The following is a 55,720-nucleotide window of genomic DNA, read 5'->3' on the forward strand; positions in this document are numbered from 1 at the left end:
AGAAGTGCCGTCAGGGCATACAGTACAATGACCATTTATGCAGTTTACCTTAGTGCCCACGGACGGTGGCGGCCCGCTTGAACCGGTGTGACCGGTGTTCCAGGCCTGCCCCGTGTGCCGGACTGCGTCCGATTTTCAGCCCTGAGCCCTGCTCCGACTTCTCCCCCGATTCCTGCCATGCTGGACAATCTCACTCAACGCCTGGCGCGTGTGGTCAAGACCATGCGCGGCGAGGCGCGCCTGACCGAGGCCAACACCGCCGAGATGCTGCGCGAAGTGCGCCTTGCCATGCTCGAAGCCGACGTGGCACTGCCGGTCGTGCGCGAATTCGTGGCCCGCGTGAAGGAAAAGGCCATGGGCGAAGAGGTGGTCAGCAGCCTGACCCCGGGCCAGGCCCTGGTCGGCGTGGTCCAGCGCGAGCTGACTGCGGTGATCGGCGGCGCCGAGGCCGCCAGCGGCAACAATAAAGAGTCCGAGCTGAACCTGGCGGTGCAGCCGCCCGCCATCATCCTGATGGCCGGCCTGCAGGGCGCGGGCAAGACCACCACCGCCGGCAAGCTGGCCAAGTGGCTCAAGGAAAACAAAAAGAAGAAGGTGCTGACGGTCTCGTGCGACGTCTACCGCCCCGCCGCCATCGCCCAGCTCAAGACCGTGTCCGAGCAGGTCGGCGCCGAGTTCTTCCCGTCGCAGCCCGACCAGAAGCCGGTCGACATCGCCCGCGCGGCGGTGGACTGGGCGCGCAAGCATTACCACGACGTGCTGATCGTCGATACGGCCGGCCGGTTGGGTATCGACGAGGCGATGATGCAGGAAATCGCCGCGCTGCACGCCGAACTGAAGCCGGCCGAAACCCTGTTCGTGGTCGATGCCATGCTGGGCCAGGACGCGGTCAACACCGCCAAGGCCTTCAACGACACCCTGCCGCTGACCGGCGTGGTGCTGACCAAGCTGGACGGCGATGCGCGCGGCGGCGCGGCACTGTCGGTGCGCCATATCACCGGCCGCCCAATCAAGTTCGTCGGCGTCGGCGAAAAGCTCGATGGCCTGGAGCCCTTCTACTCGGACCGCATGGCCCAGCGCATCCTGGGCATGGGCGACATCCTCGCGCTGGTCGAGGAAGCCCAGCGCGGCGTGGACATGGAAGCGGCCGAGAAACTGGCCAAGAAGATCAAGAAGACCGGCGACTTCGACCTGGAAGACTTCAAGGCCCAGATCGGCCAGATGAAGAAGATGGGCGGCCTGGGCAGCCTGGTCGACAAGCTGCCGGCGCAATTCGCCCAGCAGGCGCAGGGCGCCAACATGGACCAGGCCGAGAAGCAGGTGGCGCGCATGGAAGGCATCATCAACAGCATGACGCCGGCCGAGCGCGCCAAGCCGGACCTGATCAAGGCCAGCCGCAAGCGCCGCATTGCCGCAGGCGCCGGCGTGCCGGTGCAGGAGGTCAACCGCCTGCTCAACCAGTTCGACCAGATGCAGTCCATGATGAAGAAGCTCAAGGGCGGCGGCATGATGAAGATGATGCGCCAGATGGGCGCGATGAAGGGCGGCATGAAGGGGCTCTTCAACCGCTGAAGCCCGCCGCGCAGGCTGAACTGCCTCCCCGCAAAAGAACAGGAAAGACATCATGATGAGCGCCGAACAGGCCCGCGAGCTGTGGGCCAATTCCGAAGAAATCGTCTCCGCCGAAGAAGTCCAGGCTTCGCTGGACCGCATGGCCGCGGACATCACCGCCAGGATGGGCAATGACTTCCCGCTGGTGCTGTCGGTGATGGGCGGCGCGGTGGTCTTCACCGGCATGCTGCTGCCCAAGCTGGCGTTCCCGCTGGAGTTCGACTACATCCACCTCTCGCGCTACAACAACAAGACCGTCGGCGGCGAGATGCAATGGCGCGTGGCCCCGCGCGAATCGGTCAAGGACCGCGTGGTGCTGGTGCTGGACGACATCCTCGACGAAGGCGAGACCATGGCCGCCATCCGCCAGCGCATCATGGACATGGGCGCCCGGGAATTCCACGCCGCGGTGCTGTGCGAGAAGACGCTGAGCAAAGCCAAGCCCATGCATCCGGATTTCTGCGGCTTTGCCGTGCCGGACCGCTATGTGTTCGGGTGCGGGATGGATGCCAAGGGGTACTGGCGGAACCTGGATTCGATCCGGGCGCTGGTTTGATCTAGAGGGCGTGAGCGCGAGGGTTTCTCCCCTCTCCCGCAAGCGGGAGAGGGAGCACCCCGGTGGCGGTTGATAGGCCGTCAGTTTGCCTGGAGCCCTCAGGCCCCCAGAATCGGCCACAGCGACGCCAGCAGCAGCACCGCCATCCCGATATTGAACGCCCGCAGCACCTTCGGCCGCGCCAGCCAGCGCCGCAGTGCCGAGCCGCACAACGCCCACATCGCCACGCTGGGCAGGTTCACCACCCCGAAGATCCCCGACAGCAGCAGCACGTTGAGCCACAGGTTGCCGTGCAGCACATAGGTGCTGCACGCGCCGACCGCCATCACCCACGCCTTGGGATTGACCCACTGGAACGCCGCGGCGGCCCAGAAGCCCATCGGCCGCGCCACCTGCTGGTCCTGCACGCCGCCAGCCGTGGCCAGCTTCCAGGCCAGCCAGACCAGGTAGACCGTCGCCACCACGCGCAGCACTTGCCAGGTCCACGGGAACGCGTGGAACAGCGAGCCCAGCCCCAGCCCTACCAGCCCCACCATCAGCGCGAAGCCGATGCTGACACCGAGCAGATGCGGCACCGTGCGCGCGAAGCCGAAGTTCACGCCGGAGGCGAGTAGCATGGTGTTGTTGGGGCCGGGGGTGATCGACGACACCAGGGCAAAGCCGGCAAAGGCGGCAAAGACACCGGTGCCGGCGGCGAGTTGGGACACTTCCATGACTGACTCCAGGGGCGTTCATCTGCTTTCAGGAAATCAGTCTACGGTCACTTAGCAGTACAGTACCGGTACACTTTGAGGGAAATACGCCGATACAGGGCCGCCCCAATTGCACCGCTTCGCAGGCAACTTGCTCACCGCAGCGCATGCCAGGCGACGCCCAGCGCCAGCAGCCACAGCACGGCTCCGGTCGCGCGCTCGACCCAGCGCACCGAACGCCCGAAGCGCGCTGCGATCGCCGGATGCCCGATGCCATAGGCCACCAGCAGGTCCCAGCCGAGAACGACCGCGAACATCCAGACCCCATAGGCCAGTTGCACCGCCGGCGGCGTGCGGCTGGCAGCCAGCACCGAGAACAAACTGGCGTAGAACAGCCCGTTCTTCGGGTTCAGCACGGCGGACAGGAAGCCGCTGGCAAGCTGGGCCAGCCAGGCCGCGGGCGCGGGCCTGGCGGCAGCATCGGCCGCCGGCATCGACAGTTCGCCGCAGGCGTTCAGCAGGCGCCAGCCCAGCCACGCCAGGTAGGCACAGCCGGCCCACTGCAACGCCGCGAACAGTTGCGGCGAGTCCCGCATCGCGGCGACGCCGGCCAGCGCCAGGCCGATAAAGACGCCATTGCCCAGCGCAATGCCCAGGCACACGGCGCCGGCGCGCCGCGGCCCGTGCAGCAGGGCGCTGCGCACCACCAGGAAAAAATCCGGCCCCGGGCTGAGCAGCGCCAGCGCATGCGCGCCGGCCACCATGGCGAATTGCTGCCACGGCAATGCCCCGCGGGCGAGATCGAAAGCCATGTCCATGCCGACCCTCCGTGAAGAGTCCGCAGTGTGGTGCGCACGGTGGTGGCCGGTCTTGAAGAAAGTTGCGGTGTCGCGCCAGGCCGGCGCCTCAGGCGGCGCGCTGGTACGCACGCGGTGTCATGGCCACGCGCTGCTTGAAAGCGCGCTGGAAATGGCTCTGGTCGGCAAAGCCCAGCGCCAGCGCGACCTCGGCCAGCGCCGCGCCCTGCCGCAGCAGGCGGCGCCCGTGCTGGATGCGCAGGTCGAGCTGATAGGCGTGCGGCGTCATGCCGGTTTGGGCGCGGAAGGCGCGCACCAGGTGGTAGCGGCTCAGGCCGCAGGCGCGCGCCAGCTCGGCCAGCGGCAGCCGCTCGGCATGGCGCTCGCGCAGCAGCTCGCACAATTGCGCCACGCGGGCGGAGACGGCGGCCGGTACCGGCAGTGTCCGGGTGCTTGCGCCGTTATCGATGGCGGCATGCAGGTCGCCGATGAAGGCCACCAGCGCGGCCTCTTTCTCGACGCTGTCGGCGGGCGAGAACAGCGCGCGGTTCAACCCGCAGACCAGCTCGTAGACCGCCGGCGACGTCATCACGCGTGCCGGCAGCCAGGCCCGCGCCGCGCTGTCCTCGTCCAGCACGGCCGCGACCCAGGCCGGGTCGAAATGCAGCATCTGGTAGCTCCAGCACCCGTCCGGCACCGGATTGCAGGCATGGACCTCGTGCGCCGGGATCACCACCACCGCGCCTGGCCCGAGCACGGCGCTGCCATCGCCGCAGGCAAAGCGGCTGGTGCCGCCGTCGACGGCGCCGACCGACAGGGTGGGATGGCTATGCGGCAGGTAGCTGGCGCTGCTGTGGCTGGCGCGCCGGCTTTCGGCAAAGGGCAGCGCGGGATCGGCCCACCAGCGGCTGGCGGCCGGGGCAGCCGGTGCTGCCGCTGGGTTGCTCACGCCGCGCTGCGGTACGGCCGTTCGCGCAGCCATTTGGTGGCGATCCACTTTTCGCCGGCGGCCACCGGCAGGCCGGCGTGCAAGGTGCGGTCGTCGAGCGTGCCGTCGGGCAGCAGGTAGCTGAAGTAGACCGCGTTGCCCTTGACCGGCGCCACCTCCAGGCCCACGCGCGGGAACGCGGTGGCGCCGCCCGCCTCGGGCGTGTTCAGGTAGATCACCAGCGTGGCGATGCGCTGCCCGCCGACGGACAGCTGCCGCGCTTCGCCGGGACGCTGCGGGTTGAAGTAGTCGAAGTGCGGCTGGTATTCGCCGCCCGGCTTGTAGTTGAGGATCTGCAGCCCTTCGCCGTGCTCGGCCGGCACCCCGGTGAGCGCGGCGATGCGGGCCTCGATGCGCGCGATCAGGGCGTGCTCGGCGACCTGGAACATCGCGCCCATGCTGGTGCGGGCATCGATCAGGTTCTCGTCGCCGGTGTCGGGATTGACCACCGGCGAGCGCGCCAGCCGGCCGCGCGACAGCGCCACCAGCGCATCGCACTCGTCGTCGCTCAGCAGTTGCTGGAACAGCTGCACCTGGGGCGACGCCAGCCGGAACAGCACCGGCACGCGGCGGTCGCCGCCATCGGCGGCATAGACCGCAGGCGTGCCGGCCGCCGCGGGTTCAGCTTGCGCGGGCCGTGCCGGCGCCGCGCCGCCGTTGTCCTGGGCAAACGCCGCAGCCACCGACCGGCGCGCGAAGGCGTCGTCGTAGCCCGAACGCAGCATCGACAGCACCAGCGCATCGGCGGCAAAGCCCTGGGCGATATGGCGGGCCAGCCATTGTTCGAGTTCGGGCGAGGATTCGGTGTAGCCGGCCTTGCCGCCGGCTGCGGATGCTTCGCGGATCATGACGGATTGGCTGCGACGCGCTGCGACGAGAACGGGTTGCGGGCAGGCGGCTCGGCCACCGGCGCGCGCTGGCGCGACGGCGCGATCTCGGCATCGCCGGCCACAGTGACGGTGGCTTCGGAATACTGCCAACGCTTCCACGCCGCCAGCACCGCGTTGGGATATTCCGGGCGGCCGCGGCTGCCGTTGTAGCGGCCGAGTGCCAGGTACAGGTCGCCCTGCTCGCGGTCCAGGTAATAGCGCAGGATGGTGCAGCCGTAGCGCAGGTTGCTCTGCAGGTGGAACAGCTTGCGCGCGTCGCTGTCGCCGATGGTGCGCACCCAGAACGGCATCACCTGCATCAGCCCGCGCGCGCCGGCCGAACTGATCGCGTACTTGCGGAAGTTGCTTTCGACCTGGATCAGGCCCAGCACCAGCGCGGGCTCCAGGCCGGCGCGCTTGGCTTCGTAGTAGGCCACCTCGATCAGCTCGACCCGCACCTGCGGCTCGGGAATGCGCGCGGCCAGCCGCGCCGACATCTCGCCCAGCCACTTCAGGTAGGCCAGGCGCTCGCCGCCGGACGCGAACACCGGCCGCAGCGGCCGGTCATCGGCAATGGCCGCGGCCAGCGCGCCGCGCACGGAGTCGGCCAGGTCTTCTTCCTTCTGCGCGCCGGCATGCGCCGCCGTGGCCGCCACCGCCAGCAGGGCTACCAGCAGCGCGCCCGCCAGGCGGCGGGCGGCGGCAGTTGCGGCGCTCAGGCCGCGGACGGCGCGCATGGGGCTTAGTTCGCCAGCAGGCTGCGCACGTGGCCGACCACTTCGGCCACGCCGACGGCGGTGGCCTGCGCGTCGCGCCGGCCCTGGTATTCGACCTTGCCTTCCTTCAGGCCGCGGTCGCCCACCACCACGCGGTGCGGCACGCCGATCAGTTCCCAGTCGGCGAACATCACGCCCGGGCGCTCGCCGCGGTCGTCGAGGATCACGTCCACGCCGGCGGCAAGCAGCTCGGCATGGATGCGGTCGGCCTCGGCCTTGACGGCCTCGGAGCGGTCGTAGCCCACCGGGCAGATCACCACCGCGAACGGGGCGATCGCGGCCGGCCAGATGATGCCGCGCTCGTCGAAGTTCTGCTCGATCGCCGCGCCCAGGATACGCGTGACGCCGATGCCGTAGCAGCCCATCTGCATCGGCTGGGTCTTGCCGTTCTCGTCGAGGAAGGTGGCGTTCATCGATTCGGAGTAGCGCGTGCCCAGCATGAACACATGGCCCACCTCGATGCCGCGGCAGATCTCCAGCGTGCCCTGGCCGTCCGGCGAGGCGTCGCCCGCCACCACGTTGCGCAGGTCGGCCACGATCGGCTCGGGCAGGTCGCGGCCCCAGTTGACACCGGTGTAGTGGTAGTCGCGGTAATTGGCGCCGCAGACGAAGTCGCTCATGTTGGCGACGGTGCGGTCGGCCACCACCTTGACCGGCTTCTTCATGTCGATCGGGCCCAGGTAGCCGGGGGGCGAGCCGAAGGCCTCGACGATCTCGTTCTCGGTGGCGAAGCGGAACTCGGCCAGCCCCGGCACCTTGGAGGCCTTGACCTCGTTCAGCTCGTGGTCGGCGCGGATCAGCAGCAGCCAGATCTGGACGCCGGCGTCGCCGTCGGTGGCCAGCACGATCGACTTGACGTTAGTCTCGAGCGGGAGGTTCAGGAATTCGGCGACCTGCTCGCACTTGACCTTCTCCGGGGTGAAGGTCTTGACCAGGTCCTGCGTGGGTGCGGCGCGCCCGGCCAGCAGCGGCAGCGCCTCGGCGGCCTCCATGTTGGCGGCGTAGGCCGAGGTCGGGCAGTAGACGATGGCGTCTTCGCCGGTTTCAGCGATCACGTGGAACTCGTGCGAGCCCGAGCCGCCGATGGCGCCGTTGTCGGCGGCCACGGCACGGAATTCCAGCCCGAAGCGGCGGAAGATGCGCACGTAGGCGTCGTACATGTTCTCGTACGACTTGCGCAGGCCGTCGGTGTCGCGGTCGAAGGAATAGGCGTCCTTCATGGTGAACTCGCGCCCGCGCATGATGCCGAAGCGCGGCCGGCGCTCGTCGCGGAACTTGGTCTGGATCTGGTAGAAATTGACCGGCAGCTGCTTGTAGCTGCGGATTTCCGAGCGGGCGATATCGGTCACTACCTCTTCGGAGGTGGGCTGCACCGCGAAATCGCGCTCATGGCGGTCCTTCAGGCGCAGCAGCTCGGGGCCCATCTTGTCCCAGCGGCCGGTTTCCTGCCACAGCTCGGCCGGCTGGATCACCGGCATCGACAGTTCCACCGCGCCGGCCCGGTTCATTTCCTCGCGCACGATGTTTTCCACCTTGCGGATCACGCGCAGCCCGATCGGCATGTAGTTGTAGATGCCGGCACCCAGCTTCTTGATCATGCCGGCGCGCATCATCAGCTTGTGCGAAACGATTTCCGCGTCGGCGGGCGCTTCCTTGAGGGTGGAAATGAAGAATTGCGAGGCTTTCATCCGTAATTTCTCTCTGGGCCGCCGAGGTCGGAAAAATCCGTCCCGGCACAATCCGGGGGGCTGGCGGCGCTGAATTATGCGCACGCGCCTGAAACTGCCCTTCCGCTCGGGGAAAACCACCATCCCCCGGTCCGGGCCCGGCTGCGCGCTTCCTTTATAATCAGCGTAATTCTAAAGGATTCGAGGTGCAGTCATGCTCGATCGTGAAGGCTTTCGCCCGAACGTCGGCATCATCCTCCTCAACGCAAGAAACGAGGTTTTCTGGGGCAAGCGAATCGGCGAACACTCCTGGCAGTTTCCGCAGGGCGGCATCAAGTACGGCGAAACGCCGGAACAGGCCATGTACCGCGAACTGCATGAGGAAATCGGCCTGCTTCCGGAGCACGTCAGGATCGTCGGTCGCACGCGCGACTGGCTGCGTTACGAGGTGCCGGACAAGTTCATCCGCCGCGAGATCCGCGGCCACTACAAGGGCCAGAAACAAATCTGGTTCCTGCTGCGCATGGCCGGCAGGGACTGCGACATCCACCTGCGCGCCACCGAGCACCCGGAGTTCGATGCCTGGCGCTGGAGCCACTACTGGGTGCCGCTCGAGGCCGTGATCGAGTTCAAGCGCGATGTTTACCAGATGGCGCTGACGGAATTGTCGCGCTTCCTGAACCGGCACCCGCGCGTGCCGCTCAGCCCGTATGGGACGCACGGCAACCATGGTGCGCATGGCGTGCACGGGCGCCACGGCGGGCCGCGCGGCCAGGCGCTGAGCCGGGCGCAGGCCGCGCAGCAGGCCGACGCCGACGGCAATGCCGAAGCCCCGGCCACGGCCGACTACGTTTCGCCGGCGACGCCGGTATCCACCTCACGGAGCACTGATGACTAGTTTGACCGGCGTGGGCCGCCGCGGCGGCCTGAGCGCGGCCGGATTGCTGCTTGCCGCGGCCAGCCTGGCCCTGGCCGGCTGCAAGACCACCGGCAAGGAGATGGCCGAAGAAGAAAGCACCTGGAACAACCCGTTCGCGCCCAAGACCTTCGAGGAAGCCAAGGCCATGCTGCCGGCCTTGCCGCAGGAGGCCAACCTGATTCCGTTCTCGGTGGCGGGCACCGGCACGCTGTCGTTCGCGGTGGACAGCAAGTCGATCTCGGTGGGCAAGGACAACGTGGTGCGCTACACCGTGGTCACCACCAGCCAGAGCGGCGCGCGCAACGTGACCTTCGAAGGCATGCGCTGCGACGCTTTCGAGCGCAAGCTGTACGCGACCCTGCCCCCGGGCGCCACCGAGTGGGTGCCCAACAGCAGCGACTACGGCGAGACCTGGCACCGCATGCAGGCCGGAGTGCGCAACGCCTACGCCGCCACGCTGGCGATCGATTTCTTCTGCGAGGGTCGCACCGTGGCCGGCAAGCCCGCCGACATGGTGCTCGAGCTGCAATCGCGCGCGCCGCACAAGCGCTGACGCAACCGGTGCAGGTATAAAAAAACGGCGGGACTGCCAGGCAGTCCCGCCGTTTTTGCTTGCATCGATCAGACCAGCACCAGGTTGTCGCGATGGATCAGCTCGGGCTCGTTCAGGTGGCCGAGCACGGATTCGATCTCGGACGACGGCTTGCGCGCGATCAGCCGCGACTCCGCGCTGGAATAGTTGGTGATGCCGCGCGCCACCTCCTTGCCTTGCGCATCGACGCAGGCGATCACCTCGCCGCGGGCGAATTCGCCCTGCACCTCGACCACGCCGATCGGCAGCAGCGACTTGCCGCCGCTGGTCAGCTTCTCGACCGCGCCGTTGTCGATCACGACGCGGCCGCGCAGCTGCAGGTGGTCTGCCATCCATTGCTTGCGTGCCGTCAGCCGGCCGGTCGGCGCCAGCAGCTGGGTGCCGATCGCCTCGCCGGCCGCCAGGCGCTCCAGCACGTTGGCCTCGCGGCCGGATGCGATGGTGGTGTGCGCCCCCGACTTGGCCGCGCGCTTGGCCGCCAGGATCTTGGTCAGCATGCCGCCGCGGCCAATCGAGGTGCCGGCGCCGCCGGCCATGGCTTCCAGCTCGGGCGTGCCGGCCAGGGCTTCGTCGACGAACTGCGCGGCCGGGTCCTTGCGCGGATCGGCGGTGTACAGGCCGCGCTGGTCGGTCAGGATCACCAGCGCGTCGCCTTCGATCAGGTTGGTAACCAGCGCGCCGAGCGTGTCGTTGTCGCCGAACTTGATTTCGTCGGTGACCACGGTGTCGTTCTCGTTGATGATCGGCACCACGCCCAGCGACAGCAGCGTCAGCAGCGTCGAGCGGGCGTTCAGGTAGCGCTCGCGGTCGGCCAGGTCGGCGTGGGTCAGCAGCACCTGCGCGGTGCGGATGCCATAGCGGCCGAACTGGCTCTCGTAGACCTGCGCCAGCCCCATCTGGCCGACGGCCGCGGCGGCCTGCAGCTCATGGATTTCCTTCGGGCGGCGCGCCCAGCCGAGCCGCTGCATGCCTTCGGCAATGGCGCCGGAACTGACCAGCACCACTTCCTTGCCGGCCACGCGCAGCTTGGCGATCTGGGCCGCCCAGCGGGCGATGGCGTCGTGGTCCAGCCCCTTGCCGTCGTTGGTGACCAGGCTGGAGCCGACTTTGACGACGATGCGCTTTGCCTGCGCGATGACCGATTGCATGGTGGAAATCCTGTCTCCGGAGATCGTTCGGAACCGCTGATTGTTTGTTGTCTATGCCTCGCGCTGGTCCTGGTCGACGTTATGCAGGCGGTCGTCCAGGCGGATGTCCGGCTCTGCCAGCGCCGCGGCCTCTTCGGCCTTGATCGCCTGCAGGTGGTCCTTGATCGCATAGATCAGCTCGCGGCAGCCTTCGCCGGTGAGCGCCGAGATCTGGAACACCGGGCCCTTCCACTTGTAGCGCTTGAGGAAGTCCTTCACCTTCGCCGCGCGCTCGTCCTCGGCCACCATGTCGAGCTTGTTCAGCACCAGCCAGCGCGGCTTTTCATACAGGGTCTCGTCGTACTTCTTCAGCTCGTTGACAATGGCCTTGGCCTCGGCCACCGGATCGACCGCCTCGTCGAACGGCGCCAGGTCGACGATATGCAGCAGCAGCCCGGTGCGCTGCAGGTGGCGCAGGAACTGATGACCCAGGCCCGCGCCTTCGGCCGCGCCCTCGATCAGGCCGGGGATGTCGGCGACCACGAACGATTGCTCATGGTCCACGCGCACCACGCCCAGATTCGGATGCAGCGTGGTGAACGGGTAGTCCGCCACCTTGGGGCGCGCGTTGGAGATATGCGAGATAAAGGTCGACTTGCCGGCATTGGGCATGCCCAGCAGGCCGACGTCGGCCAGCACCTTCAGCTCGAGCTTGAGCATGCGGCGCTCGCCCGGCTTGCCGTCGACCTGCTGGCGCGGCGCGCGGTTGGTACTCGACTTGAAGTGCAGGTTGCCCCAGCCGCCCATGCCGCCCTCGGCCAGGCACACGCGCTGGCCGTGCTCGGTCAGGTCGGCGATGACCTCGCCGGTGTCCATGTCGGTGATCAGCGTGCCCACCGGCATGCGCAGCGTGATGTCTTCACCCGCGGCGCCGTAGCAGTCGGAGCCGCGGCCGTTCTCGCCGTTTTTCGCCACGTGCTTCTTGGCGTAGCGGAAGTCGATCAGCGTATTGATATTGCGGTCCGCCACGGCGAACACGCTGCCGCCCCGGCCGCCGTCGCCACCATCCGGGCCGCCGAAGGGCACAAACTTCTCGCGCCGGAACGAGGCGCTGCCATTGCCGCCGTTGCCGGCGATGGCTTCGATTCGGGCTTCGTCGATGAACTTCATGATGGGTTTTCCGTAATGGATCGGCAGGAATCGGCTGATCGGGACCGGCGTAGTTTACTTCGCCAGAAAAGAAAAAGCCCCGCAAGCGTTGCGGGGCCTTTCATCCTGCAAAGGCTGTTATCAGGCCGCCGGAACGACGCTGACTTGCTGCTTCTTGGCAGGGCCCTTGACGGCGAACTGCACGTGGCCGTCGATCAGGGCGAACAGCGTGTGGTCCTTGCCCACGCCGACGTTGTCGCCGGCATGCACGCGGGTACCGCGCTGGCGGATGATGATGCCACCGGCGTTGATGGCCTGGCCACCAAACACCTTCACGCCCAGACGCTTCGATTCGGAATCACGGCCGTTCCGCGTGGAACCGCCGCCTTTTTTCTGTGCCATGTCTTACTCCTGTCGCTTTACCGGATTACGCTCGATCGATCAGGCAACGATCGCTTCGATGCGCAGTTCGGTGTAATTCTGACGATGGCCCTGACGCTTCTGGTAGTGCTTGCGACGGCGCATCTTGAAGATCTTCACCTTGTCGTGACGACCCTGGGAGATAACGGTAGCCTTGACGGAAGCCCCGCTCACCAGCGGCGTACCAAACTTGATTTGGTCGCCGGCGCCCACTGCGAGCACCTGGTCGAGCGTGATTTCTGCGCCAATGTCTGCCGGTATCTGTTCTACTTTCAGTTTTTCGCCAGCAGCAACCTTGTATTGCTTGCCGCCGGTTTTTACGACCGCGTACATTGTCGAACCTCTCGGATGTGAATAAAACGCCGAAACCGCGCGATGCGGCCCCGGTTATCTCCCGCCGGCAAGGACCCGCAAGGCGAGCGACTACCGGAGGAAACCGGGAATTGTAAACGAGATCGGGGAAAACTGCAAAGAAAACAGGCACATAGCCCGTGAGCGGCGCGCCCGGCACAATCGGCGGCCGCTTCGGTCAGGTCAGATCGGCGAGCAGGAATCCCGCCAGTGCGGCAAACGCCACCCACCAGGCAGTGCGGCGCAGTTGGCGGCGAGGTATGGGCTTGTCCATGACCGCATTATAGTGGCGCCGGCCATCGGCGCCGGTGCGCGCATGCCCTGGGCCCAGCGCCCGGCAAACTATGCGGGGCATGCGTAGAACGCCGCCTGCATCGCATATAATCGTCCGGTTTTGCGTAACGGTGATCATCTTGTCCCAGCCTTCCGCCACTGCCTTGCTTGCCCCGGTCGCTGCAGACATGCGCGCGGTCGATGCTGTTATCCGCCAGCGGCTGTCCTCTGAAGTCCCGCTGATCGAACAGATCGGCGAATACATCATCGGTGCCGGCGGCAAGCGCCTGCGCCCGGTGATCCTGCTGCTGACGGCGCGCGCGCTGGGCTACGACGGCAACCGCCACCACGAGCTGGCCGCCGTCGTCGAGTTCATCCACACCGCCACCCTGCTGCACGACGATGTCGTCGATGAGTCCGAGCTGCGGCGCGGGCGCGATACCGCCAACGCCGTGTTCGGCAATGCCGCCAGCGTGCTGGTGGGCGACTTCCTCTATTCGCGCGCGTTCCAGATGATGGTCGATGCCGGCAGCATGCGCATCATGGAAATCCTGTCCAACGCGACCAACGTGATCGCCGAAGGCGAGGTGCTGCAGTTGCTGAACATGCACGACCCGGATGTCACCATCGAGCGCTACCTGCAGGTGATCCGCTACAAGACCGCCAAGCTGTTCGAGGCCGCCGCGCAACTGGGCGCGGTGCTGTCCGGCGCCGATGCGCAGATGGAAGAAGCCGCCGCCGAATACGGCCGCCGCATCGGCACCGCGTTCCAGCTGATCGACGACATGCTCGACTACACCGCCAGCGCCGAGCAGATGGGCAAGAACGCCGGCGACGACCTGCGCGAAGGCAAGCCCACCCTGCCGCTGCTGCACCTGATGGAACACGGCACGGCCGAGCAGCGCCAGCTGGCCCGCGACGCCATCGTGCAGGGCGGCACCGAGCATTTCGACGCGGTCTTTGCCGCGATCCATGCCAGCGGCGCGCTCGAGGTCACCTTCGAGGCCGCCCGGCGCGAGGCCGAAGCCGCCGAGCAGGCAGCGCGACAGTTCCCGCCGTCCGAGCTGAAGGAAACGCTGATCCAGCTCTGCGCCTTCTCGCTGCAGCGGCAGTCCTGAGCCGGGAAGCGCGGCGGGATGGGGCGTTTTCCTCCGCCCTCTTCCATTCCCAAAAAAACGCTGCTAAACTTACGTTCTTTGCTGCTGACGCTGAAACGTCTGCCGGCAAACCAAATCGGGGTGTAGCTTAGCCTGGTAGAGCGCTACGTTCGGGACGTAGAGGCCGGAGGTTCGAATCCTCTCACCCCGACCAGATTTAAGAAGCCGAATCAACGAAAGTTGGTTCGGCTTTTTGTCTTTTTACCCCTCCTCCTCAGCCCTTGATGGCTTTGCGCTGTCGCTTGAAAGCTTTCAGCTCCGCTACGGAGAAAAGCTGGCTGCGCCCGACTTCCGCCCGTGGAGCCACCTTGCCATCGCGCACCAGCCGGCGGAAGGTCGCCATCGAGATTTCGAGGTATTGGGCAGCCTCTGCCGCGGTGAAATCCTCCTCCGCCAGATGGCCGAAGACTTCCTCATGCGAGAAATTCTCATCGCCAAAAGCCTGCTGCCCGATCAGTGTGAAAAACCTGACGCGCTCCCGCGCGGGCAACGCGCCGAGGGCATGCAGCAGGTCTTCAGCGGTCATCATGTCCATTCTTTTCTGCCCTCAGGTATTTCTTGAGCTCGTCATAGAAGTTCTCATGCGAGCCGACCTTATAGAAATCGATCCATAGCACTTCAAGTGCCACGCCTTTCACGTTGAACTCCAGCGGCATTGGCCGGTAGGCGATCAGGTATTCCTGCCGGTTGAACCTGAATTTGTGCACCCGGATGCCAGCCAAGTCCCCGACCTTCGCTTCCCCCAGCTCGGGCACGGCACAGAGCTCCTCGACCTCGTCTTCGATCGCCAGTTGCAGCGGCTTGTGTGCTTTCTTGACGAACTGAACGAAAGGCTTCTTGTAGTTTCGTCTCATGCGACGTTATACACTCACTTTTGATTCTATAACAGATCAGACCACGCCGGGCGCCGGCTAGCCACCATGCCGAGAAGCATGGCTGGCCAGCGACCAGTGGGGATGGAGGCAATTCTCAAATTGCCGTCTGCTGTGTTCGCCGCCCGCCTGAGCCCCGCGCAAGTAGGGTTGCGCCGGTGTCGCGCAAACGCCAATACGTCCCGCCGTCGCCTTTACAAAAAGTGACCCCATCGGCAAACTGGCCCGATCCCAAGAAGCGGGCTCGTCTCGTCCTGCCTGTCCGCGGACACTGCTCCAACCACTGCGCACCTGACATGACACTCGGACTTGCCCTGGCCCAGAGCCGGCGTATCGCGCCCGCCCTGCTTGCTCAGCTGGAGCAGGCCGCGCGTGATAAGCAATCGCAGCTGATCGACGAGATCATCGGCAGCGGCACCATGAGCGCGCATGACGTGGCGCTGTTCGCCGCGGACAAGTACCAGCTGCCTCTGCTCGATCTGGCCCAGTACAACCTGGCCAAGGTGCCGCCGGCGCTGGCCGGCAACCGTGAGTTCCACGCCCACCGGCTGCTGCCGCTGGGCCGGCGCGAGAACCGCCTGGTGCTGGCGCTGTCCGATCCGTCCAACCAGGCCGGCCTGGACGCGATCCGCGACAAGTACAAGCTGCCGGTCGAAGCGGTGGTGGTCGAGCACGACAAGCTGATGAAGCATGTGCGCGCCGCCGGCGAGGCGCTGGGCACGCTGAAGAACATCTCGCCGGTGCAGGCCGAGCGCAAGATGATCGAATACGATCCGGTCGCGGCCGCCGCCAACCCGCGCAACCGCACCACGGCCGACAATATCGACGACGCCCCGGTGGTGCGCTTCCTGCAGAAGCTGCTGACCGAGGCCTTCCACCGCGGCGCCTCGGACCTGCACTTCGAACCGTTCGAAACCTTTTACCGCATCCGCTTCCGCGTCGATGGCGTGCTGCAGGAGGTCGCGCGCCCGCCGCTGGACATCCGCGACAAGATCGCGACCCGCATCAAGGTGCTGTCGCGGCTGGATATTTCTGAAAAGCGCGTGCCGCAGGACGGCCGCATGAAGCTGCTGATCGCGCTGCCCAAGGACAAGGATGCAAAGGAAACCGTCGAGAAGGCGGTGGACTTCCGCGTGTCGACGCTGCCCACGCTGTTCGGCGAGAAGATCGTGATGCGGATCCTGGAATCGTCCTCCGACAAGCTCGATATCGACCAGCTCGGGTATGAGCCGGAGCAGAAGGCGCTGCTGCTGGACGTGATCAAGCGCCCCTACGGCATGGTGCTGGTGACCGGCCCTACCGGCAGCGGCAAGACCGTGTCGCTGTACACCTTCCTGAACCTGCTGAACCAGGGCGACATCAATATCTCGACGGCCGAGGACCCGGCTGAAATCCAGCTGCCGGGCATCAACCAGGTCAACGTCAACGACAAGGCCGGGCTGACCTTCGCCACCGCGCTGCGCTCGTTCCTGCGCCAGGATCCGGACATCATCATGGTCGGCGAAATCCGCGACCTGGAAACCGCCGACATCTCCATCAAGGCCGCGCAGACCGGCCACCTGGTGTTGTCGACGCTGCACACCAACGACGCGCCGACCACGCTGACGCGCCTGATGAACATGGGCGTGGCCCCCTTCAATATCGCGTCGAGCGTGCTGATGATCACCGCGCAGCGGCTGGCGCGGCGGCTGTGCAGCTGCAAGCGCGAGGGCGAGATCCCGCGCGAGGCCTTGCTGGAAGCGGGCTTCCGCGAGCACGACCTGGACGGCAGCTGGCAGCCCTACCACCCGGTCGGCTGCGAGCGCTGCAACGGCAGCGGCTACAAGGGCCGCTGCGGCATCTACCAGGTGATGCCGATCACCGAGGCCATGCAGGAAATCATCCTGACGCACGGCACCGCCCTGCAGATTGCCGAGCAGGCGCGCAGGGACGGCGTGCTATCGTTGCGCGAAGCGGGGCTGCTGAAGGTCAGGCAGGGCGTCACGTCACTCGAAGAAGTGCTGGCGACCACGAACACGTAGGAAAGCAAGACACAACGTAAAGACAAGACGCACAACAAGCGTCATTTGCATCGGGGGTCAATAACATGGCGACGCGCGCACCAGCAGCGGGCGCCCGGACGGGGGCACCGTCACGGGCCAAATCAGGGAAGGGACGCAAGGCCCCCACCCAGTACATCTTCGAGTGGGAAGGCAAGGACCGCAAGGGCAAAACCTTCACCGGCGAGCTGCGCGCCGAAAACCAGGCCGAGGTCACCGCCACGCTGCGCAAGCAGGGCCTGACCATCGTCAAGCTCAAGAAGCGCAAGGCGGCGCGCGGGCGCAAGATCACCGAGAAGGACATCGCCTACTTCACCCGGCAACTGTCGACCATGCTCAAGGCCGGCATCCCGCTGCTGCAGTCGATCGACATCATCGCGCGCGGGCACGTCAACCCTAACTTCACCCAGCTGCTCTCCGACATCCGCTTCGACATCGAGGCTGGCAGCAGCATGGCCGCGGCGTTCCGCCGCCACCCCAGATACTTCGACACGCTCTACTGCAACCTGATCGATGCCGGCGAACAGGGCGGCATCCTGGACTCGCTGCTGGAGCGCCTGTCGCTCTACATGGAGAAGACCATCGCGCTGAAGGGGCAGATCAAGTCCGCGATGATCTACCCGATCGCGGTGCTGACGGTCGCCTTTGCCGTCACGGTGATCCTGATGCTGTTCGTGATCCCGGCGTTCAAGGGGGTGTTCTCCAGCTTCGGTGCCAACCTGCCCGCACCGACGCTGCTGGTGATCGCAATCTCGGACTTCTTTGTCCAGTACTGGTACCTGGTCATCGGCGCGCCGGTGGCCGGCATCAGCTTCTATCTGCGCGCGCTGAAGAAGTCCGAGAAAGTGCAGCGCGCCACCGACCGCGCGCTGCTGAAGCTGCCGATCTTCGGCAGCCTGTTCCGCAAGGCCGTGATCGCGCGCTGGACCCGCACCCTGGCAACGATGTTCGCTGCGGGCACGCCGCTGGTGGAATCGATGGAGTCCGTGGCCGGTGCCGCCGGCAACTGGGTCTACTACGACGCCACCCGCGAGATCGAGCAATCGGTGCGCATCGGCACCAGCCTCACCAACGCGATGCAGGCGACCCATGTGTTCGACAACATGGTGCTGCAGATGACGCAGATCGGCGAGGAGTCCGGCGCGCTGGACAATATGCTGCTGAAGGTGGCGGAGTTCTACGAGCGCGAGGTGGACGATGCCGTCGCCGCCATTTCCAGCCTGATCGAGCCGCTGATCATCGTGGTGCTGGGCGTGCTCATCGGCGGCATGGTGGTGGCGATGTACCTGCCGATCTTCAAGCTGGGACAGGTGGTGTAAGCGATGCAGCCGGTGTGGTCCGCTACCCCTTATCCGACCGGAGCCGCGACCGGCACCGCCCCGCTGCTGCACGCGCTGGCGGCGCTGCCGCCAGTCTTCCTGGTGGCGGCAGCGGGGCTGCTGGGCCTGGTGGTCGGCAGCTTCCTCAATGTGGTGATCCACCGCGTGCCGCGCATGATGGAGCGCGACGAGGCCAACTACATTGCCGAGCTGCGCGGCGATCCGCTGCCCTACCCCGGCCGCTACAACCTGATGGTGCCGCGCTCGGCCTGCCCGCATTGCGGCCACGCCATCGCCCCATGGGAGAACGTGCCGGTGCTGAGCTACCTGTTCCTGCGCGGGCGCTGCTCGGCGTGCAAGGCGCCGATCAGCGTGCGCTATCCGCTGGTGGAACTGGCCAGCGGCGTGCTGAGCGCACTGGTGGCATGGCGCTTCGGCCCGGGCGCGCAGGCGCTGGCCGCGCTGGTGCTGGTGTGGGGGCTGGTAGCGCTGACCATGATCGATGCCGATACGCAATTGCTGCCGGACCAGATCACGCTGCCGCTGCTGTGGATCGGCCTGCTGCTGAACCTGGCCGGCCTGTTCGTGGCGCTGCCCGATGCGGTGATCGGCGCCGCCGCCGGCTACCTGGTGCTGTGGCTCGCCTACTGGCTGTTCCGGCTGCTGCGCGGCAAGGAAGGCATGGGTTTCGGCGACTTCAAGCTGATGGCGGCGCTGGCGGCCTGGTTCGGCTGGCAGGCGCTGCCGGCGCTGGTGCTGCTGTCGTCGGTGGCGGGCGTGCTGTTCGGGCTGGCCAATATCGCGCTGCGCCGCCAGGACCGCGATACGCCGTTCCCGTTCGGGCCCTTCATCGCGCTGGCCGGCGTGGTGGTGCTGCTGTTCGGTCCCGGGGTGCTGCCGGTGTTTGCCTGGTGACGGCCGCGCGGCTGTGATCGGGCCACGGCCGAAGCGGCCGAAGCTGGTATCGTTGCGGCAACGACGTCTGACAGAAACTATCACATGCTGGAAATCGGACTGACCGGCGGCATCGGCAGCGGCAAGACCCGCGTGGCGGACATGTTTGCAGCGCGCGGCGCCGCGATCATCGATACCGACCTGCTCGCGCATGAGATTACCGCTCCGGGCGGGCGCGCCATCCCGGCGCTGGTCGAAGCCTTCGGCGCCGCCTGCCTGCGCCCGGACGGCGCCATGGACCGCGACGCGATGCGCGCGCTGGTGTTTGCCGATCCCGCCGCCAAGGCGCGGCTCGAAGCCATCACCCACCCGCTGATCCGCGCGCTGACCGCCGAACGCGCGCAGTCGATCCGCGCTGCCGGCGCGCACCCGTACCTGATCTACGTGGTACCGCTGCTGGTGGAATCGGGCTCGTGGCGCGAGCGCGTGGGACGAGTGCTGGTGGTCGACTGCACCGAAGCCACGCAGGTGGCCCGCGTGATGTCGCGCAACGGCTTCAGCCGCGAACAGGTGCTGGCGATCATGGCCAGGCAGGCCACGCGCGCGGCGCGCCTGGCATGTGCCGACGACGTCATCGACAACGACGGGCCGGTGCAGGCGCTGGTGGCGCAGGTCGACCGGCTCGACCGCTACTACCGTGAACTGTCGGCCGCGGGCACGGTCCATCCATAACGCGCCAGGCCGGCGCGGCGGCGCATGGCATCATGCGCGCGACATTGTCCTCGGACCTTGTCTCGCATAGAATGCGCTGGAACATGCCGGGAAATCGCCGCATAGTGCCGGTATTCCACACGCATAGATCGCCCTTTCCGGTATTTCCCGGGCCTCATTCTGCACCGGGCCGCCCCTGAAGCGCCCGACGCCCTGCACGGACACAGCACTTGATTCTGTACGAATACCCTTTCAACGAACGCATCAGGACTCTCCTGCGCCTGGAAGACCTGTTCGATCGGCTGGAATACTTCCTCGGCCAGGATCATGCCCAGCAGCACCACGTCGCGCTGACCACGCTGTTCGAGATCATCGACGTGGCCGGCCGCGCCGACCTCAAGACCGACCTGATCAAGGAACTGGAGCGCCAGCGCCAGGCCCTGGCGCCGCTGCGCGCCAATCCGCAGATTGACCAGGACGCGCTCGACTCGGTCATCGGCGAGATCGAGCAGGGCATCGCCATGCTCAACCAGACCGTGGGCAAGGCCGGCCAGTTGCTGACGGATAACGAGTGGCTGACCAGCATCCGCAGCCGCGCCATCATCCCGGGCGGCACCTGCGAGTTCGACCTGCCCGCCTACTATGCCTGGCAGCATCGCCCCGCCGAAGACCGCCGCGCCGACATCCTGAAATGGGCGCGTCCGCTGGTGTCGCTGCGCATGGGCACGACCATCGTGCTGCGCCTGCTGCGCGAAGCCGGCCAGAGCGGCAAGGTGATCGCCACCGGCGGCAGCTACCAGCAGATGCTGTCGGGCCGCAGCTACCAGCTGATGCAGGTCTGGCTGGACGACTCGCTGCTGGCCTTCATCCCCGAGATGAGCGCCAACAAGTACATGCTGTGGGTGCGCTTCACGCAGCAGGACGGCGACCTGCGCCCGCGCTCGGTCGATGCCGATATTCCGTTCCTGCTGAAACTCTGCAATTTCTGAAGCCTGCGCTGAACGCCATGCCTGCTGTCGTCAAATGCCCCACCTGCGGCACCGAGGTGGCCTGGGTGACCGAAAACAAGTTCCGCCCCTTCTGTTCCGAGCGCTGCAAGCAAATCGATCTCGGCGCCTGGGCGTCCGAGAAATACGTAATTGGCGGCAAGCCGGGCGAGACCTCGCCCGACCGGTCCGAAGACGAGGACGACTGAGGGCGCGACGCCGGCGCCCCCGTCTTCAATGCGCCGCCGCCAGCACGCGGCGATAGAAGCCCACGCACACCAGCACGAACACCGCCAGGCCCAGCCACTGCGCGGTCGCTTCAAACCCGCCACCGACCACGGCCAGCGGCGCATCGCTGCCTGACAGGCCGATCACCGCGGCCAGCATCACGCCGACCAGGCTTTCGCCGACGATCAGGCCGGACGCGAGCAGCGTGCCGCGCCGTTCGGCGTGCTCCAGCGCCAGCCGCACGTCGTCGCCGCGCGCGGTGGCGCGGCGGCGCTCGGCGCGCAGCAACAGCCACGACAACACCGCACCCACCACCAGTGCCGAGCTGATCGTCGGCGGCAGGTAGATGCCGATGCCCACCGCCAGCACCGGCAGGCGCGCCGCGCCGCCACGGCGGCGCAGGATTTCGTCGATGGCGATCAGCACCACGCCCAGCCCGATGCCGACCAGGATCATGTTCCAGTTGAGCTGGTGGGTGAAGATGCCGGTGGCGATGGCGGTCATCAGCGTCGCCTGCGGCGCGGCCAGCGCCTGGTTCGGGTCCATGCCCGCACGCGGCAGCGCGCCGGCGAAGCCATAGGCGTTGTAGAGCAGCTCGAGCACCGGCGGGATCACCGCTGCGCCGACCACGCAGCCGATCAGCAGCGCCACCTGCTGGCGCCACGGTGTCGCGCCGACCAGCCAGCCGGTCTTCAGGTCCTGCAGGTTGTCATTGGCGATGGAGGCCACCGCCACCACCGCGGAGGTGGTGAAGATCGCCAGCGCGATCGCGAACTTGCCGCCCTCGGGCGTGGCCAGCAGGCCGTCGGCCTGGCCCGCCAGCAGGATCAGCAGCGACACCAGGATCACCGCGATGATGCCGATGCCCGAGATCGGGCTGGCCGACGAGCCCACCAGTCCGGCCATATAGCCGCACGCCGCCGCCACCAGGAAGCCGAAGATGAAGGCGAACACCACCGCGTAGACCACCAGGCGCCAGCGCGCCCCGCCACCCAGCGGCGCCGGTGCGAGGAACCAGGCGAACACCGTCACCAGCACCGCCAGCAGTGCCAGCATCACCAGCCCGATCCACTTCGCGGGCATGTCCTGCTGCGTGCGCGGCACGCTGCCCTGCCCCGCCGGACCGGCCTGCAGCGCGCCGAACGAGGCGCGGATGCCATACAGCATGGGCTTGGCCAATGACAGCAGCGTCCAGATCGCGGCGATGCCGATGGTGCCGGCGCCGATAAAGCGTGCCTGCTGGCTCCAAACCATGGTGCCGAAGGCCGACAGCGTGGCACCGTCCGGGCGTGGCGTGACCGCGGTCAGCCACGGCACCGCGACGCCCCAGGTCAGCCCCAGCCCGAGCAGCATGGCCAGCCCGCCGACGATGCCGACCAGGTAGCCCGCGCCCACCAGCGCCAGCGAGAAGCCCATCGACAGCCGCACCACCGAAGCTCCCGCCGACAGCCAGAAATTGGCGCCCTCTGCCAGCACGCGCAGCCCGCCTGCGGCGAAGCTGAACAGCCCCGCCACCAGGCCCCCGGCCATCAGGTCGGCCAGGCCGGTCGCCTGCGGCTTCTGGCCCGGCGTGGCTTCAGCCGGCGCGGCGCTGCCCACGCGCAGGATTTCCGCCGCGGCAACGCCCTCGGGATAAGGCAGGTCGCTCTGCACCACCATGGCATGGCGCAGCGGGATGCTGAACACCACGCCGAGCATGCCGCCCGCCGCGCAGATCGCCAGCGTCTGCCAGAACGGGAAGCCTTGCCAGTGGCCCAGCATCACCAGGCCGGGCAGGATAAAGATGATCGACGACAGGGTGCCCGCGGCCGAGGCCTGCGTCTGCACCATGTTGTTTTCCAGGATGTTGGCGCCGGGGAAGAGCCGCAACACGGCCATCGAGATCACCGCCGCGGGGATCGCCGACGAGAAGGTCAGCCCGACCTTCAGGCCCAGGTAGATATTGGAGGCGGTGAACACGACCGTGATCAGCGCACCGAGGATGATGCCGCGCAGGGTCAGTTCAGGCAGGGAAACGTCGTCGGCGATGCGATCGACACGTAGCATGCAGGTTCCTTTCCTGTGGATCCGGGCCGCTGGCCCGGGCGGCGCACAAGCGGGCGCCGCGGCCGCTTGTCGGTGACGCGGGGACGGCAGGTTCAGCCGTTGCGCGCTTCCTCGGCCAGCCATGCCACCACGGGAATGGTGGCCGGCAGCAGCGGCCCCACCGTCACCGGCGTGCCCTGCCACGAGAAGGCCTGGCCTTCGCGGCCGACGGGCTCGCCCTGCCAGGCCGTGACCTTGCAGAAATGCAGCCGCACATAGGCGTGCGGGTAGTCATGTTCCAGGATGTGCCAGCGCTCGCATTGCGTGACATCAAGCCCTAGCTCTTCATGCAACTCGCGCGCCAACGCTGCTTCCACCGACTCGCCCGGCTCCAGCTTGCCGCCGGGGAATTCCCAGTAGCCCTCGTAGGGCTTGCCGACCGGGCGCTGCGCCAGCAGGAAGCGGCCGTCGGACTGCACCAGCACGCCGACCGCCACCTCGGTCACCTTGCGCGGCGGGTTGCCGCCGGTGGCCGCGGGGTTCTGCGTCGCCGCGCTCATGCCTTGGCGTCCCCGGCAACATCGGCGATGTACGGCTTGCCGTGCTTGCCGCCCCAGTCGCGCGCGAACTGCCAGGCCACCCGGCCCGAACGCGAGCCGCGCTCCAGTGCCCACACCAGCGCATCGCCGCGCGCGGCGGCGATGTCCTCGTCGGTGCAGCCGAAGTGCCGCAGCCAGTGGCCGACAATGGCCAGGTACTCGTCCTGTTTGGGCGGGTAGAACGACAGCCACAGGCCAAAGCGCTCGGACAGCGAGATCTTCTCTTCGACCACTTCGCCGGGATGGATCTCGCCGTCGTCGGTGTGGCGGTAGCTCTCGTTGTCCTTCATGTACTCCGGCAGCAGGTGCCGCCGGTTGGACGTGGCGTAGATCAGCACGTTGTCCGATTGCGCCGCCACCGAGCCATCCAGCGCCGACTTGAGCGACTTGTAGCCCGACTCGCCTTCCTCGAACGACAGGTCGTCGCAGAAGATCACGAAGCGCTCGGGCCGTTGCGTGACCAGCTCGACGATATCGCCCAGGTCGCCCAGGTCATCCTTATCGACCTCGACCAGCCGCAGCCCGTCCTTGACGAAGGCATTGAGGCAGGCCTTGATCAGCGACGACTTGCCGGTGCCGCGCGCGCCGGTCAGCAGCACGTTGTTGGCCGGCAGGCGGTTCACGAACTGGCGCGTATTGCCGACGATGGCATCCTTCTGGCGCTCGATGTTCTTCAGGTCGTCCAGGTGGATCGGCGGCAGCTGGCGCACCGGCTGCAGGTAGCCGATATTGCCGAACAGGCTCTGACGCTTGCGCCAGCGGAACGCGACCGCCTCCTGCCAGTCCGCGTCGCTCAGTTGCGGCGGCAGCCATTGTTCGAGTCGGGCAAGGAAGTTATCGAGGCGGGCGGCGAGGTCGGACATGGCAGCGGGGCGTCAGGGAATGTAGGGTGCCGATGGTTGCTTGCTCCCTCTCCCCTCGGCGGGAGAGGGAAGCAAAGCAGAGTGCTCAGGAACGGTAGTCGGCGTTGATCGACACGTAGTCGTGCGACAGGTCGCAGGTCCACACGGTGGCTTCGGCGTTGCCGCGGCCCAGCGCGATGCGCACCGTGATCTCGGCCTGCTTCATCACGCGCTGGCCGTCTTCTTCGCGGTAGTCGGGATTGCGGCCGCCATCGCGTGCGACCCAGACATCGTCCAGCCACAGGTTGACGCGGCCGACATCGAGGTCGTCCACGCCGGCATAGCCCACTGCGGCCAGGATGCGGCCAAGGTTGGGGTCCGAAGCATAGAACGCGGTCTTGACCAGCGGCGAATGCGCGACCGCGTAGGCGATCTGGCGGCATTCCGCCACGTCCTTGCCGGCTTCGACGCGGATGGTGATCAGCTTGGTGGCGCCTTCGCCGTCGCGCACGATCATCTGCGCCAGCTCCTGCGCCAGGCTGGTCACCGCCTCGCGCAGCGCATCGAAGGCCGGACCTTCGGCGCGGTCGACCACCGCACCGGACTTGCCCGAGGCGATCAGCACGAACGAATCGTTGGTCGAGGTATCGCCATCGATGGTGATGCTGTTGAACGAATGATCGGCGGCATGCGTCACCAGCGCCTGCAGCACCGGCTGTGCCACCGCGGCGTCCGTGGCGATAAAGCCCAGCATGGTCGCCATGTTCGGGCGGATCATGCCCGCCCCCTTGCTGATGCCCGACAGCGTCACGGTCTTGCCGTCGATCTGCACCGTGCGCGATGCGACCTTGGGCTGGGTGTCGGTAGTCATGATCGCTTCCGCTGCGGCCAGCCAGTTGTCGGCGCCGGCGTTGGCGATGGCGGCGGGCAGCCCGGCCAGCAGCCGGTCCATCGGCAGCTGCTCGAGGATCACGCCGGTCGAGAACGGCAGCACCTGCGCGGCATCGATGCCCAGTTGCGCGGCCAGCGCGTCGCAGGTGGCGCGGGCATTGGCCAGGCCCTGCTCGCCGGTGCCGGCGTTGGCATTGCCGGTGTTGACCACCAGCGCCCGGATGCCCTTGCCCGACTTGTTTGCAACCGCCAGGTGCTCGCGGCAAACCTGCACCGGCGCGGCGCAAAAGCGGTTGCTGGTGAAGACGCCGGCCACCGTGCTGCCTGCGGCCACGCGCACCACCAGCACGTCCTTGCGGTTGGCCTTGCGGATGCCCGCCTCGGCCCAGCCGAGCTCCACGCCGGCGACGGATTTCAGGTTCTCTGCCTGGGGCAGCGGAAGATTGACGGGCATGCAGGACTCCTCGATGTTGCTGCTAGCGACTTGCTGGTCTCAGACGAACATGCCCGCGAAGGGCGGGCATGTTCGATTCCTCTTGCGCCACTCCCGTGCTGCGGGGAGCGGCGTCATACCGGATGCCCGGCGTGGCTCAGCTCAGCTGAGCCTGCCGTGGCACTGCTTGAACTTCTTGCCCGAGCCGCACGGGCACGGATCGTTGCGGCCGACCTTGGGCATGCCCGCCAGCGCCAGCTCGGCGGCGGCCACGGCGGTGCCGGTGCGCGGCGATGGCGCCGCCTGCTCGACCGGCTCGCGGCCTTCGGCGAACTCATCGTGCTTGTACTGCACGTTCTCCAGGTGCGTCAGGCCTTCCTCGATCTCCTCGGAGGCCTGTTCCAGTTCTTCCGGCGACTGGATCTGCACGTTGAAGGTCACGCGCGTGACTTCGTTCTTGATCACGTCCAGCAGCCGCGCGAACAGCTCGAACGACTCGCGCTTGTATTCCTGCTTGGGGTCCTTCTGCGCATAGCCGCGCAGGTGGATGCCCTGGCGCAGGTGGTCCAGCGCTGCCAGGTGCTCGCGCCAGTGGGTGTCGATGCTCTGCAGCATGACCGAGCGCTCGAAGCCGGCGAACGACTCGCGGCCGACCATGGCCACCTTGCTGTCGTAGCGCTCCGTCGCCGCCTTCATGATCAGGTTGAGCAGCTCTTCGTCCTCGATGCTTTGCGCGCCCTCGATGGTCTGCGCCAGCGGCACTTCCAGGCCCCAGTCCTCGCGCAGGCGCGTTTCCAGGCCGGCGATGTTCCACTGCTCTTCCATGGTGTCGGCCGGCACGTGGTCGCGGAACAGCTCGATCAGCACGCTCTCGCGCAGGTTGACCACCATTTCGCCGACGTCATTGGCTTCGAGCACGTCGTTGCGCAGCTTGTAGATTTCCTTGCGCTGGTCGTTGGCGACGTCGTCGTACTGCAGCAGCTGCTTGCGGATGTCGAAGTTGCGGCCTTCCACCTTGCGCTGCGCCGATTCGATCGAGCGTGTGACGATGCCGGCTTCGATCGGCTCGCCCTCGGGCATCTTCAGGCGCTCCATGATCGCGCGCACGCGGTCGCCGGCGAAGATGCGCAGCAGCTGGTCGTCCAGCGACAGGTAGAAGCGCGACGAACCCGGGTCGCCCTGGCGGCCGGCACGGCCGCGCAGCTGGTTGTCGATACGGCGCGACTCGTGGCGCTCGGTGCCGACGATATGCAGACCGCCGGCGGCCTTGACCTGCTCGTGCAGCGACTGCCATTCATCCTTGAGCTGCTGGATGCGCGCGGCCTTGTCAGCGTCGGCCAGGCTGGCGTCGACCTCGATGAAACCGGCCTGCTTCTCGACGTTGCCGCCCAGCACGATATCGGTACCGCGGCCCGCCATGTTGGTGGCGATGGTGATCATCTTGGGGCGGCCGGCCTGCGCCACGATCTCGGCTTCGCGCGCATGCTGCTTGGCGTTGAGCACCTGGTGCGGCAGCTGCTCGCGCTCGAGCAGGCCCGACAGGTATTCCGAGGTCTCGATCGAGGTGGTGCCCACCAGCACCGGCTGGCCGCGCTCGTAGCAGTCGCGGATATCGCGCACCACGGCGTCGTAGCGTTCCTTGCCGGTCTTGTAGATCTGGTCCTGCAGGTCCTTGCGCTGGGTCGGGCGGTTGGTCGGGATCACCACCACTTCCAGGCCGTAGATCTCCTGGAACTCGTACGCTTCGGTGTCGGCCGTGCCGGTCATGCCGGCCAGCTTCTCGTACATGCGGAAGTAGTTCTGGAACGTGACGGTCGCCAGCGTCTGGTTTTCCTGCTGGACGGTGACGCCTTCCTTGGCTTCCACCGCCTGGTGCAGGCCATCGGACCAGCGACGGCCGGTCATCAGGCGCCCGGTGAATTCATCGACGATCACGACTTCGTCGTTCTGCACCACGTAGTGCTGGTCGCGATGGAACAGGCTGTGCGCGCGCAGGGCCGCGTACAGGTGGTGCATCAGCGTGATGTTCTGCGGCGCGTAGAGCGATTCGCCCTCGCCGATCAGTCCCAGCTGCGACAGGATATCTTCGGCCTTTTCATGGCCGGCCTCGGTCAGGTAGACCTGGTGACCCTTCTCGTCGACGTAGTAGTCGCCCGGCTTCTCGACCCCGGTGCCGTCGGCTTTTTCTTCGCCGATCTGGCGCTCGAGCAGCTTGGGGATGCCGTTCATGCGCTGGTACAGGTCGGTCTGGTTCTCAGCCTGGCCGGAGATGATCAGCGGGGTGCGGGCCTCGTCGATCAGGATCGAGTCCACCTCGTCGACGATGGCGTAGTGCAACGGCCGCTGCACGCGCTGCGACGGGTCGTAGACCATGTTGTCGCGCAGGTAGTCGAAACCGAACTCGTTGTTGGTGCCGTAGGTGATGTCGGCGTTGTACGCCGTCTGCTTCTGATCGTGCGCCATCTGCGACAGGTTCACGCCCACCGACAGGCCCAGGAAGTTGTACAGCCGGCCCATCCACTCGGCATCGCGCTGCGCCAGGTAGTCGTTGACGGTGACCACGTGCACGCCCTTGCCGGTGATGGCATTCAGGTACACGGCCAGTGTCGCGGTCAGGGTCTTGCCTTCGCCGGTGCGCATTTCGGCGATCTTGTTGTCGTTCAGCACCATGCCGCCGATCAGCTGCACGTCGAAGTGGCGCATCTTCATGACGCGCTTGCTGGCCTCGCGGCACACGGCGAAAGCCTCGGGCAGCAGCGCCTCGAGCGATTCGCCGCCGGCGTGGCGCTGCCGGAAGGCCTCGGTCATGCCGCGCAGCTCGTCGTCGGAGAGCTGCTCGAACTTCGGCTCCAGCGCATTGATCTGCGCCACCGTGCGGCGGTATTGCTTGATCAGCCGCTCATTGCGGCTGCCGAAGACTTTCTTGAGAAGGCCCGTGATCATCGATTGCTTTCACCTGCGCGGAACCGGGTGGCATCCCCAGCGAAGGCGGGCTGCCCCGGCGGCCGGGCGCGGTAATGGATAGATTGGCGCAAAACGCCGAGTTTATCATGTGCCGGGGTCACGGCCGGCGGCGCGGCGCGCTGGCGCGGCGCCCTGCCGCGAGCAGTTTGGGATGGTAGCGCCGGCTTCTTCCGGCCGCCCTCGCTTTCCGCCCGCACCGCCCTGCGTGCATGCGCCGCCCCTTGCTAGAATGGATCCATGCGCCGCTTCACCCATCCCGCCCTGCAGACCCCCGCCGCCAAGCCGCTCAACGACTGGCTGGACAAGGCCGGCCCGGTGTCGACGCTGCTGCAGACCGCGCGCCAGCTGTCGGTGCTGGAAGCCGAGGTGCTGGCGCTGCTGCCGGCGGGCATGCGCGCGGGCCTGGCCGTGGCCGGCATCAAGCGCGATCCGTCCGACCCGAACGGCCAGGTACTGCTGTTGCTGGCGGCCCATGGCGCGGCCGCGGCGCGGGTGCGCCAGGTCGTGCCGACGTTGCTCGGACGCCTGCAGCAGCGCGGCTCGCCGGTCACCTCGATTCGCGTGCGGGTGCAGCCCGAGGTGCAGCGCCATTCCGACTGGGAGGTGGAGCCGGTGGCACGCCCGCGCACCGGCGGCCGCATGACGCCCACCGGGCTGGCCAATCTGGACCAGCTCGCGCGCAGCCTGCCGGATTCGCCGCTGCGCGACGCGCTCAATACGCTGCTGTCACATCACCGCTGAGCGTCCGCGCCGCCTCCAAAGCAAAAGAGCCGACCTGTACAGGTCGGCTCTTTCTCTATGCGGGGCAGCTCAGGCGAAAGCCGGCTGGGCCTGCGGCAGGAACGCCGCCGGAGCTTCCTCGACGCGGTCGAAGGTGACCAGCTCGTAGGCCTCCTGGTCCGCCAGCAGCGCGCGCAGCAACTGGTTGTTCAGGCCGTGGCCGGACTTGTTCGCCACATAGGCACCGATCAGCGGATGTCCCACCACGTACAGGTCGCCGATCGCATCCAGGATCTTGTGGCGCACGAACTCGTCGCCGTAGCGCAGTTCCTCGTTGTTGAGCATGCGGTGCTCGTCCAGCACGATCGCGTTGTCCAGGCTGCCGCCGCGCGCCAGGCCCATCTCGCGCAGGGCCTCGACCTCGTGCGCAAAGCCGAAGGTGCGGGCGCGGGCGATCTCGCGCACATAGCTGGTGTCGGCAAAATCGATCGAGAAGGTCTGGCCGGTCTTGTCGACCGCCGGGTGGCGGAAGTCGATGGTGAACGACAGCTTGAAGCCGAAGAACGGCTCCAGCCGCGCCAGCTTGTCGCCTTCGCGTACTTCCACCGGCTTCTTCACCCGGATGAAGGTCTTGGCCGCGTTCTGTTCTTCGATGCCGGCCGACTGCAGCAGGAACACGAAGGACGCCGCGCTGCCGTCCATGATCGGGATTTCCTCGGCGTCGACGTCGACATAGAGGTTGTCGATGCCCAGGCCGGCGCAGGCGGACATCAGGTGCTCGACGGTGGAAACGCGCGCGCCATCCTTCTGCAGCACCGACGCCAGGCGCGTGTCGCCGATGGCCGACGCGGCCACGGGAATCTCGACGGCCTCGGGCAGGTCGACGCGGGTGAAGACAATGCCGGTACCGGCCGGGGCCGGTCGCAGCGTCAGCGTGACCTTGCGGCCGGAGTGCAGGCCGATGCCAACGGTCTTCACCAGGGATTTGATCGTGCGCTGTTTGAGCATGACAGCCTCAACAATTATTAAAATCTATCGTGTTATCTTTTTGATTAAGGGATTTTACCACCACATCCGGGGCGCTGCAGCCGGCTTTTGTTTCCGGCTGTTAACACACCCGTCGCAAGTTACGTATTATCCACGTTTACCCGGATGACTGTGTCAGCCACGCAACGCCGCCAGCACCGCCTCGGCGCTGCTGACGCGGAATTCACCGGGGGCCTCGACATCGAGCCGGGTCACCACGCCATCGTCGATCACCATGGCAAAGCGCTTGGCGCGCACGCCCATGCCACGCGCGCTCAGGTCCTGGTCCAGGCCCAGCGCGCGCGTCCACTCGGCGCTGCCGTCGGCCATCATCCGGACCTTGCCGGCCACCTGCTGCTCGCGGCCCCAGGCGCCCATCACGAAGGCATCGTTGACCGAGACGCACCAGACCTCGTCCACGCCGGCGGCTCGCAAGGCCTCGGCATGCTGCACGAAGCCTGGCACATGCTTGGCCGAACACGTCGGCGTGAAAGCGCCGGGCAGGCCGAACACCACGATCTTGCGGCCGCGGACCAGATCCGCCACCTTGAACGCATTGGGGCCGAGCGCGCAGCCGTTGCTTTCGGTCTCGAAGAATTCCTGCAGCGTGGCGTCGGGGACGCGGGAACCGACAGTGATCATGGCTTTCTGGTTTTCCTTGGGTGTCTGGACGGGTCTATGAAGGATAGGACGGATGCGGGGCCGCATGGCGGCGCGTTGCCGCTGGGCAACCTAACGATCATAGGCGCCCGCCCGGCGCTGCCAAAGCCGGATCACATTCGCTTGCGTTCGAACCAATATTCGGACGAATTCCGATACAGCTGAAGACGCTACAAAGACGTCCGCGCGGCGCACCTTTTGGGTGCGCCGCGCGGACGGCGATACATCCCGACCGGGAAGGCGGGAAACCAGTCCGGGGAGGCGGCCAGCGGCACGCCCGAACCCGGCAACGGGATGCGGGTGAAGTCAGTCCGGCGCAGGCGCGGCGCCGCCAGCAGCCCGGCGGTTCACGTCAGCCATGCAAGGCACGCGCGGATGGGGAGCGCACGTGCATCGCGACCAGGCGACGCATTCCGTCAGGCGGCCGGTGGAGGCACCGATGCCGCGCCAGGCAGGCTTCAGTCTGCCTGCTTGCGCAGGAAGGCCGGGATATCGTACGTATCCACACCCTTTTCCTGCAGCGCCGCCACGTGGGCCGATGCCGACTCACGCGAGCTGCGCCACACTGCCGGCGTATCCAGGTTGCTGTAGTCCGGCGAGCTGTGCTGCGCGGCGGTGGCTGCCATGTTGGCCATCATCTGCACCGGCATGTTGTCGGTGCCGGTCTTCAGCAGGGTCATCGGCTGTTGCTTCTTGGCCGAGCGGCCCAGGCCGGTCGCGACCACGGTCACGCGCAGCGCATCGCTCATCGAATCGTCGTACACCGTACCGAAGATCACGGTCGCATCTTCCGCGGCGTAGCTGCGGATGGTGTTCATGACTTCCTTGGTTTCCGACAGCTTGAGCGAACGGCTGGCGGTGATGTTGACCAGCACGCCGCGCGCGCCGGACAGGTCCACGCCCTCCAGCAGCGGGCTGGCAACGGCCTGCTCGGCCGCCAGGCGGGCGCGATCCACGCCCGACACGGTGGCCGTCCCCATCATGGCCTTGCCCTGCTCGCCCATCACCGTCTTGACGTCTTCGAAGTCGACGTTCACCAGGCCGTCAACGTTGATGATCTCGGCAATGCCGGCCACCGCGTTGTGCAGCACGTCGTCGGCGCACTGGAAGCACTTGTCCATCTCGGCGTCGTCGCCCATCACTTCGAACAGCTTCTCGTTGAGCACCACGATCAGCGAGTCGACGCTCGATTCCAGTTCGCTGGAACCGTGCTCGGCCACCTTGGCGCGGCGCGCGCCTTCGAAGTCGAACGGCTTGCTGACCACGCCCACGGTCAGGATGCCCATCTCCTTGGCCACCTGCGCGACGATCGGCGCGGCGCCCGTGCCGGTGCCGCCGCCCATGCCGGCAGTGATGAAGACCATGTGCGCGCCGCGCAGCGCGTCGGCGATCTGCTCGCGGGCCTGATCCGCGCAACCGCGGCCGACTTCCGGCTTGGCGCCAGCGCCCAGGCCCGTATTGCCGAGTTGAAGCACGCGCGAAGCGGTGGAACGCTTGAGCGCCTGGGCGTCGGTATTCATGCAGATGAATTCAACGCCCTGGACACCGCGGCTGATCATGTGCTGCACGGCATTGCCGCCCGCGCCGCCCACGCCGACCACCTTGATGATGGTGCCGTCCATCACTTCCGTTTCGATCATGTCAAAGTCCATCACTGCCTCCGAGAAAAATCAGTCCCCAGACGATGCGGCCTCCCCGCCGCAACCCCTGGTTTCTGAACAAGAAACCAAAAAAAGAAAATCAGAAAACTTCCATCCGGCACGCCGGCCTGTCCGGTAGACAGCCCTGCCCGCGCGCCGTTGCATCGTTAGCGCGTCAATTTCCGCGTCGATCAGAAATTGCCGACAAACCATTCCTTCATGCGGGTCCACACCTGCTTGACCGACCCGCTCTGCACCGCCACCTTGCGCCCGCGCATGCGCTGCACGCGGCCTTCCAGCAGCAGGCCCATCACGGTCGCATAGCGCGGGCTCTTCACCACCTCGTGCAGGTTGCCGCGGTACTCGGGCACGCCGACGCGCACGGGCTTGAGGAAGATGTCCTCGCCCAGCTCGACCATGCCCGGCATCATCGCGGTGCCACCGGTGATGACCACGCCCGACGACAACAGTTCTTCATAACCCGACTCGCGCACCACCTGGTGCACCAGCGAGTACAGCTCTTCGATGCGCGGCTCTATCACCGCGGCCAGCGCCTGGCGGCTGAGCGTGCGCGTGCCGCGGTCGCCCACGCCCGGCACCTCGATCATGTCTTCCGGGTCGGCGATCGCCTGCTTGGCGATGCCGTACTGGATCTTGATGTCCTCGGCGTCCGGGGTCGGCGTGCGCAGCGCCATCGCGATATCGTTGGTGATCTGGTCGCCGGCGATGGGGATCACGGCCGTATGGCGGATCGCGCCCTCGCTGAAGATGGCGATGTCGGTGGTGCCGCCGCCGATGTCGACCAGCACCACGCCCAGTTCCTTCTCGTCCTCGGTCAGCACCGCCAGGCTCGACGCCAGCGGCTGCAGGATCAGGTCGTGCACTTCCAGGCCGCAGCGGCGCACGCACTTGACGATGTTCTGCGCGGCGCTGACCGCGCCGGTGACGATATGCACCTTCACTTCCAGGCGGATGCCGCTCATGCCGATGGGCTCGCGCACGTCTTCCTGGCCGTCGATGATGAATTCCTGCGTCAGGATGTGCAGGATCTGCTGGTCGGTCGGGATATTGACCGCCTTGGCGGTCTCGATCACGCGCGCCACGTCGGTCTGCGTGACCTCCTTGTCCTTGATCGCCACCATGCCGCTGGAGTTGAAGCTGCGGATATGGCTGCCGGCAATGCCGGTGAAGACCTCCGAAATCTTGCAGTCGGCCATCAGCTCGGCCTCTTCCAGCGCCTTCTGGATCGACTGCACGGTGGCCTCGATGTTGACCACGACCCCTTTCTTCAGACCCTTGGACTCAGACTGGCCCATCCCGATCACCTCGTAGCTGCCGTCGGGGCGCAGTTCCGCCACCACGGCCGCCACCTTCGAGGTGCCGATATCGAGACCGACCAACAGGTCCTTGTATTCCTTGCTCATCGGGTTTTCTCCGCGTTCTTGCTCTTCAGTCGCGTCGGATTGTTGTTGGATGTACCTGAAACCGTTGCGGCCGCCCCCGGCCTGGCAGCGCTGGTCGCCGCGCTCGCCGCCTTTGCCTTGGCCGCTTTCTCTGCCTTTTCGGCCCGCACCGCTGCCGCGATCTGCGCCTCGGTCAGGAAGCGCGCATTGGCGGCGCGGATGGCGAAGCCGTTGGGATAGCGCAGGTCGGCATATTCGATCTGGCTGCCCCATTGCTGCGTGACCTGCGGCCAGGCCGCGACGAAGCGGCGCACGCGCTGGTCCATCGCGGTGCGGTCTTCGTCGTTCTGCTCGCGCCCCAGCTCGACCTCCATGCCGTTGGACAGGCGCGCGCGCCAGGCGTAGCGGCCGGACAGGGCCACCGCCAGCGGCTCGGCCTTGAGCGGCTTGAACCACTGGCGCATGACCTCGAGCTTCTCGATCACGTCGGCTTCGCTGTCCGGCGGCCCGTCCAGCGCCAGCAGCTGCGCGTCTTCTTCCGCCTCGGCGGTGTTGGCGACAAAGATCTCGCCATAGGTATTGATCAGGCGGCCGCTGTCCGGCGCGCCCCAGGTGCCCAGCGCCTCGTGCTCCTCGACCTCGACCGCGAGGCCGTTGGGCCATTCGCGCCGCACGCTGGCGCGCCGCACCCACGGCACCGACTCGAACGCCTGGCGCGCCGTGTTCAGGTCCAGCGTGAAGAAGTTGCCGGTCAGCTTGCCCAGCGCGCTGGCGCGCACGCTCGGCGCATTCACGTGGCGCAGGGCGCCGCCGTCCATTGGCCCGATCTCCACGTGCGTGATGGCAAACACCGGCCGCTGCGCCAGCCACAGCAGGCCTGCCGCGAGCGCCATCAGCGCCACCACCGCATACAGCGTGGAGGCGATCAGGTTGAGCAGGCGTGCGTTATGCCACATGGTCCGGTGCGGTCCTGTCAGGTGAAGTTATTCGGGTTTCCAATGCTCGTTGGGATGCAGGTCCAGCGTGGCGGCGGCCACCACCTGCAGCACGAAGTCCTCGTAGCTGATGCCGACCGCGCGCGCCGCCATCGGCACCAGCGAATGGCCGGTCATGCCCGGCGAGGTATTCATCTCGAGCAGGAAAGGCGTGCCGTCGGCGCGCAGCATCACGTCGGCGCGCGCCCAGCCGCGGCAGCCCAGCACGCGGTAGGCATGCACCGCCAGCGCCTGCACCTGCCGTTCGACTTCGGCATCCAGGCCCGACGGACACAAGTACTGGGTATCGTCAGTAAAGTACTTATTTTGATAGTCGTAGTTGGCCTCGGGTGCGACGATGCGGATCACCGGCAGCGCTTCGGCGCTGTCGCCCTCGCCCACCACCGGGCAAGTCAGCTCGGCGCCGTCGACGAAGGTCTCGGCGATGACGTCGTTGTCCAGCGCCGCGGCCTTGTCGAAGGCGGCGCGCATCTGGTCCGCCGCGGTGACCTTGGTCAGCCCGATCGACGAGCCTTCGCGCGCCGGCTTGACGATCAGCGGCAGGCCCAGGTCTGCCACCACCGCGTCAAAGTCGGTGCTTGCCTGCAGCATGGCGAAGCGCGGCGTGGCCAGGCCGTGCGTCATCCACAGGCGCTTGGTGGCCTGCTTGTCCATGGCCAGCGCCGAGGCCAGCACGCCGCTGCCGGTGTACGGCACGCCCAGCTGCTCCAGCAGGCCCTGGATGGTGCCGTCCTCGCCGTAGCGACCGTGCAGCGCGATGAAAACGCGGTCGAAACCGGCCGCCGCCAGTTCGGCCACGCCCTGCAGGCCGGGGTCGAAGCCGTGCGCGTCGACGCCGCGCGACTGCAGCGCGGCCAGCACGCCGTTGCCGGACATCAGCGAGATCTCGCGCTCGGCCGAGCGCCCGCCCAGCAGCACGCCGACCTTGCCCAGCGACTTGGGATCGATATTGGGATGCGCGACGAAGCTCATGCCTGGCTCCCTTGCAGCGGTTGCTGGTGCGACACCAGTTGCCCCGGCACGCCGCCGATCGAGCCCGCGCCCATGGTCACGACCACATCGCCGGGCCGTACGGCATTCAGGATGGCCTGCGGCATCTCTTCCATCTGCTCCACGAAAACAGGTTCGACCTTGCCCGCCACGCGCAGCGCGCGGGTCAGCGCACGGCCGTCGGCGGCCACGATCGGCGACTCGCCGGCGGCGTAAACCTCGGACAGCAGCAGGGCATCGACCGTGCCCAGCACCTTGACGAAGTCTTCAAAGCAATCGCGCGTGCGGGTGAAACGGTGCGGCTGGAACGCCAGCACCAGGCGGCGCCCGGGGAAGGCGCCGCGCGCCGCGGCCAGCGTGGCGGCCATTTCCACCGGGTGGTGGCCGTAGTCGTCGACCAGCGTGAAGGTGCCGGCGCCGTCTGGCGTGGCGACTTCGCCGTAGCGCTGGAAACGGCGGCCAACACCGTGGAACTCGCGCAGCGCCTTGACGATGGCGGCGTCGGGCACCTCCAGCTCGGTGGCGATGGCGATCGCCGCCAGCGCGTTCTGCACGTTGTGCATGCCGGGCAGGTTCAGCACGATCTCCAGCGGCGGCTCGGTATGGCCGTTGAGCTGGCGCAGCACGGTGAAGTGCATCTGGCCGTCGACCGCGCGCGCATCCACGGCGCGGATCTGCGCGTCGTCGGCAAAGCCGTAGCGCACCACCGGCTTGGACACGAACGGCAGGATCTCGCGCACGTTCGGGTCGTCCACGCACAGCACCGCGATGCCGTAGAAAGGCAGCCGCTGGGTGAATTCGATGAACGCCTGCTTGAGCCGGGCGAAGTCGTGCCCGTAGGTGTCCATGTGGTCGGCATCGATATTGGTGATGACCTCGATGACCGGGAACAGGTTCAGGAACGAGGCATCCGATTCGTCGGCCTCGGCCACGATGAAATCGCCGGTGCCCAGGCGCGCGTTGGCGCCGGCCGAGTTCAGCCGGCCGCCAATGACGAAGGTCGGATCGAGGCCGCCTTCGGCCAGCACCGATGCCACCAGGCTGGTGGTGGTGGTCTTGCCGTGCGTGCCGGCAATGGCCACGCCCTGCTTCAGCCGCATCAGCTCGGCCAGCATCACCGCGCGCGGCACCACCGGGATGCGCTGGCTGCGCGCGGCGAGCACTTCGGGGTTGTCGCCGCTGACCGCGGTCGACACCACCACTGCGTTGGCGCCGCTCACGTTGGCGGCGTCATGGCCGTGCATGACGGTGGCGCCCAGCGACGCCAGGCGCCGCGTGGCGGCATTGTTGCCCACGTCCGAACCCGAGACCTTGTATCCCAGGTTCAGCAGGACCTCGGCGATGCCGCTCATGCCGGCGCCGCCGATGCCCACGAAGTGGATGTTCTTGACGATATGCTTCATTGGATTGCTGCTTCGCTCACTTCAGTCCCTGGCCAGCTCGCTGCATACCTCGGCGACGCGCCGGGTTGCCTCAGGCCTGGCCAGTCCGCGCGCCAGGCGCGCCATGTCTTTCAGCTGCGGCCGGGTCAGGCTGGCAATGGTGTGCGCCAGGCCCTCGGCCGTCAGGTCTTGCTGCTGCACGAGCAGGGCCGCGCCCTGGCTCGACAAAAACTGTGCGTTGGTGGTCTGGTGGTCGTCCACCGCGTGCGGGAACGGCACGAACAGCGCCGCCACGCCTGCGGCGGCCACCTCCGACACCGTCATCGCGCCGGCGCGGCAGATCACCAGGTCGGCATCGGCATAGGCGCGCGCCATGTCGTCGATGAACGGCAGCGTCTGCGCCGGCACCTGCGCGGCCGCGTAGTTGGCACGCAGGGTATCGATCTGCTTGGCGCCGGCCTGGTGCGTGACCACCGGGCGCTCAGCCTGCGGCAACAGCGCAATGGCCTTCGGCACCACCTCGTTCAGCGCCGCGGCGCCCAGGCTGCCGCCCACCACCAGGATGCGCAGCGGACCGGTGCGCTGGTCGTAGCGGGACTCGGGCGCGTCCAGGCGCGCCAGTTCCTCGCGCACCGGGTTGCCGGTCCATTCGCCGCCGGGGAGCGTATCCGGGAACGCGCACAGCACGCGGTCGGCCACCTTGGCCAGCACCTTGTTGGCCAGCCCGGCGATCGAGTTCTGCTCGTGCAGCACCAGCGGCCGCCCCAGCAGCGAGGCCATCATGCCGGCCGGGAAGGTGATATAGCCGCCCATGCCCAGCACTACGCTCGGACGCACCCGGCGCAGCGCGGCTAGGCTCTGCCAGAACGCGCGCAGCAGGTTCAGCGGCAGCAGGAACTTGGTCACCAGCCCCTTGCCACGCAGCCCGCCGAACTGGATGAATTCCATCGGGATGTCGTGCTTGGGCACCAGCGTGGCTTCCATGCCGGTGCGGTTGCCCAGCCAGACAATGTTCCAGCCCTGCTCGCGCAACGCGTGCGCGACCGCCAGCCCCGGGAACACATGTCCCCCGGTGCCTCCGGCCATCACGAGCAGGGTGCGGGGTGCGGTCATACTTTTCCTCCGCGCATCAAGACCCTGTTCTCGTAGTCGATGCGAAGGAGAATCGCCAGCGCCACGCAGTTCATCAGGATGCCCGAGCCGCCATAGCTGACCAGCGGCAGCGTCAGCCCCTTGGTCGGCAGCAGGCCCAGGTTCACGCCCATGTTGATAAAGGTCTGCCAGCCGATCCACACGCCGATGCCCTTGGCCACCAGGCCCGCAAAGGTGCGGTCCAGCTGCAGCGCGGTGCGGCCGATATTGAAGGCGCGCCGCACCAGCCAGTAGAACAGCACGATCACCACCAGCACGCCGATAAAGCCGAATTCCTCGCCGATCACGGCGAGGATGAAGTCGGTATGCGCCTCGGGCAGGTAATGCAGCTTCTCGATGCTGCCGCCCAGCCCCACGCCGGCCCATTCGCCACGGCCGAACGCGATCAGCGAGTGCGTCAGCTGGTAGGCCTTGCCGAGCGCGTTGCTCTCTTCCCACGGGTTCAGGTAGGCGAAGATCCGCTCGCGCCGCCACGGTGACGCGGTGATCAGCAGCGCAAACGCCCCGATCGCCACCCCGACCAGCCCGGCGAAGAGCTTGCCGTTGATGCCGCCCAGGAACAGGATGGCCATCGCCACCGCGGCGATCACCAGAAATGCGCCCATGTCGGGCTCGAGCAGCAGCAGCAGGCCCACCACCACCACCGCCACGCCCATCGGCAGGAAGCCCTTGGACACGGTCTGCATCCACTCCTGCTTGCGCACGGTGTAGTTGGCGGCATACAGCACCACCGCCAGCTTCATCAGTTCGGACGGCTGGAAGTTCATCACGCCCAGCGGAATCCAGCGCCGCGCGCCGTTCACGCCCTTGCCCACGAACGGCACCAGCACGATCACCAGCAGGATCAGGGCAAGGATAAAAAGCTTGGGCGCGTAGCGGTCCCATACCTTGACCGGCACCTGGAACGCGGCCAGCCCGACCGACAGCCCGATCCCCAGCGCGAACGCGTGGCGCAGCAGGAAGTGGCTTTCGCGGTAGTTGGCGTAGCGCGGCGAGTCCGGCAGCGCGATCGAGGCCGAGTAGACCATCACCAGGCCGAGCGCGAGCAGCACGATCGAGACCCACAGCATGGGCTGGTCGTACTCCATCATGCGCGAGCGGGTCGGCTTGACGCCCGACACCGCGTCGCGCAGGCCACCCCAGGCATTGCCGATGGTGGCGCCGATAAAACCGCTGCGCTTGACCTGTGCGTCGCTCATGGCAGGATCCCCCGGGACAGCGCCAGTTCTTCCACCGCGCCGCGGAACACCTCGGCGCGATGCACGTAGTTGCGGAACATGTCGAGGCTGGCGCATGCGGGCGACAGCAGCACCGCGTCGCCGGCCTGGGCCAGCGCGGCGGCCTGTGTCACCGCTTCTTCCAGCGTGGCGGCGTCGACCAGGCTGGCGCCGCTGCCCTGCAGCGCATCGCGCAGCTCAGCCGCGGCGCGGCCGATCAGCACCACCGCGCGCGCGTACTGCGCCACCGGCGCGGCCAGCGGCGAGAAATCCTGCCCCTTGCCCTCGCCCCCGGCGATCAGCACCACGCGCTTGTCCAGGCCCGACAGCGCGGCCACGGTGGCGCCCACGTTGGTGCCCTTGCTGTCGTCGAAATACTCGACGTCGTCGATGGTGGCGACCCACTCGACGCGGTGCGGCTCGCCGCGGTATTCGCGCAGGCCGTGCAGCAGCGCGTTCAGCGGCAGGTCGATGGCACGACACAGCGCCAGCGCGGCCATCGCGTTGGTGGCGTTGTGCATGCCGCGGATATGCAGCGCGTCGGCCGGCATCAGGCGCTTGTGGCGCACCGGCACCGCTTCCGGCGCGGCCTCGGCGGCCTTGCGGCGGCGCGGCTTGCCCTCCCCTTCCGCTTCCGAATCGGGTTCGGCCAGCACCAGCCAGGGCATGCCGCCCTCGCGCAGGATGCCGAAGCTGCCCGGCGTTTCCGGCAGGTCGATGCCGAACGTCACCGGCGCGGCGCCGGGGCGGGCCATGTCCAGCGTCAGGCGGTCGTTGCGGTTCAGCACCTGCACGCACGCGTGGCCGGCCGGACCGAAGATGCGCGCCTTGGACGCGGCATAGGCTTCCATCGAGCCGTGCCAGTCGAGGTGGTCCTGCGTTACGTTGAGCACGGTAGCGGCATGCGGCGCCAGCGTATGGGCGGTTTCCAGCTGGAAGCTCGACAGCTCCAGCACCCAGACCTCCGGCAGCGTCGCCGAGGCGATGCAGGCCGACAGCTTGTCCAGCGCCGACGGGCTGATATTGCCCGCCACCGCCACGCTCTTGCCGGCGCGCTCGACCAGCCGGCCGGTCAGCGCGGTGGTGGTGGTCTTGCCGTTGGTGCCGGTGATCGCCAGCAGCTTGGGCGCATAGCCGGACTCGGCTTCCAGGTGGCGCAGCGCGCGCGCGAACAGCTCGATCTCGCCCCACACCGGGATGCCGCGCGCCTGGGCCGCGGCCAGCAGCGCGCCGGTGGCGGCCTCAAGCGGCGACAGGCCGGGGCTGATCGCCACCAGGCCGATGCCGTCGAGCAGGCTCTCGGCGAACGGGCCGCCGACGAACTCGGCCGAAGTCAGTTCGGCCTGCAGGAACACAAGGTTGGCGGGCGCCTCGCGCGTGTCGGCCACGCGCACCGCGCAGCCGTTCAGGCCACACCAGCGCGCCATGGCCAGCCCCGACTCGCCGAGGCCCAGTACCAGCACATGAGGTTTTTGCAGCTCGCCAAACACTTCGATTTCCTGCCCTTGGTTTCCTGTATCTATATAAAGCGCGCCGCGGGCCTCGCCCCCGGCGCAACCATCAACGCAGCTTCAGCGTCGACAACCCGATCAGCACCAGCAACATGGTGATGATCCAGAAGCGCACCGTGACCTGCGTTTCCTTCCAGCCGCCCAGCTCGAAATGGTGATGCAGCGGCGCCATGCGGAACAGCCGCCGGCCTTCGCCATAGCGGCGCTTGGTGATCTTGAACCACGTGACCTGCGCCATCACCGACAGCGTTTCCACCACGAAGATGCCGCCCATTACGAACAGCACGATTTCCTGCCGCACGATCACCGCCACCGTGCCCAGCGCGCCGCCCAGCGCCAGCGCGCCCACGTCGCCCATGAACACCTGCGCCGGATGCGCGTTGAACCAGAGGAACGCCAGCCCCGCCCCGCCCAGCGCCGAGCAGAAGATCAGCAGCTCGCCCGCGCCCGGGATATGCGGGAACAGCAGGTACTTGCTGTAGACCGCATTGCCCATCACGTAGGCGAACACGCCCAGGCCGCCGCCGACCAGCACCACCGGCATGATCACCAGGCCGTCCAGGCCGTCGGTCAGGTTGACGGCGTTGCTCGAGCCCACGATCACCAGGTAGGTCAGCACGATAAAGCCGGCCACGCCCAGCGGATAGCTGATCTCCTTGAAGAAGGGCACGATCAGGTTGGACTTGTACGGCATGTCCAGCGACAGCCCGCCCTCGACCCAGTTCAGGAACAACTCCCAGACCCGCACGTTGCTGCTCTCGGACACCGAGAACGCCAGGTAGACCGCGGCCACCAGGCCGATCAGGGTCTGCCAGAAAAACTTCTCGCGGCTCGACATGCCGCGCGGGTCGCGATACACCACCTTGCGGTAGTCGTCGACCCAGCCGATCGCGCCATAGCCGAAGGTGACCAGCATCACCACCCAGATAAAGCGGTTGCCCCAGTCGCACCACAGCAGCGTCGATACCGCGATCGACACCAGCACCAGCACGCCGCCCATGGTGGGCGTGCCGGACTTGACCAGGTGCGTCTGCGGGCCGATGGTGCGCACCGCCTGGCCGACCTTCAGCTCGGTCAGCTTGCGGATCACCCACGGCCCGAACGCCAGGCCGATCACCAGCGCGGTGACGTTGGCCATCACCGCGCGGAAAGTCAGGTAGTTGACGACCCGGAGGAAGCTGTAGTCGTTTTGCAGCCACTGGGCCAGAGCCAATAACATCGTGTTGTCTTATTTAATGTGCGGAAGTGTCTGCGACCAGCGCCGCGACCATCCGTTCCATGCGCATGAAGCGCGATCCCTTCACCAGCACGGCGCCCGCTTGCGCCACCATGCCCCCGCTGTCTTCCTCCAAGGCCTTGGCCAGATCTTGCGCACTGCCGAAATGGCGGCCGTTCGCGCCGAACGCCTGCACCGCGTGCAGCGCCAGATCGCCGGTGGCCCACAGCACGTCGATGCCGCGCGCCAGGGCGTAGGCCCCGATTTCTTCATGGAACGCCGGCCCCTGGTCGCCCACCTCGCCCATGTCGCCCAGCACCAGCACGCGCGGCGCGGCAAAGCCGGCAAGCACGTCGATGGCGGCGCGCATCGAGTCGGGGTTGGCGTTATAGGTGTCATCGATCACCACCGTGCCGGCCGGCGTGTACTTGACCTGCAGCCGCCCCTTCACGGGCTTGAACCCGGCCAGGCCCGCCTGGATCGCCGGCACGTGCACGCCCGCGGCGAGCGCGCAGGCGATCGCCGCCAGCGCGTTGCGCACGTTGTGCTCGCCCAGCAGCGCCAGCCGCACCTCGAAGGCATGGCCCGGCGCGCGCACCTGCATCACCTGCACGCCGTCGACCAGCTCCACGGTGGCATGCACGTCGGCCTGCTGCGAGGTACCGAACGACAGCGCCTGGCGCGCTCCCGCGGCCGCACGCCACACCGGGGCGTAGGCGCCGCCGCTTTGCGCGTCGAGCGGGAACACCGCGACGCCGTCGGCCGGCAGCGCCGCGATCGCGGCGGCATGCTCGTGCGCCACGGCTTCCACGCTGACCATGAACTCCTGGTGCTCGCGCTGGGCGTTGGTGATCACCGCCACGGTGGGCTGGGCAATGCCGGCCAGGTAGACGGTCTCGCCCGGATGGTTCATGCCGAGCTCCAGCACCGCCAGCTTGTGCGTGGCGCGCAGGCGCAGCACCGTCAGGGGCAGGCCGATATCGTTGTTCAGGTTGCCGCCGGTGGCCAGGCGCTGGTCCTCGCCGACGGCGGCGGCAAAGATCGCCGCGATCATTTCCTTGACCGTGGTCTTGCCATTGCTGCCGGTCACCGCCACCGCCGGCACCGTGAACTGGCGGCGCCAGCCGGCACCGAGTTGGCCCAGCGCAATGCGCGTGTCCGGCGCGACGATGGCCGGCACCCCGGCATCGACTTCGCGGCTCACCAGCACCGCGGCGGCGCCGCGCGCGACCACGTCGGCAATGAAGTCGTGCGCGTCGAAGCGCTCGCCGCGCAGCGCCACGAACAGGTCGCCGGGCTCGACGCTGCGGCTGTCGGTATGCACCCGCCTGAACGGCACGGCGCCGTCGCCGCAAATGCGCGCGCCGGCGATCCAGCCGGCGGCTAGCTGCAAGGTGGTCATGGTGGTCTGGCTCATGCCGATACTCCGCGCGTGGCCAGTGCCAGCCGTACGTGTTCGCGATCCGAGAACGGCCGCTTGCGGCCCTGGATCTCCTGGGTGGCCTCGTGGCCCTTGCCCGCCACCAGCACCACGTCGGCCGGCGCGGCGTGCCGCACGGCATAGAGGATGGCGGCGGCGCGGTCTTCGATCTGGCGCCCGCGCGCGCGCTCGGCCATGCCGTCGGCAATCGCGTCGAGGATCTCCTGCGGGTCTTCGCTGCGCGGGTTGTCGCTGGTCAGTACGACTTCGTCGGCCAGGCGCTCGGCCACGGCGCCCATCAGCGGGCGCTTGATCGGATCGCGGTCGCCGCCGCAGCCGAACACGCACCACAGGCGGCCGTTGCGCGCCTGCGCCACCGGGCGCAGTGCGGCCAGGGTCTGCTCGAGCGCGTCGGGGGTGTGGGCGTAGTCGACCACGGCCAGCGGCGCCTGCGCGGCGTCGTGGCCGCTGCCGGCACCGAACAGCTCCATGCGGCCTTCCACCGGCGCGAGCGCGCGCAGCGCGGCAATCGCCGCGTCCCACGCCACGCCGTTGGCCAATGCCGCGCCCAGCACCGCCAGCAGGTTGCTGACATTGAAGGCGCCGATCATCGGCGTCGCCATCTCGGCGTGGCCGAAGCTGCCGTCGATATGGAAGGCGGTGCCGGTGGCGGTGGCGCGCACCTTGGTGGCGCGCAGCCATGCGCCGCGCGGGCCGCGCACCGTGGCGCCGGCGGGGCCATCGATGCCGTATTCGATCACGTGCGGCGCGGCCACGGCGGCGGCATCGGCCGCCAGCAGGCGCTGGCCCATGCCGTCGTCGCGATTGATTACCGCGGTGCGCAGCCCGTCCCAGCGGAACAGGCGCGCCTTGGCGGCCTCGTACTCGGCCATCGAGCCGTGGTAATCGAGGTGGTCCTGGGTCAGGTTGGTCAGCACCGCCACCGAGAAATGCGTGCCGGCCACGCGCTCCTGCTCGAGGCCGTGCGAGGACACTTCCATCGCCACGGCGCGCGCGCCGGCGTCGTGCAGCGTGGCCAGGCTGGCCTGCAGCTGCACCGCGTCAGGGGTGGTGAAGCCGGTGGCCTGCAGCGCGTCCGGGAAGCCGGTGCCGAGCGTGCCGATGGCCGCGCAACGCGTGCCGGCGGCCTGCAGCACGCGCGCCAGCCACTGGCTGCACGAGGTCTTGCCGTTGGTGCCGGTGATGCCGGTCACCGCCAGGCCGCGTGCCGGGTTGCCGTGCCAGCCGGCGGCGATCGGGCCGGCCAGCTGGTGCAGGCGGCTTACGGCGAGATGCGGCACGGCGTCGCCGAAGGGCCAGTCGAAGCCGTCGGCCTCGTAGACCACGGCGCCGGCGCCGGCGGCGATCGCCTGGGCGATATAGGGCCGGCCGTCGGTGGCGAGGCGGTCGTTGCCCAGCACGTAGGCGAAGAACACATCTCCACGCGCCAGGCGCCGGGTATCGCCGCTCAGCTGCGCCGCGGCGGCCACGTTGGTACGCAGCCAGGCCAGCGCGTTGCTGGCCTGGGCGGTGACCTCGAGGGGGAGCAGGGGCTTGGCCGTCATCGGGTCGATCTCATTGGGTCGAACTCCACGGTTCGCTTTCCTGCACCTTGTCGCTGACCACCAGCTGACGGATCGGCGAATCGGGCTGGACGTTCAGCGCGCGCAGCGTGCCGCCGGTGATGGCCGCGAACGCGGGGCCGGCCACCAGGCCGCCGTAGTGGCTGCCGGCGGTGGGCTCGTCCACGCTGACGGCGACGATGATGCGCGGATTCGACATCGGCGCCAGGCCGATGAACGAAGCGCGGTACTTGCTGCGGTTGTAGCCGCGTCCTTCATGCTTGTAGGCGGTGCCGGTCTTGCCGCCGACGCGGTAGCCCATCACCTGCGCCTCGGGCGCGGTGCCGCCGGGCGCGGTCACGGTCTCCAACATCGCGCGCACGTCGCGCGCCACCTGCGGCGACAGGATGCGCTCGCCGGTGGCTGGGCCGTTGGTGCGGAACATCGTCACCGGGATCAGTTCGCCGTCATGCGCGAAGATGGTGTAGGCATGCGCCATCTGGAACAGCGACACCGACAGGCCGTAGCCATACGACATGGTGGCCTGCTCGATCGGGCGCCAGCTCTTGTACGGGCGCACGCGCCCGGCGACCGCGCCGGGGAAGCCGATCTTGGGCGCCTGCCCCAGCCCGATGCTGGTGTACATGTCCCACATTTCCTGCGGCTTCATCATCATCGCGATCTTGGTCGTGCCGATGTTGGACGACTTCTGGATCACGCCGGTGACGGTGAGCGCGCCATAGTTGTGGGTATCGGTGATGGTGGCGCCTTCGAAGTTGTACTTGCCGGTGGTGGCGATCACCGTCGAGGGCGACACGCGCTTGAGCTGCAGCGCCAGCCCCACCGTGATCGGCTTCATCATCGAGCCGGGCTCGAAGGTGTCGGTCAGCACGCGGTTGCGCAGCTGCTCGCCCGACAGCCGGGTGCGGTCGTTGGGGTTGTAGGTAGGCCAGTTGGCCAGCGCCAGCACCTCGCCGGTCTGGGCGTCGAGCACCACCGCGCTGGCGGCCTTGGCCTTGTGCTTGTCGACCACGGCCTTGAGTTCGTTGTAGGCCAGGTACTGGATCTTGGCGTCGATCGACAGCTGGATGTCCTCGCCGTCGCGCGGGGTCTTGAGCACGCCGATGTCCTCGACCACGCGGCCGAGCCGGTCCTTGATCACCTGGCGCGCGCCGGCACGGCCGGCCAGCCCGCTCTCCCGCGCCAACTCGACTCCTTCCTGGCCGCGATCCTCGACGTTGGTGAAGCCGACGATATGCGCCATCGCCTCCCCTTCCGGGTAGAAGCGCTTGTATTCGCGGGTCTGGTGGATGCCGTCGATCTTGAGCGCGGCGATCTTGTCGGCGACGTCGGGCAGCACTTGGCGCTTCAGGTAGACAAAGCCCTTGTCCTCGGACAGCTTCTTGCCCAGGTCCTTCTCGGACATGCCGAGCAGCCGGGCCAGCTGGCGGATCTTGCCGGCCTCGACCTGGTTGGGCACGTCCTCGGGCACCGCCCAGATTGCCTTGACCGGCAGGCTCGTAGCCAGCACCAGCCCGTTGCGGTCGAGGATCTTGCCACGCGTGGCGGGCAGCTCCAGAGTGCGCTGGAAGCGCTTCTTGCCCTCGGCCTCGTAGAACTGGTTGCCCGGCCCCTGGATCCAGGCGGCGCGCACGGCCAGCGCGACGAACGCGGCGAACATCAGGAACACCACCAGCTTGGAACGCCACATCGGCAGGCGCAGGCCCAGCACCGGGCTGGCGGCGAACTGGCCGCTGCGCGGGCGCGAGGCGGTGCCGTTGCGGTCACGGCGGGGCGGATTGGGGCGGGCCATGCTCATCAGCGCGCCTCCGCTGCGCTGGCCGGCGCGGACGGGGCCGGTGGCAGCACGATGCCGGACAGGTACTGGGTCTTGCCGGGGTTGACCGGCGCCATCTTCAGCTGCGCGCGCGCCGCATCGGCAATGCGCGCGCTCTTGCCCAGCGCGCTCTGCTGGTATTGCAGGCGCGACCAGTCGATATCGAGCTGCCTTTCCTCCGCCTGGGCCCGCTCCAGCGCGACGAACAGCGTGCGCGCCTGGTGCTGCGCGCTCACCAGCGACAGCGCGCACAGGATCAGCGCAGCCAGCAGGAAGAAGGTCAGGCGGTTCATGCGCGCGCACCTCCGCCAGCGGTCGACACAGCAGGCGCGAGCTTCTCGGCCACCCGCATCACCGCCGAGCGCGCGCGCGGGTTGGCGGCCACCTCTTCGGCGCCCGGCTTGTAGCGGCCGAGCAGGCGCAGCGTCGGTTGCGGCAGGTCGGCCGCGCGCAGCGGCGCGCGGCGCAGCGCCGGGTCGGCATCCTGCTGGGGCCGGGCGTGCGCCGCCATGAACCGCTTGACGATGCGGTCCTCCAGCGAATGGAAGCTGATCACCACCAGGCGTCCCCCTACCTGCAGCAGGTCATAAGCCGCCTTCAGCCCTCTTTCGAGGTCCTCAAGCTCTTGATTGACGTGAATCCGTAGAGCCTGAAAGGTGCGGGTCGCAGGGTCCTGACCCTTCTCGCGTGTTTTGACGGCTTTCGCCACGAGCGCGGCAAGGTCGGCAGTAGTGGCGATGGGTCCGCCATCGCCGGATTCGCTCCGGCGAGCAACAATCGCCTTTGCAATCTGTACAGCAAACCGTTCTTCCCCATAGTCTCGTATCACCCTGGCAATGTCCTGCTCATCCGCCTGCGCCAGCCACTGCGCGGCGGTGATGCCGCGCGTGGTGTCCATGCGCATGTCCAGCGGGCCCTCGAAACGAAAGGAAAACCCCCTCGCCGCCTCATCGATCTGGGGCGAGCTGATCCCCAGGTCGAGCAGCACGCCGGCGACATGGCCGCGCCCCGACAGGCGCTCGGCCATGGCCGCAAAGCTCGCGTGCTCAATGGAGAAGCGGGCATCCTTGATGGTGCCCGCTTCTGCGATTGCTGCTGGGTCCTTGTCGAACGCAACCAGCGCCCCGTCTGGTCCCAGCCGGGCCAGTACCGCCCGGCTGTGCCCTCCCCTGCCGAAGGTGCCGTCGACATACACCCCGTCGGGCCGCCAGACCAGCGCGTCGACGGCCTCGTCCAGCAGCACGGTGCGATGCTGCAAGGCGGGGGTTGCCGGGGTTCCGGTAGGACTCATGAGCTCTTCAGAAAGAGAAATTCTTCAATGCTTCGGGCATGCCCTGCGCCATCGCCTGCTGTTCCTTGGCGGCGTAGGTTGCGGCATCCCACACTTCGAAATGGCTGCCCATGCCGAGCAGCATGACTTCCTTGTCGAGCATGGCGGCACTGCGCAGCTCCGGTGCGATCAGCACCCGGCCCGCGCCGTCCATTTCCACGTCGGCGGCGTTGCCCAGGAAGATGCGCTTCCACCAGTGCGCATCCATCGGCAGCGCTGCAATGCGCGTGCGGAAGTTTTCCCACTCGGGCCGGGGAAACAGCAGCAGGCAGCCATCCGGGTGCTTGGTCAGCGTCACCCGGCCCTCGGCCTGCTGTTGCAGCGCTTCGCGATGCCGCGACGGAATCGACATCCGCCCCTTGGCATCCAGCGACAGCGCCGATGCTCCCTGAAACAAGCTTGCTCCCGGTCCACGCCGGTCCTGCGAACGGTTCGCCGGCCGGCCTGCGCGTGAATCCTTCCGTTCCGACTATGGTGAGAATCATCCCATGGCCGGGGCTCAATTTCACACAAAAATACACTTCCTCACACTATTTCCCACTTTAGAGGAAGCGATATGGGCGGTCAAGGCTGCAGGCGGGGCAGCAAACGAGATTTTTTTAATCAGAACAATGACTTAGCGCGCACACCTCACGCACCGGAAAAGTGAATCCTTAATGAAATGAAGATCTTAGGGAGGAAAGCAGAGAAACCACCTGAGAACCACTTGCGGAGGAACTGCCGACCGCGCGGAAAAGACCTGTCCCGGCGCGCGCCCCGAGGATACAACAATTGCTCGCCAGCCCTGCTGAATTCAGGGCTGGGCGGCAGACGCCCGATCCCGGGCGGCCGACCTCAGATGCGGTAGGCGGCGGTGGTCATCACGCGCGAGGCGCCGCGCATCAGCGCCCGTACCGGGGCGGGCAAGGGCATGCCGCCAGCCTCGCGCGCGGCATCGCCATGGCGGATCTCGTCGTCGCGCATCTGCTCGAGGATGGCGCGGGAGCGGCCGTCGGACTCGGGCAGGCGGTCCAGGTGTCCGCCGAGGTGGTGCTCGACCTGGCGCTCGGTCTCGGCGACGAAGCCGAGGCTGACGCGATCGCCGGCGCGGCCGGCGACCCAGCCGATGGCGAAGGCGCCGGCATACCAGAGCGGATTGAGCAGGCTCGGACGCGAGCCCAGCTCGCGCAGGCGCTCGGCGCACCAGGCCAGGTGGTCTTCCTCTTCGCGCGCGGCGGCGTCCATCTGCGCGCGCACGGCGCCGTTGCGCGCGGTCAGCTTCTGCGCCTGGTACAGGGCCTGGGCGCAGACCTCGCCGACATGGTTGATGCGCATCAGGCCGGCCACATGGCGGCGCTCCTCGGTGCTCATCTGTTCGGTGTCCGGCGCCAGCCGGTCAGCCGGGTTGGCGCGCGCCGAGCGCGTGGCGCCGGCAATGGCGCGCAGGGCCACGTCGAATTCTTTGATCAGGGTGTCCATGTCGCAGAGGCGGTTGGAATCGGTGTCCGGGCAAGCCCCTGCCAGGGTGGGGTGCGCGGCCGCGGCGCGGCACGCCGGGGCGCCATCGGGATTACCCGTATTGTAGCTTGCCTCTAATCGCCGCCAGCCCGCATCCCGCCTTGCGTTGATACGCCCGGCTACTCAGAAACCCTGAGTTGTTAAAACAAGACAAGGGGTTGGGCCCCAATGGTGAACGAAAAGTTGTTTGTTACAGTACTTCGCAACTTCCAAGGAAGTTTGACGCATGGGAGATGGAGACCATCAGGAGGTTCTCCCGCGCAGTCACCAATAATTCTTACAGTGGAGATCAACGAGCATGAAGAAATCGCTTCTGGCGCTGGCAGCGCTTGGCGCATTTGCTGGGGCGGCGCAGGCCCAATCGAGCGTGACCCTGTACGGTGTGGTCGATGCCAACATCGAATACGTAAGCAACATGTCCAGCGTTACGCCGTCGGTCGCCAACGGCCTGGCAGTCGGCCCGGCTGAAAACGTCTTCCGGCTGACTTCGGGCGGCCTGTCCGGCTCGCGTTGGGGTCTGCGCGGCGTGGAAGACCTGGGCAGCGGCATGAAGGCGCTGTTCGTGCTCGAAAGCGGTTTCGGTCTCGATGACGGCCGGTCGCAGCAAGGCGGCCGACTGTTTGGCCGTCAGGCTTACGTCGGCCTGGAAAGTGCCCAGGTCGGCCGCTTCACCTTCGGTCGCCAGTACACCACGCTGTTCGACATGATGGCCAACTTCTCGCCGACCGGCTATGCCACCCAGTATGAACCGGTGGTGGCGCAACTGGGCCTGAACTTCCGCTCCGACAATACCGCCAAGTACACCGGCAAGTTCGGTCCGGTGACGGCGATCGCCCACTGGTCGTTCGGCAACGGCGTCGCCGGCGCCGGCGAGGTGCCGGGCCAGTTCCGCCGCGACACCGGCTACGGTGCCGGCCTGGCGTGGGCGGCAGGCCCGTTCGGCATTTCGGCGGCCTACGACCAGTACAACCCGACCCTGAACGCCGCCGGCGGCACCGGCGACTTCAAGAAGGCCGCGGTCGCCGCCAGCTACGCCTTCGGCCCGGCCAAGCTGATGGCCGGCTACCGCTGGGGCATGAACACGGCCGCCAACGACAACAACATCCTGAAGGACAACTACTACTGGGTCGGCGCCAACTACCAGGTCAGCCCGGCACTGGGCCTGACGCTCGCCTACTTCTACGACGACGTCAAGAACCTGAACCTTGCCGCCAACGGCGCCACCAACAACATCAAGAACCCCTGGCAGATCTCGTTCGTCGCCGACTACAACCTGTCCAAGCGCACCGACGTCTACCTGACCGCTGCCTTCTCGAAGAACGCCGGCCTGAACTTCGACACCTCGGCAATCAGCTTCGCCAACGGTTACTTCCTGGGTACCGGCGAAGACAAGATGATTGGCGCGGCCATCGGCATCCGCCACAAGTTCTAAGCAGTTCAAGCTCGAACTGGAAAGGCACCTCCGGGTGCCTTTTTTCATTGGCAGGACCGCGCCCCACGATACGCCATAGGGCATCACCTCATCGGCTCCGTCGCGGGTGCCAACTAGAATGCACTGACCATGCCGCCGTCAGGTGCCGCGGCCAATCCCAGGGAGACCAAGATGCAACCTACTCGCCGGCGCGTCGTTGCGCTGCTGCTGTCCGCCAGCCTCGGCGCGCTTGCCAGCCAGCCGGCGCTGGCCGCCGACCCGTATCCGGCCAAGCCGATCCGGCTGGTGGTGCCCTTCGCCGCCGGCGGCACCACCGACATCCTGGCGCGCGCGGTAGCGGCCGAGCTGGCCAAGCTGCCCGGCTGGAACGTGGTGGTCGACAACAAGCCCGGCGCCGGCGGCAATATCGGCGCCGACATCGTCGCCAAGGCCGCGCCAGACGGCTACACGCTGCTGATGGGCACGGTCGGCACCCACGGCATCAACCAGTCGCTGTATGGCAAGCTGCCGTTCGACCCGATCAAGGACTTCGCGCCGATCACCGAGGTGGCGGCGGTGCCCAACGTGCTGGTGCTCAATCCGGCGTTCGCGCAGCAGCACAAGATCGACAGCGTCAAGGACCTGATCGCCTATGCGCGCGCCAATCCCGGCAAGATCAACATGGCCTCGAGCGGCAACGGCACCTCGATCCACCTGGCCGGCGAGCTGTTCAAGACGCAAACCCGGACCTTCATGGTGCACTTCCCGTACAAGGGCAGCGGTCCCGCGCTGACCGACCTGGCGGGGGGCACCATGCAGGTGATGTTCGACAACCTGCCGTCGTCGATGGCGCTGATCAAGAGCGGCAAGCTCAAGGCGCTGGCCGTTACCAGCGCCCGGCCGTCGCCGGCGCTGCCGGGCGTGCCCACCATCGCCCAGGCCGCAGGCCTGCCCCAGTACGAGGCCAGCTCGTGGTTCGGCATGCTGGCGCCGGCGGGCACGCCGCCGGACGTGATCCAGCGCATCCATCAGGAAGTGGCCAAGGCGCTGGGCGCCCCGGCGGTGCGCGAGCGGCTGCAGGCACAGGGCGCCGAGCCGGTCGGCAACACGCCCGAGCAGTTCGCCGCCTTCATCCGCGCCGAAACCGCGAAATGGGCCAAGGTGGTCAAGGATTCGGGCGCCAAGGTGGATTGATGCGGGACTGGGCGGGACTGGGCGGGACTGGGCCGGATCGGCTTGAATTGATCGCCGGCAGGGCCACGGCGCGCATCGCGCATATACTTGAGGCATCAAATGTCGGCCGCCTGAAGTTGGGCGGCCCCCCGGCGGCGCTTGCCGCACACCTGCCACTCCGGGCCGCACCGAAGATGCCAAACCTGTCTCCTGCGGCCGGCGCCGAGAGCGCGCCGGTCGACCTCGAAACCCGCGCCGACCACACCGAGCACGAGGCCCTGCGGCTGTGGCTGCGGCTGCTGACCTGCACCAACCTGATCGAAGCCGATATCCGCTCGCGGCTGCGCCAGGACTTCGCCTGCACCCTGCCCCGCTTCGACCTGATGGCGCAGCTCGACCGCCATCCCGAAGGGCTCAAGATGGGCGAACTGTCGCGCCGCATGATGGTGACCGGCGGCAACGTCACGGGCATCACCGACCAGCTGCAGCAGGAAGGGCTGGTCTCGCGCGAGGCCCTGCCCACCGATCGGCGCGCCTACCTGATCCGCCTGACGCCGGCCGGGCGCGCCGCGTTCTCGCGCATGGCGCGCGCGCACGAGGACTGGATCGGGCAACTGTTCTCGGGCCTGGCCGAGACCGACCGGCGCGCCTTGTTCCGACTGCTTGGCCGGCTCAAATCCGGCCTGATCTCGCCATGAAACCGCTTGCCATCCTTACCTTGTGCGGCGTGCTGCCGATGCTGGCCGCATGCGGCAGCACGCCGCAGCCACCGCAGGTCACCCCGGTGAACGCCACCATCAAGCTTGGCCACGTCACGGAAAGGGTATTCCTGACCCGCCTGGACGTGGCCCAGGTGCCTTCCTACTACGGCGGCGGTACCAGTGTCGGCGTGGGTGCGGCGAGCGGCAGCCACGGCGGCGGCGGCGTGGGCGTGGGCTTCGCCTTCGACCTGAGCCGGCTGTTCAGCAAGCCGGCGCCGGTGCAGCAGGTGGACCTGTTCCAGTACAAGGTGCGCACCCTGGACGGCGCGATGGTGTCCGCCAACGCACCGGCGGCACCGGGACTGGAGCCTGGCGCCTGCGTGCGCGTGATCTACCCCGACGGCGGCCAGGAGGCGCGCCTGGCGCCGTCGAACGAGTGCTGAGCCCCAGCGCCCCGCATGAATGCACAACGGCCTCCGCGGAGGCCGTTGTCGTTGGCCGTGGCAGCGCCGGAGGTTCAGGCTGCCGCGCGGCTGTCGCGCAGTTCGCGACGCAGGATCTTGCCGACGTTGGTCTTCGGCAGCTCGGTGCGGAACTCGACGTACTTGGGCCGCTTGTAGCCGGTCAGGCGCTCCTTGCAGAACTCGATCACGTCGGCCTCGGTCAGCCCCGGGTCCTTCTTCACCACGAACAGCTTGACCACCTCGCCCGAGTGCGTGTCCGGCACGCCGACCGCCGCCACTTCCAGCACGCCCGGGCACTCGGCCACCACGCCTTCGACTTCGTTCGGATACACATTGAAGCCCGACACCAGGATCATGTCCTTCTTGCGGTCGACGATCTTCGTGTAGCCGCGCTCGTCCATCACGCCGATGTCGCCGGTCTTGAAGAAGCCGTCCGGGGTCATGACCTTGGCGGTCTCGTCCGGGCGGTTCCAGTAGCCGGCCATCACCTGCGGACCGCGGATGCAGATCTCGCCGGGCTGGCCCAGCGGCACGTCGTGGCCGTCGTCGTCACGGATCACGACTTCGGTCGACGGCAGCGGCATGCCGATGGTGCCGGAGAACGCATCGGTGTCGGTGGGGTTGCAGGTGGCCGACGGCGAGGTCTCTGACAGCCCGTAGCCCTCGATGATGGGGCAACCGGTCTTGGCCAGCCATTGCTTGGCCACCGCCTCCTGCACCGCCATGCCGCCGCCGTTGGCCACGCGCAGGCCGGAGAAGTCGACCTTGCCGATCTCCGGGTTGTTGAGCAGCGCGTTGTACAGCGTGTTGACGGCCGGGAACATGTTGAACTTGTACTTCTGCAGTTCCTTGATGAAGCCCGGGATGTCCCGCGGATTCGGGATCAGCACGCTGGTGCCGCCGCTGCGCATGCCCAGCAGGCAGCAGACCGTCAGCGCGAAGATGTGGTACAGCGGCAGCGCGGTGATGGTGATGGGCTGGTCGATATGGGCGCCCTTGTTCAGCGCCGGCTGCATCCAGGCCTCGGACTGCAGCACGTTGGCGACCACGTTACGGTGCAGCAGCACCGCGCCCTTGGACACCCCGGTGGTGCCGCCGGTGTACTGCAGGAAGGCGATGTCGTCGGGGCCGGTGGTGGCCGGCTGCAGCGTCAGCTTGCGGCCTTCGGCCAGCACGCTGTTGAATCGCACGCAGTGCGGCAGCTCCCATGCCGGCACCATCTTCTTGACGTTACGCACGACGAAATTGACGATCGCGCCCTTCAGCCCGCCCAGCATGTCGCCCATGCTGGCCACCACCACATGCTTGACCGGGGTCCGCGCCAGCACCTGCTGCAAGGTGGAAGCAAAATTCTCCAGGATCACGATGGCTTCGGCACCGCTGTCCTTGAGCTGGTGCTCGAGCTCGCGCGGGGTATAGAGCGGGTTGACGTTGACCACCACGAAACCCGCACGCAGCACCGCGGCCAGCACCACCGGGTACTGCAGCACGTTAGGCATCATGATCGCCACGCGCGCGCCGGGACGCAGCCCGCGCGACTGCAGCCACGCGGCAAAGTGGGTGGAGAGCTGGTCCAGTTCACCGTAGGTGATGGCCTTGTCCATGCAGATAAAGGCCTTGCGGTCGGCATAGCTGTGGAAAGACGCCTCGAGCAGCGCGGCAAGCG

Annotated in this window: 53 protein-coding genes and 1 tRNA gene (2 of these 54 cut by a window edge); 17 read left to right on the forward strand and 37 right to left on the reverse strand. The window is 67.4% G+C overall.

The window, feature by feature from the left end; translation table 11 throughout:
- Positions 1–35: the 5' portion of a cytochrome C assembly family protein gene (locus MKD50_RS22800; RefSeq protein ID WP_115704851.1), read on the reverse strand. Its footprint begins 913 nt before the window's first position; the window shows 35 of its 948 coding nt (coding positions 1–35); the start codon lies at positions 33–35; its stop codon lies beyond the left edge, outside the window.
- A gap of 142 nt (positions 36–177) precedes the next feature.
- Here MKD50_RS22800 and ffh point away from each other — a divergent pair, with 142 nt between their 5' ends.
- Both ffh and MKD50_RS22810 read left to right on the forward strand, forming a co-directional pair.
- Positions 178–1,572: a signal recognition particle protein gene (gene ffh / locus MKD50_RS22805; RefSeq protein WP_252668774.1), complete on the forward strand. Its 1,395-nt coding sequence runs from the start codon at positions 178–180 to the stop codon at positions 1,570–1,572.
- Positions 1,573–1,624: 52 nt separating this feature from the next.
- On the forward strand, positions 1,625–2,167 hold the full coding sequence (locus MKD50_RS22810; RefSeq protein ID WP_115704853.1) for a hypoxanthine-guanine phosphoribosyltransferase: 543 nt from the start codon (positions 1,625–1,627) through the stop codon (positions 2,165–2,167).
- 98 nt (positions 2,168–2,265) lie between these two features.
- Here MKD50_RS22810 and MKD50_RS22815 read toward each other — a convergent pair whose 3' ends face one another.
- The 6 genes from MKD50_RS22815 to MKD50_RS22840 all read right to left on the reverse strand — a co-directional run bounded on the left by MKD50_RS22815 (position 2,266) and on the right by MKD50_RS22840 (position 7,977).
- On the reverse strand, positions 2,266–2,880 hold the full coding sequence (locus tag MKD50_RS22815) for a LysE family translocator (RefSeq protein WP_240072657.1): 615 nt from the start codon (positions 2,878–2,880) through the stop codon (positions 2,266–2,268).
- A gap of 134 nt (positions 2,881–3,014) precedes the next feature.
- Positions 3,015–3,677 (reverse strand): LysE family translocator, encoded by a 663-nt coding sequence (locus MKD50_RS22820; RefSeq protein ID WP_252668775.1) that lies wholly within the window; start codon positions 3,675–3,677, stop codon positions 3,015–3,017.
- Between the two features lie 88 nt (positions 3,678–3,765).
- Entirely contained in the window at positions 3,766–4,605 is an 840-nt protein-coding gene (locus MKD50_RS22825; protein ID WP_252668776.1) for an AraC family transcriptional regulator, read from the reverse strand.
- Complete coding sequence (locus MKD50_RS22830; protein WP_115704857.1) at positions 4,602–5,492, reverse strand: 2OG-Fe(II) oxygenase; 891 nt, start codon at positions 5,490–5,492, stop codon at positions 4,602–4,604. Before MKD50_RS22830 ends, MKD50_RS22825 begins: the two co-directional genes overlap by 4 nt.
- Entirely contained in the window at positions 5,489–6,250 is a 762-nt protein-coding gene (locus MKD50_RS22835; RefSeq protein WP_115704858.1) for a transglycosylase SLT domain-containing protein, read from the reverse strand. The genes MKD50_RS22830 and MKD50_RS22835 overlap by 4 nt, the downstream gene beginning before the upstream one ends.
- A gap of 5 nt (positions 6,251–6,255) precedes the next feature.
- A complete protein-coding gene (locus MKD50_RS22840; RefSeq protein WP_252668777.1) occupies positions 6,256–7,977 on the reverse strand; it encodes a proline--tRNA ligase in 1,722 nt (573 codons plus the stop codon).
- Between the two features lie 193 nt (positions 7,978–8,170).
- On the opposite strand from MKD50_RS22840, the gene MKD50_RS22845 reads away from it, so the two are divergent.
- Together MKD50_RS22845 and MKD50_RS22850 are read left to right on the forward strand one after the other, a co-directional pair.
- Positions 8,171–8,854, forward strand: coding sequence for an RNA pyrophosphohydrolase (locus MKD50_RS22845; protein WP_111519110.1), 684 nt, complete (start codon positions 8,171–8,173; stop codon positions 8,852–8,854).
- On the forward strand, positions 8,847–9,428 hold the full coding sequence (locus MKD50_RS22850; RefSeq protein ID WP_115704862.1) for a CNP1-like family protein: 582 nt from the start codon (positions 8,847–8,849) through the stop codon (positions 9,426–9,428). Before MKD50_RS22845 ends, MKD50_RS22850 begins: the two co-directional genes overlap by 8 nt.
- A gap of 68 nt (positions 9,429–9,496) precedes the next feature.
- On the opposite strand, the gene proB is transcribed toward MKD50_RS22850, so the two are convergent.
- The 4 genes from proB to rplU form a co-directional block, all read right to left on the reverse strand.
- Entirely contained in the window at positions 9,497–10,615 is a 1,119-nt protein-coding gene (gene proB / locus MKD50_RS22855; protein WP_115681177.1) for a glutamate 5-kinase, read from the reverse strand.
- A gap of 51 nt (positions 10,616–10,666) precedes the next feature.
- Complete coding sequence (gene obgE, locus MKD50_RS22860) at positions 10,667–11,764, reverse strand: GTPase ObgE (protein WP_252668779.1); 1,098 nt, start codon at positions 11,762–11,764, stop codon at positions 10,667–10,669.
- 120 nt (positions 11,765–11,884) lie between these two features.
- Complete coding sequence (gene rpmA / locus MKD50_RS22865) at positions 11,885–12,145, reverse strand: 50S ribosomal protein L27 (RefSeq protein ID WP_115704864.1); 261 nt, start codon at positions 12,143–12,145, stop codon at positions 11,885–11,887.
- 39 nt (positions 12,146–12,184) lie between these two features.
- Positions 12,185–12,496: a 50S ribosomal protein L21 gene (gene rplU / locus MKD50_RS22870; protein ID WP_006576525.1), complete on the reverse strand. Its 312-nt coding sequence runs from the start codon at positions 12,494–12,496 to the stop codon at positions 12,185–12,187.
- 479 nt (positions 12,497–12,975) lie between these two features.
- On the opposite strand from rplU, the gene ispB reads away from it, so the two are divergent.
- Positions 12,976–13,905, forward strand: coding sequence for an octaprenyl diphosphate synthase (gene ispB / locus MKD50_RS22875; protein WP_115681179.1), 930 nt, complete (start codon positions 12,976–12,978; stop codon positions 13,903–13,905).
- Between the two features lie 116 nt (positions 13,906–14,021).
- A tRNA-Pro gene (locus MKD50_RS22880) sits at positions 14,022–14,098 on the forward strand.
- A gap of 60 nt (positions 14,099–14,158) precedes the next feature.
- On the opposite strand, the gene MKD50_RS22885 is transcribed toward MKD50_RS22880, so the two are convergent.
- Together MKD50_RS22885 and MKD50_RS22890 are read right to left on the reverse strand one after the other, a co-directional pair.
- Positions 14,159–14,473: a helix-turn-helix domain-containing protein gene (locus tag MKD50_RS22885; RefSeq protein ID WP_252668780.1), complete on the reverse strand. Its 315-nt coding sequence runs from the start codon at positions 14,471–14,473 to the stop codon at positions 14,159–14,161.
- Positions 14,460–14,798 carry a type II toxin-antitoxin system RelE/ParE family toxin gene (locus MKD50_RS22890; RefSeq protein WP_115704870.1) on the reverse strand — a complete coding sequence of 113 codons (339 nt, stop codon included), beginning with the start codon at positions 14,796–14,798 and terminating at the stop codon, positions 14,460–14,462. The genes MKD50_RS22885 and MKD50_RS22890 overlap by 14 nt, the downstream gene beginning before the upstream one ends.
- Before the next feature lie 314 nt (positions 14,799–15,112).
- On the opposite strand from MKD50_RS22890, the gene pilB reads away from it, so the two are divergent.
- The 6 genes from pilB to MKD50_RS22920 all read left to right on the forward strand — a co-directional run bounded on the left by pilB (position 15,113) and on the right by MKD50_RS22920 (position 20,974).
- A complete protein-coding gene (gene pilB / locus MKD50_RS22895; protein ID WP_252668781.1) occupies positions 15,113–16,837 on the forward strand; it encodes a type IV-A pilus assembly ATPase PilB in 1,725 nt (574 codons plus the stop codon).
- Between the two features lie 65 nt (positions 16,838–16,902).
- Entirely contained in the window at positions 16,903–18,174 is a 1,272-nt protein-coding gene (locus MKD50_RS22900) for a type II secretion system F family protein (protein ID WP_062801799.1), read from the forward strand.
- A 3-nt stretch (positions 18,175–18,177) separates the two neighbouring features.
- On the forward strand, positions 18,178–19,089 hold the full coding sequence (locus MKD50_RS22905; RefSeq protein ID WP_252668782.1) for a prepilin peptidase: 912 nt from the start codon (positions 18,178–18,180) through the stop codon (positions 19,087–19,089).
- Positions 19,090–19,173: 84 nt separating this feature from the next.
- Positions 19,174–19,800 carry a dephospho-CoA kinase gene (gene coaE / locus MKD50_RS22910; RefSeq protein WP_115704875.1) on the forward strand — a complete coding sequence of 209 codons (627 nt, stop codon included), beginning with the start codon at positions 19,174–19,176 and terminating at the stop codon, positions 19,798–19,800.
- Positions 19,801–20,009: 209 nt separating this feature from the next.
- The gene (gene zapD / locus MKD50_RS22915) at positions 20,010–20,768 is read left to right on the forward strand and encodes a cell division protein ZapD (protein WP_115681185.1); all 759 of its coding nucleotides are present in this window, start codon (positions 20,010–20,012) and stop codon (positions 20,766–20,768) included.
- 17 nt (positions 20,769–20,785) lie between these two features.
- On the forward strand, positions 20,786–20,974 hold the full coding sequence (locus MKD50_RS22920; protein ID WP_111519102.1) for a DNA gyrase inhibitor YacG: 189 nt from the start codon (positions 20,786–20,788) through the stop codon (positions 20,972–20,974).
- Positions 20,975–20,999: 25 nt separating this feature from the next.
- Here the strand turns inward: MKD50_RS22920 and MKD50_RS22925 are convergent, their stop codons facing one another.
- The 5 genes from MKD50_RS22925 to secA form a co-directional block, all read right to left on the reverse strand.
- Positions 21,000–23,039 carry an OPT family oligopeptide transporter gene (locus MKD50_RS22925; RefSeq protein ID WP_115704877.1) on the reverse strand — a complete coding sequence of 680 codons (2,040 nt, stop codon included), beginning with the start codon at positions 23,037–23,039 and terminating at the stop codon, positions 21,000–21,002.
- 92 nt (positions 23,040–23,131) lie between these two features.
- Positions 23,132–23,578 carry an NUDIX domain-containing protein gene (locus MKD50_RS22930; RefSeq protein WP_252668783.1) on the reverse strand — a complete coding sequence of 149 codons (447 nt, stop codon included), beginning with the start codon at positions 23,576–23,578 and terminating at the stop codon, positions 23,132–23,134.
- On the reverse strand, positions 23,575–24,480 hold the full coding sequence (locus MKD50_RS22935; protein WP_115704881.1) for an ATP-binding protein: 906 nt from the start codon (positions 24,478–24,480) through the stop codon (positions 23,575–23,577). Before MKD50_RS22935 ends, MKD50_RS22930 begins: the two co-directional genes overlap by 4 nt.
- An 85-nt stretch (positions 24,481–24,565) precedes the next feature.
- A complete protein-coding gene (gene argJ, locus MKD50_RS22940; protein WP_252668784.1) occupies positions 24,566–25,804 on the reverse strand; it encodes a bifunctional glutamate N-acetyltransferase/amino-acid acetyltransferase ArgJ in 1,239 nt (412 codons plus the stop codon).
- A 141-nt stretch (positions 25,805–25,945) separates the two neighbouring features.
- Positions 25,946–28,726: a preprotein translocase subunit SecA gene (secA, locus tag MKD50_RS22945; protein WP_252668785.1), complete on the reverse strand. Its 2,781-nt coding sequence runs from the start codon at positions 28,724–28,726 to the stop codon at positions 25,946–25,948.
- A 258-nt stretch (positions 28,727–28,984) separates the two neighbouring features.
- Between secA and MKD50_RS22950 the strand changes: the two genes are divergently transcribed.
- A complete protein-coding gene (locus tag MKD50_RS22950) occupies positions 28,985–29,488 on the forward strand; it encodes a DciA family protein (protein WP_115704887.1) in 504 nt (167 codons plus the stop codon).
- 69 nt (positions 29,489–29,557) lie between these two features.
- Here the strand turns inward: MKD50_RS22950 and lpxC are convergent, their stop codons facing one another.
- The 18 genes from lpxC to coq7 form a co-directional block, all read right to left on the reverse strand.
- Entirely contained in the window at positions 29,558–30,475 is a 918-nt protein-coding gene (lpxC, locus tag MKD50_RS22955; RefSeq protein ID WP_062801809.1) for a UDP-3-O-acyl-N-acetylglucosamine deacetylase, read from the reverse strand.
- A gap of 153 nt (positions 30,476–30,628) precedes the next feature.
- Entirely contained in the window at positions 30,629–31,135 is a 507-nt protein-coding gene (locus MKD50_RS22960) for a peroxiredoxin (RefSeq protein ID WP_252668787.1), read from the reverse strand.
- Between the two features lie 476 nt (positions 31,136–31,611).
- A complete protein-coding gene (ftsZ, locus tag MKD50_RS22965) occupies positions 31,612–32,805 on the reverse strand; it encodes a cell division protein FtsZ (protein WP_092306216.1) in 1,194 nt (397 codons plus the stop codon).
- Between the two features lie 179 nt (positions 32,806–32,984).
- The gene (gene ftsA, locus MKD50_RS22970; RefSeq protein ID WP_012353950.1) at positions 32,985–34,217 is read right to left on the reverse strand and encodes a cell division protein FtsA; all 1,233 of its coding nucleotides are present in this window, start codon (positions 34,215–34,217) and stop codon (positions 32,985–32,987) included.
- Complete coding sequence (locus MKD50_RS22975) at positions 34,214–35,152, reverse strand: cell division protein FtsQ/DivIB (protein ID WP_115704893.1); 939 nt, start codon at positions 35,150–35,152, stop codon at positions 34,214–34,216. Before MKD50_RS22975 ends, ftsA begins: the two co-directional genes overlap by 4 nt.
- 27 nt (positions 35,153–35,179) lie before the next feature.
- A complete protein-coding gene (locus MKD50_RS22980) occupies positions 35,180–36,163 on the reverse strand; it encodes a D-alanine--D-alanine ligase (protein WP_240072672.1) in 984 nt (327 codons plus the stop codon).
- Positions 36,160–37,584, reverse strand: coding sequence for a UDP-N-acetylmuramate--L-alanine ligase (murC, locus tag MKD50_RS22985; RefSeq protein ID WP_240072673.1), 1,425 nt, complete (start codon positions 37,582–37,584; stop codon positions 36,160–36,162). Before murC ends, MKD50_RS22980 begins: the two co-directional genes overlap by 4 nt.
- 21 nt (positions 37,585–37,605) lie before the next feature.
- Positions 37,606–38,676: an undecaprenyldiphospho-muramoylpentapeptide beta-N-acetylglucosaminyltransferase gene (gene murG / locus MKD50_RS22990; RefSeq protein ID WP_115704899.1), complete on the reverse strand. Its 1,071-nt coding sequence runs from the start codon at positions 38,674–38,676 to the stop codon at positions 37,606–37,608.
- Positions 38,673–39,914 (reverse strand): putative lipid II flippase FtsW, encoded by a 1,242-nt coding sequence (ftsW, locus tag MKD50_RS22995; RefSeq protein WP_115704901.1) that lies wholly within the window; start codon positions 39,912–39,914, stop codon positions 38,673–38,675. The genes murG and ftsW overlap by 4 nt, the downstream gene beginning before the upstream one ends.
- A complete protein-coding gene (gene murD / locus MKD50_RS23000; RefSeq protein WP_252668789.1) occupies positions 39,911–41,422 on the reverse strand; it encodes a UDP-N-acetylmuramoyl-L-alanine--D-glutamate ligase in 1,512 nt (503 codons plus the stop codon). Before murD ends, ftsW begins: the two co-directional genes overlap by 4 nt.
- A gap of 70 nt (positions 41,423–41,492) precedes the next feature.
- Positions 41,493–42,662 (reverse strand): phospho-N-acetylmuramoyl-pentapeptide-transferase, encoded by a 1,170-nt coding sequence (gene mraY / locus MKD50_RS23005; protein ID WP_012353957.1) that lies wholly within the window; start codon positions 42,660–42,662, stop codon positions 41,493–41,495.
- A 13-nt stretch (positions 42,663–42,675) separates the two neighbouring features.
- Positions 42,676–44,076, reverse strand: coding sequence for a UDP-N-acetylmuramoyl-tripeptide--D-alanyl-D-alanine ligase (locus tag MKD50_RS23010; protein WP_252668791.1), 1,401 nt, complete (start codon positions 44,074–44,076; stop codon positions 42,676–42,678).
- A complete protein-coding gene (locus MKD50_RS23015; RefSeq protein WP_240072676.1) occupies positions 44,073–45,644 on the reverse strand; it encodes a UDP-N-acetylmuramoyl-L-alanyl-D-glutamate--2,6-diaminopimelate ligase in 1,572 nt (523 codons plus the stop codon). Before MKD50_RS23015 ends, MKD50_RS23010 begins: the two co-directional genes overlap by 4 nt.
- Before the next feature lie 10 nt (positions 45,645–45,654).
- A complete protein-coding gene (locus tag MKD50_RS23020; protein WP_115704909.1) occupies positions 45,655–47,460 on the reverse strand; it encodes a peptidoglycan D,D-transpeptidase FtsI family protein in 1,806 nt (601 codons plus the stop codon).
- Positions 47,460–47,771: a cell division protein FtsL gene (gene ftsL / locus MKD50_RS23025; protein WP_018006229.1), complete on the reverse strand. Its 312-nt coding sequence runs from the start codon at positions 47,769–47,771 to the stop codon at positions 47,460–47,462. Before ftsL ends, MKD50_RS23020 begins: the two co-directional genes overlap by 1 nt.
- Positions 47,768–48,769, reverse strand: a complete 1,002-nt coding sequence (gene rsmH / locus MKD50_RS23030) for a 16S rRNA (cytosine(1402)-N(4))-methyltransferase RsmH (protein ID WP_252668793.1) — start codon at positions 48,767–48,769, stop codon at positions 47,768–47,770. The genes ftsL and rsmH overlap by 4 nt, the downstream gene beginning before the upstream one ends.
- A 7-nt stretch (positions 48,770–48,776) precedes the next feature.
- Entirely contained in the window at positions 48,777–49,205 is a 429-nt protein-coding gene (gene mraZ / locus MKD50_RS23035; RefSeq protein ID WP_018006227.1) for a division/cell wall cluster transcriptional repressor MraZ, read from the reverse strand.
- Positions 49,206–49,642: 437 nt separating this feature from the next.
- Positions 49,643–50,266, reverse strand: a complete 624-nt coding sequence (coq7, locus tag MKD50_RS23040; protein WP_252668795.1) for a 2-polyprenyl-3-methyl-6-methoxy-1,4-benzoquinone monooxygenase — start codon at positions 50,264–50,266, stop codon at positions 49,643–49,645.
- Positions 50,267–50,603: 337 nt separating this feature from the next.
- Between coq7 and MKD50_RS23045 the strand changes: the two genes are divergently transcribed.
- The 4 genes from MKD50_RS23045 to MKD50_RS23060 all read left to right on the forward strand — a co-directional run bounded on the left by MKD50_RS23045 (position 50,604) and on the right by MKD50_RS23060 (position 54,033).
- Positions 50,604–51,737 (forward strand): porin, encoded by a 1,134-nt coding sequence (locus MKD50_RS23045; RefSeq protein ID WP_115704915.1) that lies wholly within the window; start codon positions 50,604–50,606, stop codon positions 51,735–51,737.
- A 171-nt stretch (positions 51,738–51,908) separates the two neighbouring features.
- On the forward strand, positions 51,909–52,910 hold the full coding sequence (locus MKD50_RS23050; protein ID WP_115704917.1) for a Bug family tripartite tricarboxylate transporter substrate binding protein: 1,002 nt from the start codon (positions 51,909–51,911) through the stop codon (positions 52,908–52,910).
- Positions 52,911–53,083: 173 nt separating this feature from the next.
- On the forward strand, positions 53,084–53,587 hold the full coding sequence (locus tag MKD50_RS23055) for a MarR family winged helix-turn-helix transcriptional regulator (protein ID WP_062801825.1): 504 nt from the start codon (positions 53,084–53,086) through the stop codon (positions 53,585–53,587).
- Positions 53,584–54,033 carry a hypothetical protein gene (locus MKD50_RS23060; RefSeq protein ID WP_115704919.1) on the forward strand — a complete coding sequence of 150 codons (450 nt, stop codon included), beginning with the start codon at positions 53,584–53,586 and terminating at the stop codon, positions 54,031–54,033. The genes MKD50_RS23055 and MKD50_RS23060 overlap by 4 nt, the downstream gene beginning before the upstream one ends.
- Positions 54,034–54,107: 74 nt before the next feature.
- Here MKD50_RS23060 and MKD50_RS23065 read toward each other — a convergent pair whose 3' ends face one another.
- Positions 54,108–55,720 carry the 3' portion of a long-chain fatty acid--CoA ligase gene (locus MKD50_RS23065; protein ID WP_115704921.1) on the reverse strand. It continues 70 nt past the right edge of the window, so 1,613 of the gene's 1,683 nt are visible here — the last part of the coding sequence; its start codon lies off the right edge, out of view; the stop codon is at positions 54,108–54,110.

Origin of the sequence: Cupriavidus mimosae (assembly GCF_023952485.1) — a bacterium.
GTDB lineage: Bacteria > Pseudomonadota > Gammaproteobacteria > Burkholderiales > Burkholderiaceae > Cupriavidus > Cupriavidus taiwanensis_C.

Bases quoted from the DNA above. Each gene is read 5' to 3' on its own strand.
- MKD50_RS22890 (WP_115704870.1), bottom strand. From the start codon at position 14,798: ATGAGACGAAACTACAAGAAGCCTTTCGTTCAGTTCGTCAAGAAAGCA.
- MKD50_RS22845 (WP_111519110.1), top strand. From the start codon at position 8,171: ATGCTCGATCGTGAAGGCTTTCGCCCGAACGTCGGCATCATCCTCCTC.
- proB (WP_115681177.1), bottom strand. From the start codon at position 10,615: ATGCAATCGGTCATCGCGCAGGCAAAGCGCATCGTCGTCAAAGTCGGC.
- murC (WP_240072673.1), bottom strand. From the start codon at position 37,584: ATGAAGCATATCGTCAAGAACATCCACTTCGTGGGCATCGGCGGCGCC.
- lpxC (WP_062801809.1), bottom strand. From the start codon at position 30,475: ATGCTCAAACAGCGCACGATCAAATCCCTGGTGAAGACCGTTGGCATC.
- obgE (WP_252668779.1), bottom strand. From the start codon at position 11,764: ATGAAGTTCATCGACGAAGCCCGAATCGAAGCCATCGCCGGCAACGGC.
- MKD50_RS22905 (WP_252668782.1), top strand. From the start codon at position 18,178: ATGCAGCCGGTGTGGTCCGCTACCCCTTATCCGACCGGAGCCGCGACC.
- MKD50_RS22835 (WP_115704858.1), bottom strand. From the start codon at position 6,250: ATGCGCGCCGTCCGCGGCCTGAGCGCCGCAACTGCCGCCGCCCGCCGC.
- MKD50_RS22920 (WP_111519102.1), top strand. From the start codon at position 20,786: ATGCCTGCTGTCGTCAAATGCCCCACCTGCGGCACCGAGGTGGCCTGG.
- rsmH (WP_252668793.1), bottom strand. From the start codon at position 48,769: ATGAGTCCTACCGGAACCCCGGCAACCCCCGCCTTGCAGCATCGCACC.
- ftsA (WP_012353950.1), bottom strand. From the start codon at position 34,217: ATGAGCAAGGAATACAAGGACCTGTTGGTCGGTCTCGATATCGGCACC.
- MKD50_RS23010 (WP_252668791.1), bottom strand. From the start codon at position 44,076: ATGAGCCAGACCACCATGACCACCTTGCAGCTAGCCGCCGGCTGGATC.
- coq7 (WP_252668795.1), bottom strand. From the start codon at position 50,266: ATGGACACCCTGATCAAAGAATTCGACGTGGCCCTGCGCGCCATTGCC.
- MKD50_RS22975 (WP_115704893.1), bottom strand. From the start codon at position 35,152: ATGTGGCATAACGCACGCCTGCTCAACCTGATCGCCTCCACGCTGTAT.
- murG (WP_115704899.1), bottom strand. From the start codon at position 38,676: ATGACCGCACCCCGCACCCTGCTCGTGATGGCCGGAGGCACCGGGGGA.
- MKD50_RS22900 (WP_062801799.1), top strand. From the start codon at position 16,903: ATGGCGACGCGCGCACCAGCAGCGGGCGCCCGGACGGGGGCACCGTCA.
- MKD50_RS22885 (WP_252668780.1), bottom strand. From the start codon at position 14,473: ATGATGACCGCTGAAGACCTGCTGCATGCCCTCGGCGCGTTGCCCGCG.
- MKD50_RS22980 (WP_240072672.1), bottom strand. From the start codon at position 36,163: ATGAGCTTCGTCGCGCATCCCAATATCGATCCCAAGTCGCTGGGCAAG.
- MKD50_RS23055 (WP_062801825.1), top strand. From the start codon at position 53,084: ATGCCAAACCTGTCTCCTGCGGCCGGCGCCGAGAGCGCGCCGGTCGAC.
- MKD50_RS22810 (WP_115704853.1), top strand. From the start codon at position 1,625: ATGATGAGCGCCGAACAGGCCCGCGAGCTGTGGGCCAATTCCGAAGAA.
- MKD50_RS22960 (WP_252668787.1), bottom strand. From the start codon at position 31,135: ATGATCACTGTCGGTTCCCGCGTCCCCGACGCCACGCTGCAGGAATTC.
- MKD50_RS22815 (WP_240072657.1), bottom strand. From the start codon at position 2,880: ATGGAAGTGTCCCAACTCGCCGCCGGCACCGGTGTCTTTGCCGCCTTT.
- MKD50_RS23045 (WP_115704915.1), top strand. From the start codon at position 50,604: ATGAAGAAATCGCTTCTGGCGCTGGCAGCGCTTGGCGCATTTGCTGGG.
- argJ (WP_252668784.1), bottom strand. From the start codon at position 25,804: ATGCCCGTCAATCTTCCGCTGCCCCAGGCAGAGAACCTGAAATCCGTC.
- ftsW (WP_115704901.1), bottom strand. From the start codon at position 39,914: ATGAGCGACGCACAGGTCAAGCGCAGCGGTTTTATCGGCGCCACCATC.
- rpmA (WP_115704864.1), bottom strand. From the start codon at position 12,145: ATGGCACAGAAAAAAGGCGGCGGTTCCACGCGGAACGGCCGTGATTCC.
- MKD50_RS23060 (WP_115704919.1), top strand. From the start codon at position 53,584: ATGAAACCGCTTGCCATCCTTACCTTGTGCGGCGTGCTGCCGATGCTG.
- ispB (WP_115681179.1), top strand. From the start codon at position 12,976: ATGCGCGCGGTCGATGCTGTTATCCGCCAGCGGCTGTCCTCTGAAGTC.
- MKD50_RS22830 (WP_115704857.1), bottom strand. From the start codon at position 5,492: ATGATCCGCGAAGCATCCGCAGCCGGCGGCAAGGCCGGCTACACCGAA.
- MKD50_RS23015 (WP_240072676.1), bottom strand. From the start codon at position 45,644: ATGACGGCCAAGCCCCTGCTCCCCCTCGAGGTCACCGCCCAGGCCAGC.
- ftsZ (WP_092306216.1), bottom strand. From the start codon at position 32,805: ATGGACTTTGACATGATCGAAACGGAAGTGATGGACGGCACCATCATC.
- MKD50_RS23020 (WP_115704909.1), bottom strand. From the start codon at position 47,460: ATGAGCATGGCCCGCCCCAATCCGCCCCGCCGTGACCGCAACGGCACC.
- MKD50_RS22935 (WP_115704881.1), bottom strand. From the start codon at position 24,480: ATGTCCGACCTCGCCGCCCGCCTCGATAACTTCCTTGCCCGACTCGAA.
- MKD50_RS23050 (WP_115704917.1), top strand. From the start codon at position 51,909: ATGCAACCTACTCGCCGGCGCGTCGTTGCGCTGCTGCTGTCCGCCAGC.
- MKD50_RS22820 (WP_252668775.1), bottom strand. From the start codon at position 3,677: ATGGACATGGCTTTCGATCTCGCCCGCGGGGCATTGCCGTGGCAGCAA.
- MKD50_RS22850 (WP_115704862.1), top strand. From the start codon at position 8,847: ATGACTAGTTTGACCGGCGTGGGCCGCCGCGGCGGCCTGAGCGCGGCC.
- secA (WP_252668785.1), bottom strand. From the start codon at position 28,726: ATGATCACGGGCCTTCTCAAGAAAGTCTTCGGCAGCCGCAATGAGCGG.
- pilB (WP_252668781.1), top strand. From the start codon at position 15,113: ATGACACTCGGACTTGCCCTGGCCCAGAGCCGGCGTATCGCGCCCGCC.
- MKD50_RS22930 (WP_252668783.1), bottom strand. From the start codon at position 23,578: ATGAGCGCGGCGACGCAGAACCCCGCGGCCACCGGCGGCAACCCGCCG.
- MKD50_RS22925 (WP_115704877.1), bottom strand. From the start codon at position 23,039: ATGCTACGTGTCGATCGCATCGCCGACGACGTTTCCCTGCCTGAACTG.
- MKD50_RS22840 (WP_252668777.1), bottom strand. From the start codon at position 7,977: ATGAAAGCCTCGCAATTCTTCATTTCCACCCTCAAGGAAGCGCCCGCC.
- ftsL (WP_018006229.1), bottom strand. From the start codon at position 47,771: ATGAACCGCCTGACCTTCTTCCTGCTGGCTGCGCTGATCCTGTGCGCG.
- MKD50_RS22950 (WP_115704887.1), top strand. From the start codon at position 28,985: ATGCGCCGCTTCACCCATCCCGCCCTGCAGACCCCCGCCGCCAAGCCG.
- mraY (WP_012353957.1), bottom strand. From the start codon at position 42,662: ATGTTATTGGCTCTGGCCCAGTGGCTGCAAAACGACTACAGCTTCCTC.
- rplU (WP_006576525.1), bottom strand. From the start codon at position 12,496: ATGTACGCGGTCGTAAAAACCGGCGGCAAGCAATACAAGGTTGCTGCT.
- ffh (WP_252668774.1), top strand. From the start codon at position 178: ATGCTGGACAATCTCACTCAACGCCTGGCGCGTGTGGTCAAGACCATG.
- coaE (WP_115704875.1), top strand. From the start codon at position 19,174: ATGCTGGAAATCGGACTGACCGGCGGCATCGGCAGCGGCAAGACCCGC.